The sequence below is a fragment of the Novosphingobium gossypii genome, assembly GCF_050433305.1.
Classification (GTDB): domain Bacteria; phylum Pseudomonadota; class Alphaproteobacteria; order Sphingomonadales; family Sphingomonadaceae; genus Novosphingobium; species Novosphingobium gossypii.
In genome coordinates, this window is record NZ_JBNPXM010000003.1 from 281,366 (window position 1) to 335,068 (window position 53,703).

At 65.6% G+C, this 53,703-nt stretch carries 63 protein-coding genes (2 of these 63 only partly in view); 37 read left to right on the forward strand and 26 right to left on the reverse strand.

Features of this window, described 5'->3' with window-relative positions; all coding sequences use genetic code 11:
* Positions 1–55 carry the final stretch of a tRNA 2-thiouridine(34) synthase MnmA gene (gene mnmA, locus GGR40_RS08855; RefSeq protein ID WP_429275982.1) on the forward strand. The gene continues 1,112 nt to the left of window position 1, outside the view, so 55 of the gene's 1,167 nt are visible here — the last part of the coding sequence; its start codon lies off the left edge, out of view; its stop codon occupies positions 53–55.
* 52 nt (positions 56–107) lie between these two features.
* Here mnmA and galU read toward each other — a convergent pair whose 3' ends face one another.
* Entirely contained in the window at positions 108–989 is an 882-nt protein-coding gene (gene galU / locus GGR40_RS08860; protein WP_429275857.1) for a UTP--glucose-1-phosphate uridylyltransferase GalU, read from the reverse strand.
* Between the two features lie 158 nt (positions 990–1,147).
* Between galU and murA the strand changes: the two genes are divergently transcribed.
* The 3 genes from murA to GGR40_RS08875 all read left to right on the forward strand — a co-directional run bounded on the left by murA (position 1,148) and on the right by GGR40_RS08875 (position 3,385).
* Positions 1,148–2,431: a UDP-N-acetylglucosamine 1-carboxyvinyltransferase gene (gene murA, locus GGR40_RS08865; protein WP_429275858.1), complete on the forward strand. Its 1,284-nt coding sequence runs from the start codon at positions 1,148–1,150 to the stop codon at positions 2,429–2,431.
* Positions 2,432–2,502: 71 nt separating this feature from the next.
* Positions 2,503–2,706: a hypothetical protein gene (locus GGR40_RS08870; RefSeq protein ID WP_429275859.1), complete on the forward strand. Its 204-nt coding sequence runs from the start codon at positions 2,503–2,505 to the stop codon at positions 2,704–2,706.
* A gap of 184 nt (positions 2,707–2,890) precedes the next feature.
* Positions 2,891–3,385 carry a phosphoesterase gene (locus GGR40_RS08875; protein ID WP_429275860.1) on the forward strand — a complete coding sequence of 165 codons (495 nt, stop codon included), beginning with the start codon at positions 2,891–2,893 and terminating at the stop codon, positions 3,383–3,385.
* Here GGR40_RS08875 and GGR40_RS08880 read toward each other — a convergent pair.
* Complete coding sequence (locus GGR40_RS08880) at positions 3,382–3,624, reverse strand: ribbon-helix-helix domain-containing protein (protein ID WP_429275861.1); 243 nt, start codon at positions 3,622–3,624, stop codon at positions 3,382–3,384. The genes GGR40_RS08875 and GGR40_RS08880 overlap by 4 nt on opposite strands.
* Positions 3,625–3,798: 174 nt before the next feature.
* Between GGR40_RS08880 and GGR40_RS08885 the strand changes: the two genes are divergently transcribed.
* From GGR40_RS08885 to GGR40_RS08895, 3 genes are read left to right on the forward strand one after another with little or no spacing between them, the layout of a single operon-like run.
* Positions 3,799–4,191, forward strand: a complete 393-nt coding sequence (locus tag GGR40_RS08885; protein WP_429275862.1) for a PadR family transcriptional regulator — start codon at positions 3,799–3,801, stop codon at positions 4,189–4,191.
* The gene (locus GGR40_RS08890; RefSeq protein ID WP_429275863.1) at positions 4,181–4,747 is read left to right on the forward strand and encodes a DUF1700 domain-containing protein; all 567 of its coding nucleotides are present in this window, start codon (positions 4,181–4,183) and stop codon (positions 4,745–4,747) included. Before GGR40_RS08885 ends, GGR40_RS08890 begins: the two co-directional genes overlap by 11 nt.
* A gap of 24 nt (positions 4,748–4,771) precedes the next feature.
* A complete protein-coding gene (locus GGR40_RS08895) occupies positions 4,772–5,482 on the forward strand; it encodes a GIN domain-containing protein (RefSeq protein ID WP_429275983.1) in 711 nt (236 codons plus the stop codon).
* 62 nt (positions 5,483–5,544) lie between these two features.
* On the opposite strand, the gene GGR40_RS08900 is transcribed toward GGR40_RS08895, so the two are convergent.
* Positions 5,545–6,492 (reverse strand): L-threonylcarbamoyladenylate synthase, encoded by a 948-nt coding sequence (locus tag GGR40_RS08900; RefSeq protein WP_429275864.1) that lies wholly within the window; start codon positions 6,490–6,492, stop codon positions 5,545–5,547.
* A gap of 48 nt (positions 6,493–6,540) precedes the next feature.
* On the opposite strand from GGR40_RS08900, the gene GGR40_RS08905 reads away from it, so the two are divergent.
* Positions 6,541–7,377, forward strand: a complete 837-nt coding sequence (locus GGR40_RS08905; RefSeq protein ID WP_429275865.1) for a DUF815 domain-containing protein — start codon at positions 6,541–6,543, stop codon at positions 7,375–7,377.
* A gap of 41 nt (positions 7,378–7,418) precedes the next feature.
* On the opposite strand, the gene GGR40_RS08910 is transcribed toward GGR40_RS08905, so the two are convergent.
* On the reverse strand, positions 7,419–8,906 hold the full coding sequence (locus GGR40_RS08910; RefSeq protein WP_429275866.1) for a PQQ-dependent sugar dehydrogenase: 1,488 nt from the start codon (positions 8,904–8,906) through the stop codon (positions 7,419–7,421).
* Positions 8,907–8,966: 60 nt separating this feature from the next.
* Between GGR40_RS08910 and GGR40_RS08915 the strand changes: the two genes are divergently transcribed.
* The 3 genes from GGR40_RS08915 to GGR40_RS08925 all read left to right on the forward strand — a co-directional run bounded on the left by GGR40_RS08915 (position 8,967) and on the right by GGR40_RS08925 (position 10,193).
* Positions 8,967–9,449: a GAF domain-containing protein gene (locus GGR40_RS08915; protein WP_429275867.1), complete on the forward strand. Its 483-nt coding sequence runs from the start codon at positions 8,967–8,969 to the stop codon at positions 9,447–9,449.
* Between the two features lie 202 nt (positions 9,450–9,651).
* On the forward strand, positions 9,652–9,912 hold the full coding sequence (locus GGR40_RS08920; protein WP_429275990.1) for a hypothetical protein: 261 nt from the start codon (positions 9,652–9,654) through the stop codon (positions 9,910–9,912).
* Positions 9,852–10,193 (forward strand): hypothetical protein, encoded by a 342-nt coding sequence (locus tag GGR40_RS08925; protein WP_429275984.1) that lies wholly within the window; start codon positions 9,852–9,854, stop codon positions 10,191–10,193. The genes GGR40_RS08920 and GGR40_RS08925 overlap by 61 nt, the downstream gene beginning before the upstream one ends.
* A gap of 91 nt (positions 10,194–10,284) precedes the next feature.
* Here GGR40_RS08925 and GGR40_RS08930 read toward each other — a convergent pair whose 3' ends face one another.
* The 6 genes from GGR40_RS08930 to GGR40_RS08955 all read right to left on the reverse strand — a co-directional run bounded on the left by GGR40_RS08930 (position 10,285) and on the right by GGR40_RS08955 (position 16,160).
* Entirely contained in the window at positions 10,285–11,247 is a 963-nt protein-coding gene (locus tag GGR40_RS08930) for a ParB/RepB/Spo0J family partition protein (RefSeq protein WP_429275868.1), read from the reverse strand.
* Positions 11,244–12,020: a ParA family protein gene (locus GGR40_RS08935; protein WP_429275869.1), complete on the reverse strand. Its 777-nt coding sequence runs from the start codon at positions 12,018–12,020 to the stop codon at positions 11,244–11,246. Before GGR40_RS08935 ends, GGR40_RS08930 begins: the two co-directional genes overlap by 4 nt.
* The gene (gene rsmG, locus GGR40_RS08940) at positions 12,017–12,658 is read right to left on the reverse strand and encodes a 16S rRNA (guanine(527)-N(7))-methyltransferase RsmG (RefSeq protein ID WP_429275870.1); all 642 of its coding nucleotides are present in this window, start codon (positions 12,656–12,658) and stop codon (positions 12,017–12,019) included. The genes GGR40_RS08935 and rsmG overlap by 4 nt, the downstream gene beginning before the upstream one ends.
* Positions 12,655–14,502, reverse strand: coding sequence for a tRNA uridine-5-carboxymethylaminomethyl(34) synthesis enzyme MnmG (mnmG, locus tag GGR40_RS08945; protein WP_429275871.1), 1,848 nt, complete (start codon positions 14,500–14,502; stop codon positions 12,655–12,657). Before mnmG ends, rsmG begins: the two co-directional genes overlap by 4 nt.
* Positions 14,503–14,569: 67 nt before the next feature.
* Complete coding sequence (mnmE, locus tag GGR40_RS08950; protein ID WP_429275872.1) at positions 14,570–15,847, reverse strand: tRNA uridine-5-carboxymethylaminomethyl(34) synthesis GTPase MnmE; 1,278 nt, start codon at positions 15,845–15,847, stop codon at positions 14,570–14,572.
* A 49-nt stretch (positions 15,848–15,896) separates the two neighbouring features.
* Complete coding sequence (locus GGR40_RS08955) at positions 15,897–16,160, reverse strand: DUF6489 family protein (protein WP_429275873.1); 264 nt, start codon at positions 16,158–16,160, stop codon at positions 15,897–15,899.
* A 105-nt stretch (positions 16,161–16,265) separates the two neighbouring features.
* Here GGR40_RS08955 and GGR40_RS08960 point away from each other — a divergent pair, with 105 nt between their 5' ends.
* Entirely contained in the window at positions 16,266–16,964 is a 699-nt protein-coding gene (locus GGR40_RS08960) for a dienelactone hydrolase family protein (RefSeq protein ID WP_429275874.1), read from the forward strand.
* Positions 16,965–16,974: 10 nt separating this feature from the next.
* Positions 16,975–17,943 carry a quinone oxidoreductase family protein gene (locus GGR40_RS08965; protein ID WP_429275875.1) on the forward strand — a complete coding sequence of 323 codons (969 nt, stop codon included), beginning with the start codon at positions 16,975–16,977 and terminating at the stop codon, positions 17,941–17,943.
* A 171-nt stretch (positions 17,944–18,114) separates the two neighbouring features.
* Here the strand turns inward: GGR40_RS08965 and rho are convergent, their stop codons facing one another.
* From rho to hemE, 3 genes are all read right to left on the reverse strand, one after another.
* Positions 18,115–19,371, reverse strand: coding sequence for a transcription termination factor Rho (rho, locus tag GGR40_RS08970; RefSeq protein ID WP_429275876.1), 1,257 nt, complete (start codon positions 19,369–19,371; stop codon positions 18,115–18,117).
* A 330-nt stretch (positions 19,372–19,701) separates the two neighbouring features.
* Complete coding sequence (locus GGR40_RS08975) at positions 19,702–20,142, reverse strand: CopD family protein (protein WP_429275877.1); 441 nt, start codon at positions 20,140–20,142, stop codon at positions 19,702–19,704.
* 31 nt (positions 20,143–20,173) lie between these two features.
* Positions 20,174–21,199, reverse strand: a complete 1,026-nt coding sequence (hemE, locus tag GGR40_RS08980; protein ID WP_429275878.1) for a uroporphyrinogen decarboxylase — start codon at positions 21,197–21,199, stop codon at positions 20,174–20,176.
* A gap of 335 nt (positions 21,200–21,534) precedes the next feature.
* On the opposite strand from hemE, the gene GGR40_RS08985 reads away from it, so the two are divergent.
* The 10 genes from GGR40_RS08985 to GGR40_RS09030 all read left to right on the forward strand — a co-directional run bounded on the left by GGR40_RS08985 (position 21,535) and on the right by GGR40_RS09030 (position 27,949).
* Positions 21,535–22,383, forward strand: coding sequence for a pyruvate, water dikinase regulatory protein (locus GGR40_RS08985; RefSeq protein ID WP_429275879.1), 849 nt, complete (start codon positions 21,535–21,537; stop codon positions 22,381–22,383).
* 8 nt (positions 22,384–22,391) lie between these two features.
* Positions 22,392–22,976 carry a Maf family protein gene (locus tag GGR40_RS08990; protein WP_429275880.1) on the forward strand — a complete coding sequence of 195 codons (585 nt, stop codon included), beginning with the start codon at positions 22,392–22,394 and terminating at the stop codon, positions 22,974–22,976.
* Positions 22,973–23,830: a shikimate dehydrogenase family protein gene (locus GGR40_RS08995; protein WP_429275881.1), complete on the forward strand. Its 858-nt coding sequence runs from the start codon at positions 22,973–22,975 to the stop codon at positions 23,828–23,830. Before GGR40_RS08990 ends, GGR40_RS08995 begins: the two co-directional genes overlap by 4 nt.
* Positions 23,827–24,414, forward strand: a complete 588-nt coding sequence (gene coaE / locus GGR40_RS09000) for a dephospho-CoA kinase (RefSeq protein ID WP_429275882.1) — start codon at positions 23,827–23,829, stop codon at positions 24,412–24,414. The genes GGR40_RS08995 and coaE overlap by 4 nt, the downstream gene beginning before the upstream one ends.
* Before the next feature lie 50 nt (positions 24,415–24,464).
* On the forward strand, positions 24,465–25,148 hold the full coding sequence (gene dnaQ / locus GGR40_RS09005) for a DNA polymerase III subunit epsilon (RefSeq protein WP_429275883.1): 684 nt from the start codon (positions 24,465–24,467) through the stop codon (positions 25,146–25,148).
* A gap of 26 nt (positions 25,149–25,174) precedes the next feature.
* A complete protein-coding gene (gene hpf / locus GGR40_RS09010; RefSeq protein WP_429275884.1) occupies positions 25,175–25,747 on the forward strand; it encodes a ribosome hibernation-promoting factor, HPF/YfiA family in 573 nt (190 codons plus the stop codon).
* A gap of 111 nt (positions 25,748–25,858) precedes the next feature.
* A complete protein-coding gene (locus GGR40_RS09015) occupies positions 25,859–26,320 on the forward strand; it encodes a PTS sugar transporter subunit IIA (RefSeq protein ID WP_429275885.1) in 462 nt (153 codons plus the stop codon).
* Positions 26,310–26,792: a PaaI family thioesterase gene (locus tag GGR40_RS09020; RefSeq protein ID WP_429275886.1), complete on the forward strand. Its 483-nt coding sequence runs from the start codon at positions 26,310–26,312 to the stop codon at positions 26,790–26,792. Before GGR40_RS09015 ends, GGR40_RS09020 begins: the two co-directional genes overlap by 11 nt.
* Entirely contained in the window at positions 26,792–27,118 is a 327-nt protein-coding gene (locus GGR40_RS09025) for a DUF1491 family protein (protein WP_429275887.1), read from the forward strand. The genes GGR40_RS09020 and GGR40_RS09025 overlap by 1 nt, the downstream gene beginning before the upstream one ends.
* A gap of 210 nt (positions 27,119–27,328) precedes the next feature.
* A complete protein-coding gene (locus tag GGR40_RS09030) occupies positions 27,329–27,949 on the forward strand; it encodes a cell wall hydrolase (RefSeq protein ID WP_429275888.1) in 621 nt (206 codons plus the stop codon).
* Positions 27,950–28,036: 87 nt separating this feature from the next.
* On the opposite strand, the gene xth is transcribed toward GGR40_RS09030, so the two are convergent.
* The 3 genes from xth to GGR40_RS09045 all read right to left on the reverse strand — a co-directional run bounded on the left by xth (position 28,037) and on the right by GGR40_RS09045 (position 29,626).
* On the reverse strand, positions 28,037–28,813 hold the full coding sequence (xth, locus tag GGR40_RS09035; RefSeq protein ID WP_429275889.1) for an exodeoxyribonuclease III: 777 nt from the start codon (positions 28,811–28,813) through the stop codon (positions 28,037–28,039).
* Complete coding sequence (erpA, locus tag GGR40_RS09040; RefSeq protein ID WP_429275985.1) at positions 28,810–29,139, reverse strand: iron-sulfur cluster insertion protein ErpA; 330 nt, start codon at positions 29,137–29,139, stop codon at positions 28,810–28,812. Before erpA ends, xth begins: the two co-directional genes overlap by 4 nt.
* A gap of 61 nt (positions 29,140–29,200) precedes the next feature.
* A complete protein-coding gene (locus GGR40_RS09045; protein ID WP_429275890.1) occupies positions 29,201–29,626 on the reverse strand; it encodes a CBS domain-containing protein in 426 nt (141 codons plus the stop codon).
* A gap of 130 nt (positions 29,627–29,756) precedes the next feature.
* Here GGR40_RS09045 and GGR40_RS09050 point away from each other — a divergent pair, with 130 nt between their 5' ends.
* Entirely contained in the window at positions 29,757–30,053 is a 297-nt protein-coding gene (locus GGR40_RS09050) for a hypothetical protein (protein ID WP_429275891.1), read from the forward strand.
* Between the two features lie 7 nt (positions 30,054–30,060).
* Here GGR40_RS09050 and GGR40_RS09055 read toward each other — a convergent pair whose 3' ends face one another.
* Genes GGR40_RS09055 through GGR40_RS09070 form a run of 4 tightly spaced genes read right to left on the reverse strand, consistent with a single transcriptional unit; the run spans position 30,061 to position 33,045 of the window.
* Complete coding sequence (locus GGR40_RS09055) at positions 30,061–30,432, reverse strand: (2Fe-2S) ferredoxin domain-containing protein (RefSeq protein WP_429275892.1); 372 nt, start codon at positions 30,430–30,432, stop codon at positions 30,061–30,063.
* Positions 30,433–30,471: 39 nt separating this feature from the next.
* Positions 30,472–30,921, reverse strand: coding sequence for a DUF2497 domain-containing protein (locus tag GGR40_RS09060; RefSeq protein ID WP_429275986.1), 450 nt, complete (start codon positions 30,919–30,921; stop codon positions 30,472–30,474).
* Between the two features lie 52 nt (positions 30,922–30,973).
* A complete protein-coding gene (locus GGR40_RS09065; protein ID WP_429275893.1) occupies positions 30,974–32,437 on the reverse strand; it encodes a TolC family outer membrane protein in 1,464 nt (487 codons plus the stop codon).
* 2 nt (positions 32,438–32,439) lie between these two features.
* Complete coding sequence (locus GGR40_RS09070; RefSeq protein WP_429275894.1) at positions 32,440–33,045, reverse strand: protein-L-isoaspartate O-methyltransferase family protein; 606 nt, start codon at positions 33,043–33,045, stop codon at positions 32,440–32,442.
* 228 nt (positions 33,046–33,273) lie between these two features.
* Between GGR40_RS09070 and GGR40_RS09075 the strand changes: the two genes are divergently transcribed.
* The 8 genes from GGR40_RS09075 to GGR40_RS09110 all read left to right on the forward strand — a co-directional run bounded on the left by GGR40_RS09075 (position 33,274) and on the right by GGR40_RS09110 (position 42,674).
* Positions 33,274–34,794, forward strand: a complete 1,521-nt coding sequence (locus tag GGR40_RS09075) for a fumarate hydratase (protein WP_429275895.1) — start codon at positions 33,274–33,276, stop codon at positions 34,792–34,794.
* 204 nt (positions 34,795–34,998) lie between these two features.
* Positions 34,999–36,093 carry an alanine racemase gene (alr, locus tag GGR40_RS09080; RefSeq protein WP_429275896.1) on the forward strand — a complete coding sequence of 365 codons (1,095 nt, stop codon included), beginning with the start codon at positions 34,999–35,001 and terminating at the stop codon, positions 36,091–36,093.
* A gap of 14 nt (positions 36,094–36,107) precedes the next feature.
* Positions 36,108–37,358 carry a D-amino acid dehydrogenase gene (locus GGR40_RS09085; protein WP_429275897.1) on the forward strand — a complete coding sequence of 417 codons (1,251 nt, stop codon included), beginning with the start codon at positions 36,108–36,110 and terminating at the stop codon, positions 37,356–37,358.
* A 32-nt stretch (positions 37,359–37,390) separates the two neighbouring features.
* On the forward strand, positions 37,391–37,738 hold the full coding sequence (locus GGR40_RS09090) for a RidA family protein (protein ID WP_429275898.1): 348 nt from the start codon (positions 37,391–37,393) through the stop codon (positions 37,736–37,738).
* A gap of 145 nt (positions 37,739–37,883) precedes the next feature.
* The gene (locus GGR40_RS09095; protein ID WP_429275987.1) at positions 37,884–39,203 is read left to right on the forward strand and encodes a sensor histidine kinase; all 1,320 of its coding nucleotides are present in this window, start codon (positions 37,884–37,886) and stop codon (positions 39,201–39,203) included.
* A 4-nt stretch (positions 39,204–39,207) separates the two neighbouring features.
* Positions 39,208–39,969: a LytR/AlgR family response regulator transcription factor gene (locus tag GGR40_RS09100; protein ID WP_429275988.1), complete on the forward strand. Its 762-nt coding sequence runs from the start codon at positions 39,208–39,210 to the stop codon at positions 39,967–39,969.
* Positions 39,970–40,015: 46 nt separating this feature from the next.
* The gene (locus GGR40_RS09105) at positions 40,016–41,020 is read left to right on the forward strand and encodes a ligase-associated DNA damage response exonuclease (RefSeq protein ID WP_429275899.1); all 1,005 of its coding nucleotides are present in this window, start codon (positions 40,016–40,018) and stop codon (positions 41,018–41,020) included.
* A gap of 46 nt (positions 41,021–41,066) precedes the next feature.
* Positions 41,067–42,674: a cisplatin damage response ATP-dependent DNA ligase gene (locus tag GGR40_RS09110; protein WP_429275900.1), complete on the forward strand. Its 1,608-nt coding sequence runs from the start codon at positions 41,067–41,069 to the stop codon at positions 42,672–42,674.
* Here the strand turns inward: GGR40_RS09110 and GGR40_RS09115 are convergent.
* From GGR40_RS09115 to GGR40_RS09140, 6 genes are all read right to left on the reverse strand, one after another.
* On the reverse strand, positions 42,661–42,945 hold the full coding sequence (locus GGR40_RS09115; protein WP_429275901.1) for a DUF167 domain-containing protein: 285 nt from the start codon (positions 42,943–42,945) through the stop codon (positions 42,661–42,663). The genes GGR40_RS09110 and GGR40_RS09115 overlap by 14 nt on opposite strands.
* Entirely contained in the window at positions 42,945–43,508 is a 564-nt protein-coding gene (locus GGR40_RS09120) for a gamma carbonic anhydrase family protein (RefSeq protein WP_429275902.1), read from the reverse strand. The genes GGR40_RS09115 and GGR40_RS09120 overlap by 1 nt, the downstream gene beginning before the upstream one ends.
* A complete protein-coding gene (locus GGR40_RS09125; RefSeq protein ID WP_429275903.1) occupies positions 43,505–45,742 on the reverse strand; it encodes a spermidine synthase in 2,238 nt (745 codons plus the stop codon). Before GGR40_RS09125 ends, GGR40_RS09120 begins: the two co-directional genes overlap by 4 nt.
* An 84-nt stretch (positions 45,743–45,826) precedes the next feature.
* Positions 45,827–46,378, reverse strand: a complete 552-nt coding sequence (locus GGR40_RS09130) for a GNAT family N-acetyltransferase (RefSeq protein WP_429275904.1) — start codon at positions 46,376–46,378, stop codon at positions 45,827–45,829.
* Entirely contained in the window at positions 46,371–47,378 is a 1,008-nt protein-coding gene (hemB, locus tag GGR40_RS09135; protein ID WP_429275905.1) for a porphobilinogen synthase, read from the reverse strand. Before hemB ends, GGR40_RS09130 begins: the two co-directional genes overlap by 8 nt.
* Positions 47,379–47,471: 93 nt before the next feature.
* Positions 47,472–49,073, reverse strand: a complete 1,602-nt coding sequence (locus tag GGR40_RS09140) for a M23 family metallopeptidase (RefSeq protein WP_429275906.1) — start codon at positions 49,071–49,073, stop codon at positions 47,472–47,474.
* A gap of 210 nt (positions 49,074–49,283) precedes the next feature.
* Between GGR40_RS09140 and GGR40_RS09145 the strand changes: the two genes are divergently transcribed.
* From GGR40_RS09145 to GGR40_RS09165, 5 genes are all read left to right on the forward strand, one after another.
* Positions 49,284–51,830, forward strand: a complete 2,547-nt coding sequence (locus GGR40_RS09145) for a helicase-related protein (RefSeq protein ID WP_429275907.1) — start codon at positions 49,284–49,286, stop codon at positions 51,828–51,830.
* 9 nt (positions 51,831–51,839) lie between these two features.
* Entirely contained in the window at positions 51,840–52,133 is a 294-nt protein-coding gene (locus GGR40_RS09150) for an RNA-binding S4 domain-containing protein (RefSeq protein WP_429275908.1), read from the forward strand.
* A gap of 19 nt (positions 52,134–52,152) precedes the next feature.
* Positions 52,153–52,491: a ferredoxin FdxA gene (gene fdxA, locus GGR40_RS09155; RefSeq protein ID WP_429275909.1), complete on the forward strand. Its 339-nt coding sequence runs from the start codon at positions 52,153–52,155 to the stop codon at positions 52,489–52,491.
* A gap of 318 nt (positions 52,492–52,809) precedes the next feature.
* Positions 52,810–53,343, forward strand: a complete 534-nt coding sequence (locus GGR40_RS09160) for a CarD family transcriptional regulator (protein ID WP_429275910.1) — start codon at positions 52,810–52,812, stop codon at positions 53,341–53,343.
* 148 nt (positions 53,344–53,491) lie between these two features.
* Positions 53,492–53,703, forward strand: partial view of a hypothetical protein gene (locus GGR40_RS09165; protein ID WP_429275911.1) — the 5' portion only. Its footprint extends 103 nt past the window's final position; the window shows 212 of its 315 coding nt (coding positions 1–212); the start codon lies at positions 53,492–53,494; the stop codon falls past the right edge of the window.

Below are 53,703 nucleotides of genomic sequence, written 5' to 3' on the forward strand. Positions count from 1 at the left end.
AGTGATCGGCGGCGGCTGGATCGATTCGACCCAGAGCGCTGTGCAGGCCGCCTGAGGCAGCTCAGCGGCGGAGTGGACGGACGGCCGCCCACCCCGCCGGATGCTCCTTAGCCCAGCATCTTCCTTGCCATCTCACGCACTTCGGCGCCCATGTCGGGACGGTCGAGCGCGATGGCCAGCGTCGCTTCCACGAAGCCGACCTTCGAACCGCAGTCGAAACGGCGACCGGCAAAGGTGACGGCGTGGAACGGCTGCTGGCCGATCAGCTTGGCCATCGAATCGGTCAGCTGGATTTCCCCGCCCGCGCCCTTGCCCTGGGTTTCGAGCAGGCCCATGATTTCGGGCTGGAGGATGTAGCGGCCCGACACGATCTTGTTCGAGGGCGCTTCATCCACCTTGGGCTTTTCGACAAGGCCCTTCACTTCGGTCAGCGCGCCATTGGACTGGCCCGGCGCGATCACGCCGTAGCTGGACACTTCCTCACGCGGGACTTCCAGCACCGAGACGAGGTTGCCACCCACTTCGTTGTAGGCTTCCACCATCTGCTTCATGCAGCCCGGAGAGCCATACATCAGTTCGTCGGGCAGGAAGATGGCGAAAGGTTCGTCGCCGATCACTGCCCGCGCGCACCATACTGCGTGGCCCAGCCCCAGCGGCACCTGCTGGCGCACGGTGACGAGGTTGCCGGGCTGGATGCGGGTGGGTTCGAGCGGGTCGAGCGACTTGCCGCGACCGGTCATCGTCGCCTCAAGCTCGTAAGCGGTGTCGAAATGCTCGACGATGGCGGTCTTGCCGCGGCCGGTGACGAAGACGAACTCCTCGATCCCCGCTTCACGCGCTTCGTCGACGGCGTACTGGATCAGCGGGCGGTCGACGACCGGCAGCAGTTCCTTGGGAATGGCCTTGGTGGCCGGGAGGAAACGGGTGCCGAGACCGGCGACGGGAAAGACGGCCTTGCGGACCGGCTTGCGGAAAGGTTTGTCACTCATGGGTCTGGATAATGCCTCGCTCATGTTGCGGTTGCGTTTAAAGCGGTAAATCGAACGATGCGCAACAAGCCCATGGCGACTATGTCCAAGCGTTAATCCGCCACGAATTTGCGGTGCCTCCCGTTGAAGCGCCTGCGTTTGGCGCTAAAGAACTTCGCATGGACAAGATCATCATCGAAGGCGGCAAGCGCCTTTCCGGCACCATTCCCGTCTCGGGGGCCAAGAACGCCGCGCTGACGCTGCTGCCCTGCGCGCTACTCACCGAAGAGCCGCTGACTCTGCGCAACCTGCCGCGGCTGGCGGACATCGATGGTTTTCAGCACCTGATGAACCAGTTCGGTGTTTCCACCGCCATCGCCGGCAGCCGCCCGGAAGATTTCGGGCGCGTGATGACCCTGCAGGGAACCCGCATCACCAGTTCGGTCGCGCCTTACGATCTGGTGCGCAAGATGCGCGCCTCGATCCTGGTCCTCGGCCCGATGCTGGCCCGCATGGGCGAAGCGACCGTGTCGCTGCCCGGCGGCTGCGCCATCGGCAACCGACCGATCGACCTGCACCTCAAGGCGCTGGAAGCGCTGGGCGCGACGATCGAGATGGCGGCAGGCTACGTGAAGGCGATCGCGCCCGATGGCGGGCTGCCGGGCGGGCGCTATTCGTTCCCGGTCGTCTCTGTAGGCGCGACGGAGAACGCGCTGATGACCGCCGTGCTGTGCAAGGGCAAGTCCACCCTTCACAACGCCGCGCGTGAGCCCGAAATCGTCGACCTGTGCAACCTGCTCGTCGCGATGGGCGCGCAGATCGAGGGCATCGGCACCAGCGACCTCACCATCCACGGCGTCGATCGCCTCCACGGCGCGACCTACATGGTCATGCCCGACCGTATCGAGGCAGGCTCTTACGCCTGCGCCGCGGCCATCACCGGCGGCGAAGTGCTGCTCAAGGGCGCCCGGATCGAGGACATGGAAGCCACCGTGCAGGCGCTGCGCGACGCGGGCGTCCATGTCGAACCCAGGGCCGACGGCATCCACGTCGCCGCCGAGGGCAAGCTGCGCCCGGTTACGCTGTCGACCGCCCCCTATCCCGGTTTCGCGACCGACATGCAGGCACAGCTGATGGCGCTGCTGTGCATGGCCGAGGGCTCCAGCGTGCTGACCGAGACGATCTTCGAGAACCGCTACATGCACGTTCCCGAGCTGAACCGCATGGGCGCGCGGATCGAAACCAAGGGCCGCACCGCCATCGTCCACGGCGTTTCCGGGCTGACCGGAGCGGACGTGATGGCCACCGACCTGCGCGCTTCGATGAGCCTGGTCATCGCCGGCCTTGCCGCCCAGGGGCAGACGCAGGTCCATCGCCTCTACCACCTCGATCGCGGGTACGAGCGTCTCGAAGAGAAGCTGGCGCTCGTCGGCGCGCAGATCGAACGCGTCGGCGGCGACTGAGGTTACACTTCGGAAACAACTGAAGGCCCTGACGCGTTGCCCCTCCTGAATTGCCGAGAGGAGAACACGACATGGGCCTCATCAAGTTGGCGGCCGCCGGTGCGGTCGGTTATGCACTCTACAAGTACGCTACCGAGAAGAAGCAGGAGACGGAGTTCGCCGGGATCCGCGGGTCCGGCCCGGACCACATGACCAACCCGCCCAAGGGTTGGGACAAGACCGACGAAGCGATCGACGAAAGCTTCCCGGCCAGCGATCCGCCGTCCACGTACTGACCTGATCCATCTTTCAGCAAAAGGCGGGCGAAGCGAGAGCTTCCCCGCCTTTTCCGCAATCCGTCACAGCGGCGTTATCGTCACCAGCGGAATCTGCGGACGCGTGCTGGAACGAATTGTTCATCCAACCCGTTGAAACCTTTGTGGAGCGCCGGTCGGGCCGCATCCGGACGGGAAGATGACGATGGCGATCCACTTTGTCGCGGACCTCAATTTCAACGGCGACAGTGCCCTGCACGCCATTCCCTTCGGCCTTACCGACAGTTCCGAGATGACGCGCCGCATCTGCGAGATGTGGCGCGCCCGTGTCGCGGATGACGATACCGTGTGGATCCTCGGCAATGTCGGCAATGCGGTGCATCTGGGCTGCCTGCCGGGCGTGAAGCATCTGGTGCGCGGTCGGTCCGATCCCCAACCTTGGAACTGCCTTGCCACGGGCCGCTTCGCCAGCGTCAGCGACGTTTGCCGGGTGGAAACCGAACATGGCCCCTTCACCCTGCTCAGCGACCCTGCAAAGGCGCTGGAATGCGACGCCCGCGTGCTGCATGGTCTCGTTGCCGGGGTATGGGACAGGCCCGGCCACACTTGCGTCGCCGCCTCAGGCCTTGGATGGGGGCCGGTCAGTCTGGATGCCCTGATGCATCGCAACGTGCCCATGACGATGAGTCGCGCTGCCTAGGGCTGCGCTTTCAGCACCACAGTCGCAAGCCACACCCGGACCGCCCCTGCCAGACCCGGCGGGGTATCCGCCTCCAGCCGCTCCGCATCGATGCGGGCCACCAGCGCATTGACCGGCACGCCTTCACACGCTGCTGCGTGCTTCAGCAGATCCCAGAACACCGGTTCAAGGCTTATCGAGGTCTTGTGACCTGCGATCTCGACGGAACGCTTCACGGGCGGATGATAGGGCGTCGTCATAGGCAATGAATACCGCGCAACACGCTTTTGGAACAGCCTAGCCGGGTGCGAAGCCCATAGCCAGATACCTGCCTTTGATAGGTATTATGCCTAGCCATGTATTTTCTTTTGCATAGTACCTTGCGTTAAACAGTAGCTGGTTATATACACTGGTCATCCGCAGGAGATGATTCGATGTCCGAAATCGAGATCCAGTTAAAGAAAGGGGTGCTGGGGCTTTGCGTCCTTGCGCTGCTTTCGCGGGGAGACAGCTACGCCTACGAAATCGCCAGCCGCATGGCTGACGCGGTCGATATGGGCGAAGGCACGATCTACCCCTTGATGCGCCGCATGCAGTCCGAAGGTCTGGTGAAGACCTATCTTGAGGAATCGCCCTCCGGCCCGCCGCGCAAGTACTACAGCCTCACCGAAACGGGCCGCGCCCGTCTGGCGGAGCAGATCGCCGAATGGCGCGGCTTCACCGAGGCGGTGGACACCCTGATCGTTGGAGCAACCACGACAACCGAGCCGACTGCGCCCACGACGGAAGGCCCCGTTCAGGAAGGAGGACCCGACCATGAAGCGTAACGAGTTCATCAAGCGCCTGAAAGTGGGCCTCAAGGGCATGCCGCAGGACGCCATAGACGAGATCGTCGCCGACTATGAAGAGCACTTCGAAGCCGGCCTTGCCGAGGGCCGCAGTGAGGAAGAGGTCGCCGCAGCCCTCGGCAATCCCAGCCGCCTGGCCCGTGAACTGCGCTTCGAGACAGGCTTCCGCAACTGGAAGAGCGACCGTACCCCCGCCTCGGCGTGGAGCGCGATCCTGGCCTTCATGGGTCTTGCGACCATCGACATCCTGATCCTGCTGCCGATCGTGCTGCCGGTTCTGGGCGTTATGTTCGGCTTGTTCGTGGCGGTGCTGGCCGCGTTCGTGGGCGGTGGCTTCATGCTGATCGCGGGCCCTTTCACCGGGTTTCCGGGCGGGCCGCTCATTGCGATCCTGCTGGGCCTCGGCACGATGAGCGCCGCCGTCGGCATCGGCGCCCTGCTCACCATCGTGGGCATCGGGATCGTCAATGCGCTCATGTGGTTCGGACGCCTGCACTACCGCGTGCTGGAACCCGCCATCCATTCCCAAGACTGAAGCGAAAGCCAGGAGGACCAAGTGATGCTCAGGAAACTGCTCATCGTATTCGCCAGCGGCGTGATCCTGTCGATCGCCGCCTTCGCCCTCGCCCTCACTGTCGGCGGCGGCAACCTCAAGCATGAGTTCGAAACCAAGGGCTGGTCCTTTGGCGACGATGAAGACGGTGACCGGAACGGCCCCCGCAAGTCGCGCTCGTTCGCCATCCAGTCCGGCAGCCAGCTTGCCATGGAAGTCCCCGTGGATATGGAATTCACCCGTGGTGACAAGGCCGAGATGATCGTCGAAGGCCCTGCCGATGTCGTGGATCGCCTGGTTTGGGAAAACGGCCGCCTGTCGATCAACGGATCGGCACGCGTCCACCATGGCCTTAAGGTGCGGATCAGTGCACCCGAGATCGCGGGCCTTGATCTAGATGCCCCCGGCGACGTGGACATGCGCGGCCTGGATCAGGAAGCGCTTCGCATCAATGCCCGCGGCGCCATCGACCTCGACGCATCGGGCAAGGTCAACCGCATGTTCGTCACCTCCGACGGCGCGGGCAACATCGACCTTGGCAAGGTGCAGGGCCGCGACGCCACCGTGCGCATTAACGGTGTAGGCGATGTGACCATCGGTGCGACCGGGCTGGTCGATGTCGAGATCAACGGCGCGGGTAACGTAACCCTCGTCCGCAAGCCCGAGACGCTGCGTAGCCGCATGAACGGGATTGGCACGGTCGATCACGACTACTGAGCTGTTCCACGTGGAACAACCTGAAGCCCGCAGCGTCCTTCGACGTTGCGGGCTTTCTGCCGTCAGGCCGCTGCCCGTCTCAGCCTGTCGTTGATGGCGGCGCCCACGTCCTCATCGGGAATGGGGGCCACAGCAATACGCGGCTGCGGTGCCGCGGCTCCGGCATGCAGCAGCGCATAAAGACGCGCCGCAGCTTCCGGCAAATCCCCGGATGCGGAAAGCGTCGCATCCCCTCCCACCGAACCGAAGCCGATGTGAAATTCATCCTCGTCAGCCTGCGCCACATTCAGACGTACCGGCTTGCCTGGCGCGTAATGACTGGCCAACTGCCCCGGAGCCTCGATCTCATGCGACATTACAGGCACGCTTGGCTGACCCAGCACATCCGCGATGCGAGCCTTCGCGATCGGGCCCGGGCGCAGCAACTGCCAAGTGCCATCGCTGCGCAGCGCGATGATCGTGGATTCCAGCCCTGCCGCGCAGGCACCGCCGTCGATGACGGCATCCACGTTCGCGCCAAGAGATTGGACGACATGCCCCGCCTCGGTAGGGCTGACTGCACCGCTGCGATTTGCGGACGGCGCGGCTAGCGGAATACCTGCCTTCGCGATCACCGCCTGCATCACCGGGTGTGCCGGACAGCGCACAGCCAAGGTCGGCAATCCCGCCGTTACGGCTGCGGCGATCGGAGCGCCATTGCGCAACGGCAGCACCATCGTCAGGGCTCCGGGCCAGAACGTGTCCGCCAGCAAGGATGCGCGCACATCGAACACGGCGAGTTCCCGCGCGGCAGCGGGATCGGCCACATGAACGATCAGCGGATTGAAGCTGGGTCGTCCCTTGGCCCGATAGATCGCTGCCACGGACTCGTCGCGGTCTGCCCGTGCCGCCAGCCCGTAGACCGTCTCCGTCGGTATCGCCACAAGGCTTCCCTCCTGCAGAAGACGGGCGGCGGCAGCGATCCCGGCGGATCCTGCATCGAGTAGGGCGGGTTTGCTGGCGTGCTCCATGCCTCGTCGCTATAGCGCCACGCGAAGAAAGCCAAGGACATGCAAGCGATGACCCTTCCCGGTGACCAGACTGACGTTCTCCTTCGTATCGCCGAAGCGCTTGAACGCCTGTCACCGCCAAGCGTGCCGACCACCGACTGGCTGGGCCACCCTGCCTACGTCTGGACGGGAACCGCAGCGCGCCCTGTAGCCAGACTGGATGCCCCCGCCCTGCCCATGCTGCGCGGCATCGACAGCCAGAAGGAACGCGTGGTCACCAACGTCGAGCGTCTGGCAGCGGGCCACGCCGCGCATGACATGCTGCTGTGGGGCTCGCGCGGAATGGGCAAGTCTGCATTGATCCGCGCCGCCATTCGCGCCGCCGACGCTGCTCATCCCGGCGGCATCGCGCTGGTTCAGGTGGCGCAGGAAGCGCTTCACGGCGTCACCGACCTTTTCGCCGAACTGGGCAAAGCGGACCGCAGTTTCCTCGTCTTCATCGATGACCTTGGCTTCGAGGAGGGTGACGGCGCCGGACCCCGCATTCTGCGATCCTGGCTTGAAGGCGGCGTCGAAGCGCGGCCAGCCAACGTGCGCCTTGCAGTGACGTCGAACCGCCGCGCCATCGTCGGTCGTTCCATGAGCGAGCAGGACGATCCCATCAATACGCGTGACATCGTGGACGAGAAGCTGGCCTTGGCAGACCGCTTTGGGCTTTCGATCGGATTTCACAACTGCGATCAAGACGCCTACCTTGCCATCATCGGCGGCTATGCCACCGATCTGGGCTTGGCGTGGGAACAGTCGGATGCGCTGGAATGGTCGCGTCGTCGCGGTGCCCGTTCGGGCCGCGTCGCCTGGCAATACGTCAACGAACTTGCCGGGCGGGCTGGCAAGGCAATCTGACCTTCGGGCGTTGTTCCACGTGGAACAACGCCCGACTCATATCAGGGAAGCAGCTTGTCGTCTTCCTTGCGGAAGCCACCCAGCAGCTTTGCCGCCTCTTCCGGCGAGGTCGGATCCTTGATGTCCTCACGCGGCTTCAAATGATCAGTGACCACGGGCCTGACCGCTGTGGAAGGCTGAGCACCGGGTGAGATGACGCGCCAGATGATGCCCGCCGTATCGTCACTCACCAGCAGCGCGCCGCCCTTGTCCCACGCCACCCAAGTCGGCCGACCATGGGTATCGCCGTTGTCCTTGAGGAAGCCGGACAGCACCGGCTGCGGTTTCACGTCCTTCGGATTGCCGTTCGCATCGAAGGGCACGAAGACTACATCGTATCCCGCTGCCGGGCGCCGGTTCCAGGAACCGTGCCGGGCAATGAAGGCACCGTTCTCGAAGCCCTTGCCCATGCGATTGCCGCCGTTTGCAAAAGTCAGACCCAGCACCGACACATGTGCGCCCATCGCATATTCGGGCTTGCGGGTATATTCGATCATATAGGTCTGCATCGGCCATTGCACGCGGTCGTCGAAGGTGTTCTTCCAGTAGACCCACGGCCAGCCATACTGCGCCCCGACCGGCACGTTGGTGAGATAGTCCGGAACCAGATCGGGCCCCAGCATGTCACGCTCCTGCACGGTGGCCCACATCTCTCCGGTGGAGGGATTCCAGCCAAGTCCGTTAGGGTTGCGCATTCCTACGGCGAACTGGCGGCGGCGCGCAGTGGCTACGTCGATTTCCCAGATCATCGCGCGGCCTGCCTCGGCTTCCATGCCGTTGTCCGCGATATTGCTGGCAGATCCGACAGCGACGTAGAGGTGCTTGCCGTCCTCGCTCATCAGCAGGTTGCGCATCCAGTGGTTGCCGCCGCCGGGCAGGTCCATCATCGTGCGCAGCGGCTTGCCTTCCAGCTTCGTCTGGCCGGGGGTGAAGGCGAATTCCAGCACCTTGTCGTGATCGGCGATGTAGAGCTTGCCGTCGCGGTAAGCCATTCCGGATGGCGATGCCATGTCGGCGGTGCGCAGGGTCGTCTTTAGCTCTGCCTTCCCGTCTCCGTCGGCATCTCGCAGCAGCATGATACGGTCGGGCGACGCCTCTCCGGCGCCGACGCGGCTGAACATCAGGCCCATCACGAATCCAGTGATGCCACCTGGCTTGTTGCCCGCCGGGGCGTTCGTTTCCGCCACTAGAACATCGCCGTTGGGCAGCGTCAGCATCGTGCGCGGATGATCCAGCCCCTCGGCAAAGCGCGATACGGTCAGACCCGGCGCGGCCTTGGGAGCCTCTCCGGCAGCCCAGCCCACCGGCTTGGCCAGCTTGATGCTCGGGATTCGCTGCGGCGCGGGTTCGACCAGTTGAGGGTTCTTGCCCGTGGTCGCATCCGAGGGCAGGTCCGAGGTGTTGGCGTTCAGCCCCCAGTATACATACCCGGCGGCAGCCAGGACGATCACGGCAGAGGCGATGGCGGTCTTCTTGACGATCGGGTTCATGATACCGAGATAAGCCCACCCCGGCTGGCCGACAACAGCCAGTTGCGCTAAGGCACCCCCATGTACGACTTTTCCGCCGATGCCGCCCTCCCCAAGCCCGAACTTTACCGCGACCTCGCCGAAGCGGCCGAGGCGCTGATTCATGGAGAGCCTGACGGCGTTGCCAACATGGCAAATCTCGCCGCGCTGATCTGGCAGTTCCTGCCCGATCTGAACTGGTCGGGCTTCTATCGCAACGTCGATGGCGAACTGGTGCTCGGCCCCTTCATGGGCAAGCCAGCCTGCATCCGCATTCCTTTCGGCAAGGGCGTATGCGGTGCGGCGGCGGCCACCGGAGAGACTCAGGTCGTGCCCGATGTTCACGCATTCCCTGGGCACATCGCTTGTGATGCCGCAAGCCGGTCCGAACTGGTCGTGCCCGTCATCCGCGATGGAGCGGTGATCGCGGTGATCGATCTCGACAGCCCCACCCCGGAGCGGTTCGATGCCGAAGATGCTGCCGGGATCGAGCGCATCGCCCGCATCGCTGCCGCCGCAATCTGATGCGCTTCAAAACGGGACGATGACGTAAAACGGGCGCAAAACTCGTGGTGGTGCAAGGATCACGATGTTAAATTTTGCGTTAACTGACAGGGCTAATCTCGGCCCGGTCAGATACGCGAAAGGGTGCCTTCGATGCGTCTTCCTCTGCACGCCGCTCTGGTGACGCTGGCTGTTGCCGCATCGCCGGCACTTGCCCAAGAATATGGTCAGCATGATCGGAGTTATGAAGATCAAGCGTCGTCTTACCGGGCGCCCTACTCTGCTGGCTATTACAGCGATCGCGCCGGATACGATGCGCGCGAGGCCTGGCTGGCGGATTGCCGACATCGCCTGTCTGCGCGGGATTCTGGAACCGGAGGAGCGCTCATCGGAGGCGCTGTCGGCGGCCTTGCCGGGAACCGCATCGCTGGTCGTGGCAACCGCACCGTTGGCACCATCGCCGGCGCAGCCGCTGGAGCAGTGATCGACAAGGCCGAAGATACCGGCCGTAATCGCGACGAATGCGCGGCCTATTTCGACGATTATCAGGCCCGCTATCAAAACGGCGGGTATGCCCCACAGGCCTATTATCCCGGTTATGGCTATGGCTATCCTGCCCAAGGCTGGATGCCGCCTGCACAAACCGAGCCGAATTGCACCGAGACGGTCGAATACGTCTATGAAGACGTTCCCAGGCGCCCCACCCGCCGCCTAATCCCCCGCCGCAGCAAAGTGGTGCCCGACAAGCGTGTCCGCGTCAGGTAGCCGCTCGCCTGCAACCTTGCGGAGATGGATACGAAAAGACCCGGGGGATTGTCTGCCCCGGGTCTTTTCAGTTCTGGTCTGGTTGCTCTCGTTAAATGGCTCCGCCAGTCAGCCGCTGGCAGATGAGGTCCAGTTGATCGAGCGTGGCGTAACGGATGGTCACTGTCCCGGTCGAAGGATCGGCATCGGCGGAAATCTTGACCGGCAAGCCCAGGAATTCTTCCAGATGATTCTGGACGGCGGCAATATCCGCATCCTCGCCGCCGTTCCGTGCGGCGCGTGCCGAACGGCGCGGCGCTACGTCGCCACGCTGCTTCTTGCGCACCAGCTTCTCGACGTCGCGCACCGACATCTGCTTGCCGACGGCTGCTTCGGCGATGTCTTCCGCATCGTCGCAGCCTATCAGCGCGCGAGCATGGCCCATCGACAGCTGCCCCTTCTCGACCAGCGCGATCACGCCATCGGGCAGTGCCAGCAGGCGTTGGAAGTTGGCAACATGGCTGCGGCTCTTGTCGACCATGCGGGCGATCTCGGCCTGCGTCATGCCTTCAAGATCGGCCAGACGGTTGTACGCCCGCGCCTCTTCGATGGGGTTCAGATCCTCGCGCTGAAGGTTCTCGATCAGCGCCAGCGCCATGACTTCGCGGTCGGACAGTTCGCGGACCAGCGCCGGTATTTCGTGCAGCTGCGCCTTCTGCGCCGCGCGCCAGCGACGTTCACCGGCCACCAGCTGATAGCGCCCGTTATCGAGCGGGCGCACGATGATCGGCTGAATGACGCCGCGCTGCGCGATCGAGGCGGCGAGTTCCTCCAGGGCCGATTCCTCGAAGTAGCGGCGAGGCTGATGCGGATCGGGCTTGATGTCGGCGATCGACAGGACCGCCAGCCCGCCCCGCGAAGGCGCGACCGTACCGCCCTCGCCCGGCTGCGCTACCGGCTCTTCACGCCGGGTTTCGCCCAGCAACGCGCCAAGCCCCCGGCCCAGGCCCTTGGGCTTTTGTCCGGCGGCCTTGGCGGCGGGTACGCTGAAGCGTACGATGGAGTCGTCGTTCATGCCGCTTTCCTCTTTTCCGGCAGTCGAGTGATCAGCTCACGGGCAAGCGCCATATAGGCACGGCTGCCGGCGCAGGCATGATCGTAGATGAGCGCCGGAACCCCATGGCTCGGCGCTTCGGAGAGACGCACGTTGCGCGGAATGACTGTCTCGAACACCAGCTTGCCCAGTACCGAGCGCACATCTTCCGATACCTGCTCGGTCAGGCGATTGCGGCGATCGTACATGGTCAGGGCAATGCCGATGATACCCAGTTCCGGGTTGAAGCGCTGCTGCACCCGCTCCACCGTCTGGAGGAGTTGGCTAAGGCCCTCCAGTGCGAAGAACTCGCACTGCAAGGGCACGAGCAACGTATCCGCGGCGTTGAGCGCGTTCAGGGTCAACAGGCCCAGCGACGGCGGGCAGTCGATCAGGCAGACATCATAACCGAGGTCGGGCGTCAATGTCCGCTGCAGGCGGTGGGCACGATCATCGGCACTCACCAGTTCCACTTCCGCGCCGGAAAGATCGACGGTGGCGGGCAGCAGGTCCAGATTTGGAATGCGCGTGGGCATCACGCATTGGCCCACCGGCACCTTGTCCACCAGCACGTCGTAGGATGACGCCTCGCGCTCGCCTGCAGACACACCGATTCCGGTCGAAGCATTACCCTGCGGATCGAGGTCGATCAGCAGCGTCTTCCATCCGGTGGCCGCAAGCGCAGTTGCGACATTGATCGCCGTCGTGGTCTTTCCGACGCCGCCTTTCTGGTTGGCGATGGCAATGCGGATCACCTGGTCTTACCCTTCCCGTCGGCGAGAGTACCGACAATGATGCCTGCCTGCGGATCCGTTAAAGACTGTTCCACGTGGAACACATGCCGCCACTTGCGAAGGTCTTCCAATTCTTGACCGGCGGAACGCCCTTTGGGCAACAGGAACACTGTGTCACTTGTGGAAAATCGCGAGGATAACGTCAGCAATTTATCGAGAGGTGCAAAAGCGCGTGCAGAGATGACCGCCGCATGCTGCGTTTCTACCAGTTCAAGGCGCTGCCCTTCGACTGAAGCATTGTCCAGTCCCATGGCCAGCCGGGCTCGTTCCAGCCATTCGATGCGCCTCGCCCGCGACTCCACCATGATGACTTCGCACTCTGGTCTCAAGGCGGCAATCACGAGCCCGGGAAATCCAGCACCCGTGCCCAAGTCCATCCAAGGCGTGGATGTTTCACGTGGAACATGGGGCAGAAGCTGAGCGCTATCAACGATATGCCTCAGCCATACCTGCTCCAGACTTGCTGCCGACACCAGGTTCTGTCTCTGGTTTTCCTCTACCAGCATGGCCACCAACTGCTCCAAGCGTTCCATGGCCGCAGCGTCGCATTCAGGCAGAGCACGCAACCATGCGCGTGCCTCGGTCTCGGTGGTAATCACGCAGCCTCCCTGCGAGCATGAACAAGAAGAGCTGCCAAAGCTGCCGGGGTGATGCCGGGGATGCGCCCGGCGGCTGCCAGAGTGGCCGGACGCGCCTTGGTCAGGCGCTCAACCATTTCGCGCGACAGACCGGCGATGCGATCATACGGAAAGTCATCACCAAGCTGGAGCGACTCGCTGGCCCGCAGGTCGCGAAGTTCCCGCTCCTGACGTTCCAGATAAGGCGCGTAAGCCGCGTCCTCAGCCATCTCTTCAAGCAGATCGGCGTCGGCGCACAGAGACGTGTCCAGCCACGGCGACAAGGCAGCAATGTTCACGCCGCCGAAGCGCAACCATTCGCGCAAGGGCAGACGTCCCGCATCGGAGCGAACCGGCAGGCCGGCGGCGGCAAGTTCGGTTGCGGGCACCGGCTGATCGAACGCCTCAGCCAAAGCTGAACGTACCTCCTCCCGACGTTCGAACCACCGGCGCCGTCCAGCGCTGACGGCGCCTGCCTTGATCGCCAGCGGGGTCAGCCGGGTAGACGTGTTGTTGGCCCGCAACCGCAGTCGATACTCCGCCCGTGCCGTCAACATGCGATAGGGTTCGCTCACTCCATGAAGGGTAAGGTCGTCGACCATGACTGCCATGTAGCTGTTGGCACGATCAAGCGCGGGCGGCTCATGGCCGAGCACTGCGGCAGCGGCATGCAGACCGGCGACCAGCCCCTGCGCCGCGGCTTCTTCGTATCCGGTGGTACCGTTGATCTGCCCGGCGCAGTAAAGCCCCGGCATTGCCCTCAATTCCAAGCTAGTGCGCAGCGCGCGGGGGTCGATATGGTCGTACTCCACGGCGTAACCCGGTACGACCATCTCGACCACTTCCAGCCCCTCCATCGTGCGCAGCATGGCCAGCTGAACGTCGGCAGGAAGCGAAGTGCTGATGCCGTTGGGATAGACAAGATGCGTGCTTAGCCCTTCCGGTTCGAGAAACACCTGGTGCCCGTCGCGATCGGCAAAACGGTGGATCTTGTCTTCGATCGATGGGCAATATCGCGGTCCCTGCGCACCGATCGCGCCGGAGAATAGCGGCGAACGATGGAGGTTGGCGCGGATGACGTCATGGCTGTCGGCATTGGTGCGGGTTATGGCGCAGAATACCTGCGGCACTGTGCGGCGCTGCTCGATCGCGGACATCGTCCATGTTTCACCGTCTGACGGCTGATGCTCCAGACGGACCCAATCGATCGTGCGGCCATCGAGACGCGGGGGCGTACCCGTCTTGAGCCGAGCCATCGGCAGGTCCGCTGCCCGCATCTGCGCCGCCAGCCGTTGTGCCGAAGACTCTCCGATACGCCCGCCTACAAGGCGCTCTTCCCCCCGAAAGAGGGTGCCGCCCAGGAACGTGCCGGTGCACAGTATCGTCGCAGGCGCCGACAGGCGCGTACCATCGGCGAAGTCTATGCCGATGACTTTGCCACTCTCTATCACCAGACCCGCAGCTTCGCCGGCAATCAGGGTAAGATCGCCCTGCTCATTCAAGAAGCGGTGAATGGCGGCCTTGAACAGCGCACGGTCCGCCTGCACACGCGGCCCCTGCACTGCACTGCCTTTCGACCGATTGAGCATGCGGTAATGAATGGCCGCCGCATCCGCTGCCCGGGCGATGAGCCCATCGAAAGCATCGACCTCGCGAACGAGATGGCCTTTGCCAAGCCCACCGATCGCAGGATTGCAGCTCATCGCGCCCACGGCATCAAGGTCGAAACTGACGAGCGCCACGCGTGCGCCCATGCGTGCGGCGACAGCCGCGGCCTCGCAGCCGGCATGGCCGCCGCCGATTACGATCACATCGAAGGTGTGCATGGCAGCGCGTTTAGCGCGTCAGAGATTTCGCGTCAAAGCATCGACTGTGTTCCACGTGGAACAATCGTCACTTTCCAATGCAGAACCTGCCAAACAGCGCATCGAGCATGTCTTCAGTGGTCGCCCTGCCGACCAGCGCGTCGAATGCTACCCGTCCCCGGCGCAGGCACTCTGCGACCAGCAAGGGATCGCGTTCTTGCAGACCATCCTCAAGCGCCGACAAAGCATCGCTCAACAGGGCGTGCTGGCGCGCGTTCAATGCCGCATCGCCGGGCCGGGGCATCGCGTTGCGTGCCTTTTCGATCAGGTCCGCGCGCAAGGCGTCCAATCCCTCACCGCTGATTGCAGACAACCGATGACGTGCGGCAGGCTTGTCGGCATGCCCCAGTCGATCGATCTGGGCCGCGATCTCCCATGCACCTTCCGGCCCCTCTCCCATCGGTCCAAGCCAGAGGACAAGATCGGCATTATCGACAGCGGCCAAGGCCCGATCGATCCCGATGGCCTCGATCGCATCGTCCGTTTCATCGCGCAGCCCCGCCGTGTCTGCGAAGACGAAGGGAATGCCTTCCATCGCTATGGGACGGGTCAGGACGTCGCGCGTGGTTCCGGCAAGCGGCGCGGTTATCGCCGCTTCATCCTCAACCAGCGCATTGAACAACGTGCTCTTGCCCGCGTTCGGTGGCCCGGCCAGAACAACACGGAAGCCTTCGCGCAAGGCCTCTGCCCTGGGGCGAGCAAGCCAGCCGTGCAATTCCATGGCGAGGGCATCCAGCTTCTGGACGAAATCGCGCGGCAAGTCGGCAACATCGTCCTCGTCGCCAAAGTCCAGCACCGCTTCCACCATCGCCGATGCGGTCAACACTTGGCCGCGCCAGTCATCGACCTGCCGCGACAGCGATCCACCCGCCATTGCAATGGCGCTCCGCCGCTGCAGTTCGGTCTCTGCCGAGAGCAGGTCCGCCAGCCCTTCCGCTTCGGCAAAATCGATCCGCCCATTTGCGAATGCCCGTCGTGTGAACTCACCCGGCACAGCGCGACGCAGACCCGGCAGCTCAGCCAGCGCCGCCTCGACTGCGCCGATCACCGCCCGACCTCCATGAAGATGCAACTCGGCCAGATCTTCGCCCGTGGCCGTCGCAGGGCCCGGAAACCACAACACCAGCGCATGATCCAGGATTGTTTCACGTGAAACACCGATCGCCCTGTAGCTTGCCTTTCGCGGCACCGGCAATGATCCGGCCAAGGCGTGCAAGGCGTCTTTCGCCTGCGGTCCGCTCACCCGCATAACGGCGATGGCAGCAGGCGGAGCGCCGCTAGATAGCGCGAAAATAGTATCGTTCATGTGGACGCTCCCCTAGCAGGGAGGTGCCGTCAGGTCGATGACCGCGCGGTTACTCGCCATCCTTGCGGGGCTTGGTGCCGCTCATCGCCATGGCAACGCCGCTTTCAATAAACTGCTGGAACAGCTTGAGGCCCATCTGCCCCATCGGCGCGACCTGCTTGGTCAACTCGTTAAGCTGGTCGAAATTGGTGGTGCCCTGCATCGCATTGGTCAGCGCATCGACATAGGCTTCATTGACGCGGGTCACATCGGGCAGACCCAGAAAACGCCGGGCTTCCTCGGGCGAGCATTCGATCTCGACATTGACCTTCATCGCATGGCTCCAGCCCTGTTTATCGCATCATGACTGACACATGCGGTTGGCAAAGTCCATTACGAGTGCCTAACTCGCGGCCAACGACGAAGCAGGAGAACAGTCATGGCGACCAATACCGAAATCCCAACGCTCGATGGCGAGGGCCGGATCCCGGCTTACGTGGCGACCCCCGAGGGAACCGCGCGCGGCGCCATCATCGTGCAGCAGGAAATCTTCGGCGTAGAAGCGGGCATCCGCCGAAAGACGGATGAATGGGCCGCCAAGGGCTACCTTGCCGTCGCGCCGGACACCTTCTGGCGGCAGCAGCCGGGCATCGAACTCAGCCCTTATGTGGAAGCCGAGATGCAGGCGGCGCTTGACCACATGGGTAGGCATGACTTCGACCTGGGCATGCGTGACATCGAAGCGGTGATCCACTGGATCCGTCGCGAAAAGGGCATCGCCAAAGTCGGCTTCGTGGGCTTCTGCATGGGCGGCAAGATCGCCTACATGACCGCTACCCGGACCGACATCGACGCCTCCGTCGGTTACTACGGCGTGATGATCGATCAGATGCTGGGCGAGAAGCACGCTATCGCCCGACCGCTCATGCTGCATATACCGACAGCGGATCACTTCGTCGCCCCCGAAGCGCAGAAGGCCATGCACGATGGTCTGGACGATCATCCCAAGGTCACCCTCCACGACTACGAAGGGCTGGACCACGGCTTTGCCGCAGAGATCGGCTCGCGCCGTGACGAGGCCGGTGCCGGACTGGCGGACGCCCGGACGGAAGCCTTTTTCGCCACACACATCGGTTGAGGCGCAGGGCATGAGCAACGCCTATCGCATGGTCGCCCGCGCACACGGCGGGCCTGACGTGATCGAACGGGAAGATTTCGCCGTTCCCGCCCCCGGTCACGGGGAGATCGTGATCGAGACGGAGGCGGTGGGCCTCAACTTCATCGATACGTATTATCGCAAGGGCCTCTATCCCGATGCCCTGCCGATCAGCCTCGGTTCCGAAAGCGTAGGCCGCATCATTGCGGTGGGCGACGGCGTGACTGGCTTCGCCATCGGGCAGCGCGTCGGCACGACGCAGAACGGCGGTGCCTATGCCACCCATCGGGCGATCGCCGCCGTCAAGGCAATGCACATCCCCGAAGGCATCGCGCCAGAGATCGCCGCCGCAGTCATGCTCAAGGGCCTGACCGCCTGCTATCTTGCCGAAGACACCTTCCCCGCCAGGGCCGGCGACATTGCCCTGGTCCATTCGGCAGCAGGCGGCGTGGGCTCGCTGCTGGTGCCCTGGTTGCTGGACAAGGGCGTTATCGTAATCGCCCACTCCGGATCACCGGAAAAGGCCGCGCAGGTGTCGGCGGAGCACTCGCTGTCGTGCAGCTTTGCAGACCTGCCAGAAGCCGTGAAGGCGATCACCGACGGGGCGATGTGCCATGTCGTGTATGATGGCGTGGGCGCCGCCAGTTGGGATGCTTCACTCGCCAGCCTGCGCAGGCGGGGGCTAATGGTCAGTTACGGCAATGCCTCTGGCCCGGTCCCGCCGATCGGCATGCTGGATTTGATGCGCGGCGGTTCGCTCTATGCCACCCGGCCGACGCTGGCGGACTATGTCGCAACGCCGGAACTGCTGGCGGCCAGTGCGCAGAAGCTGTTCGGCCGGATCGCGTCCGGCGTGCTGACGCCGAGGATCGGGCAGACTTTCGCGCTGGCCGATGCCGCCGAGGCCCACCGGGCGCTGGAGAGCAGGGCGACTACGGGGTCTACCGTTTTGATTCCTTGAGAGACAAACGGAATAAACAACCTGGGGCCATCGCCCCAGACCCCCGTATTGTCGTCGTTGTGCGTGCAGCGGGGCCACCGGGACGGACAGCCCGGTGCCTTTTCAAAGAGCGAACCCCAGCTTCGGCGAACCGAAGCTGGGGCTGAATCACCAGAGGCCCGAGAGCGCCCCTTACTGGTTCATAGTCGAGAAGAAGTCCTCGTTGGTCTTCGAGTCCTTCATCTTGTCCAGCAGGAACTCCATCGCGTCGACGGTGCCCATCTGCATGAGGATGCGGCGCAGCACCCACATCTTGGTGAGCTGGTCCTTGGGCACCAGCAGTTCTTCCTTGCGGGTGCCGGACTTGCCGACGTCGAGCGCCGGGAAGATGCGCTTGTCGGCCACCTTGCGGTCGAGGACGATTTCCGAGTTACCGGTGCCCTTGAACTCTTCGAAGATGACCTCGTCCATGCGGCTGCCGGTGTCGATCAGGGCCGTCGCAATGATGGAGAGCGAGCCGCCTTCCTCGATGTTGCGCGCGGCGCCGAAGAAGCGCTTGGGGCGCTGCAGGGCGTTGGCGTCGACACCGCCGGTCAGCACCTTGCCCGAGCTGGGCACCACGGTGTTGTAGGCGCGGCCAAGGCGGGTGATCGAGTCCAGCAGGATGACCACGTCGCGCTTGTGCTCGACCAGGCGCTTGGCCTTTTCGATCACCATTTCGGCGACCTGAACGTGGCGCTGCGCGGGTTCGTCGAAGGTGGAGGAGATGACCTCGCCCTTCACGCTGCGCTGCATGTCGGTGACTTCCTCGGGGCGCTCGTCGACGAGCAGGACGAGGAGGAACACTTCCGGGTGGTTGTCGGTGATGGCCTTGGCCATGTTCTGCAGCAGCACGGTCTTACCCGTACGCGGCGGCGCGACGATCAGCGCACGCTGGCCCTTGCCCTGCGGCGAGATCAGGTCGATCACGCGGGCCGACTTGTCCTTGACCGTGGGGTCGAGGCTGTCGAGCTTGAGGCGGCTGTCGGGATAGAGCGGCGTCAGGTTGTCGAAGTTGACGCGGTGACGCACGGCGTCCGGGTCATCGAAATTGACGCTCTGCAGCTTGGTGATGGCGAAGTAGCGCTCGCCTTCCTTGGGGGCGCGGATTTCGCCTTCGACCGTATCGCCGGTGCGCAGGCCCCATTTGCGGACCTGGTTGGGCGAGACGTAGATGTCGTCGGGACCGGCCAGATAATTCGCTTCGGCGTTGCGCAGGAAGCCGAAACCGTCGGTCAGCACTTCGATGGTGCCCTGCCCGATGATTTCCTCACCGTCTTCGGCCACTTCCTTGAGGATGGCGAAGATCAGATCCTGGCGGCGCAGCGTGGACGCGCTTTCGACGCCCAGTTCCTCTGCCATCTCGACCAGCTCGGCCGACGACTTCTTCTTGAGTTCCTTGAGATGCATTTCTTTGAATTCCAGATGGATTTGTAGTGTCGGCCGGCGGGATCATCGGGCTTGGGGAAAGCGGATCCAGGCAGGAGACAAAGGCTCTCGCCCTGTTGCCGGAACGCTGCTCAGATAAGCGTTCGCAGGGGCCCGGTCAACGAGTCAATCCGCGAACCGGCGTCGAGACGGGGCGAACGGAGACGCCTGACTGGATCCGGCAGGATGCTTGTTGATGAAACACATGCGCGCGGGGCGTTTCGCTTATGAACAAGGAAACGCCTGCTGCGGACGGTGAGAAAGAGACGGTTCGACTCTAGCAGGCCCGCGCGATGTAGGAAAATGCCGCGATCAGAACGGCTTCACGACCACCAGCACCACGATCACCACGGCGGCCAGCCCCGGCACTTCGTTGAGCAGGCGCAGCTTCTTCCCCGTCAGCGGACGTTCTCCGCGCGCCAGCTTCTTGGCATAGCCGACAAGCCAGCCGTGATAGCCCGAGAGCGCCAGCACGAACAGCAGCTTGGCATGGAGCCAGCCTTCGCTGAACGCCCCAATCGCCAGCGCCGTGAGCACGCCCAGAACCCACGTCAGGATCATCGACGGTGTCAGGATGATGGAGCGCAGCTTCGCCTCGCGATCGACCCAGCGGGCCTCTTCCGGCGATCCTGCGTCCGATTCCTGATGATAGACGAAGTAGCGCGGCAGCATGAACAGCCCCGCCATCCAGAAGATCACGAAGATGATGTGCCCGGCCTTCAGCCAGGGGTAGAGACTCTGCAGGATCGTCATCGCTTCCCTCTAGCGGGTCATGGGCGCAGGCTCAACGCTCCCACGCGCGGATGGTGCCGAGCAACTGCTCGACATGCGCGATAGGCGTGTGCTGGCCGATCCCATGGCCGAGGTTGAAGACGTGCGGTCGATCGGCAAAGGCGTCCAGCACCGCGCGCGCCTGACGGTCCAGCTCCTCGCCGCCAGCCAGCAGCAGCAGCGGATCGAGGTTGCCCTGCACCGGCATCCCTGCGGGCAGTTCGCGCGCGGCCCAGATCGGGTCGATGGTTTCGTCGATGCCGACGGCGTCCACCCCCGTCTCGCGGGCATAGGAGGGCAGCTTTTCGCCCGAACCCTTGGGAAAGCCGATGATCGGCGTTTCGGGATGGCGCGCCTTCACCGCCTGCACGATGGCCGCATTGGGCGCGATGACCCAGCGTTCGAACTGCGCCGGTGACAGGCTGCCCGCCCATGAATCGAACAGCTGCACGGCCTCTGCGCCTGCCGCGATCTGGCCGCTCAGGTATTCCACGGTCACCTGAGTCACCGCATCGATGATCGCCCCGAAGGCCTGCGGATCGCGATAGGCCATGGCGCGGGTGTCGTGCTGATCGCGGCTGCCCTCGCCCGCGACCATGTACGTGGCGACAGTCCACGGAGAGCCCGCGAAACCGAGCATCGTCTTGTCCACAGCCAGTGCCGAACGCACTTTGCGGACCGTTTCGTAGATCGGGGACAGCCGTTCGGGCACCTGAGACAGCCCTTCCAGCGCATTGTCGACAAGCCGCGGAGACAGCTTGGGCCCCTCTCCGGCCAAGAACTGCAGGTCCTGCCCCATCGCGTAAGGCACGATCAGGATGTCGGAAAACAGGATCGCGCCATCGAAACCGAAGCGGCGGATGGGCTGCAGCGTGATCTCGGCGGCGGCGTCGGTATCGTAGACCAGCGCCAGGAATCCGCCCTTTTCGGCGCGCAGGGCCCGGTATTCGGGCAGGTAGCGCCCGGCCTGTCGCATCAGCCAGATCGGGCGGCGGCTGGCATCGTTTCCGCGCAGGGTGTCGAGGAGAATTCCGGGCATCGCGTCACGTCCCAACAAAAAAATAGAAATTTTATAGAAGGATGATGGAGTCTGTTGGCCCTGTGGATATCGGGGATTGGCCGGCCTTGCCCGATTTGTACCCCGATGAACAGGCAGAAGAGTCATTTGCGACTCTTGGGGCCAGTTGAGTCAACGAAAGGTTGTTCGCCTTGTCCACAGGGTGTGGGAAGAGTCCGCCGATCCGTGCAGAAACTGACTCGGTGAATCCCCATAGCGGGCAGGAATCACCCATCCCGAGTTGTCACCGGATCGCTCCCATGGTTTATGCCGCCACATATCCACACCCTGCCCCACCTGAAAGGCGCTGAGCCGGCATGGCCCGTTTCCACTTGCACCTGCTGTCGGATTCCACCGGCGAGACGCTCGAGATGATCGCCAAGGCGGCGCTTGCGCAGTTCGATGACGATGGCGACGTGTTGCGCCATTTCTGGCCGATGGTCCGATCGCAGCAGCACCTCGATCGCATCATGGGAGAGATCGCGTCGAACCCCGGCCTCGTATTCTTCACCCTGGTGAACGAAGAGACGCGGGGCCGGCTTGAGGAAAAGTGCCAGCAGCTGGGCCTTCCCGCGATCGCCGTGCTCGACGGCGTGACCGATGCGCTGGAGGCACTGCTGGGGCAGGAAGCCAAGGGGCGTCCGGGCCGCCAGCATCGGCTCGACGATGCCTATTTCGCGCGCGTCGATGCGATCCAGTTCACCATTGCGCATGACGACGGCGTCCTGTGGGAAGAATGGGAAGAGGCCGATATCGTGCTGGCAGGCGTGTCGCGCACCAGCAAGACGCCGACCTCGATCTATTTGGCCAACCGCGGGTACAAGGTTGCGAATATCCCGATCGTTGTGGAAAGCCCGCCGCCGCCGATGCTGTTCGGCCTGCGCCATCCGCTGGTCGTGGGCCTGACCACGGCGCCCGACCGGCTGATCCAGATCCGCCGCAACCGTCTGCTGTCGCTCAGCCAGTCGCCCGACACCGACTATGTCGCGACCGAGGCGGTGGAGAGCGAGCTGAAATATGCGCGCCGCATGTTCGCCGACAATTCCTGGCCGGTGATCGACGTCACCCGCCGCTCCATCGAGGAGACGGCAGCGGCGGTCATCAACCTGTTCAACGAGCGCAAGGCCGCCGGGCAAACCGGTCAGGTCGGCCCGAAACCCATCTGAGAGCCCCGATGATCGTCCTTGCATCCCAGAGCGGTTCGCGCCGCGCCATGTTTTCCGCCGCCGGTATTCCGTTCACGGCGCAGCCTGCCCATGTCGACGAACGCGCATTGGAAGCGGCGCTTGGCGATGCCCTGCCCGCTGACGTGGCACTGGCATTGGCGCAAGCAAAGGCGCAGGATGTTTCACGTGGAACATCGGGCGCGCTCGTACTGGGGAGCGATTCCCTGGTGTCATGCGCGGGCCGCCGCTTCGACAAGCCCGCCAGTCGCGACGACGCCGCCGCGCATCTGCGCTTCTTTTCCGGCAAGGTGATGGAACTGCACAGTGCCGCCGCCCTGGTGCGTGATGGTGAACTGCTCTGGGCCGAAAGCGCGGTTGCGCAATTGCACGTGGCGCCCCTGTCCGATTCCTTCATCGAGGGCTACCTTGATGAAGAGTGGCCCGAAGTCGGCGGCTGCGTCGGCGTATTCCGCATCGAGGGGCGCGGCGTTCAGCTGTTCGAGCGGATCGAGGGCGACTACTTCACGATCCTGGGAATGCCGCTGCTCAAGGTACAGGCGGCCCTGCGCGAGCTGGGAGCGCTGACCCGATGAGCCAGCCCTATGCCGAAGTGATCGGCGATCCTATCGCCCAGTCGAAGTCCCCGACCATCCACAATTTCTGGCTGGCCGAACTGGGGCTGAAGGGACGCTACGAAGCGTGCCTCGTCAGGCTGGAGGATCTGGGAGACTATCTGGCGCGGCGGCGGGCCGATCCCGACTGGCGCGGCTGCAACGTCACGATGCCGCATAAGCTGGCGATCGCCGGGATGATGGACCGGCTCGATCCGCTGGCTGCGCGGATCGGGGCGGTGAACACCGTCGTGCGCGAGGCGGACGGCACCCTGACCGGCTACAACACCGATGCCCCCGGCTTTCTGGAGCCGGTGCGCGCCGAGCTGGACAAGGTCCACCTGTTCCGCATGGCCCGCGTGCTGGGGACCGGCGGCGCAGCGCGGGCGATCGTGGCGGCTCTGGCGCAAGAGCATTTCGTCATCGTTCTGGCCGGACGCGACCCTGCCAAGGCGCGCGCCCTGCTCGACGAACTGGCGCCAGAGGGCGAGCACCACGCCATCGCCCTCGACCATTTTGCCGATGCCACCGATTTCGCCTTCGACGACCGCGAGCAGTGCTTCGACCTCGTCGTCAACGCCAGCCCGCTGGGGATGACCGGACAGCCGCCGCTTGCCTTCGATTTCAGCCATGCCCCGCCCCGCAGCGTGGTCTATGACATCGTCACCAGCCCGCTCGACACGCAGTTCCTGCAGGATGCGCGCGCGGCAGGTTTTGCGACGGTGGACGGACTGGCGATGCTGATCGGACAGGCGGATGCGGCGTTCACGCACTTCTTCGGCGCGCGCCCGCCGCGTGAGCAGGATGCGGCACTGCGCAGACTGATCCTGTCATGAAGATATTGGGTCTCACCGGTTCGATCGGCATGGGCAAGTCCACGGTGGCGCAGATGCTGCGCGATTTGGGCGTGCCGGTGTTCGACGCCGATGCCGCCGTCCACGAACTGCAAGGGCCCGGCGGCGCGCTGATCCCGCAGATAGAGGCTGCCTTCCCCGGCACCACCGGCCCCGGCGGCGTGGACCGCCCCCGACTGGGTGCGGCGGTGTTCGGCGACCCGGAACGGCTGGCAACGCTGGAGCGAATCGTCCACCCCGCCGTGGCCCGCATGCGCGAGGACTTTCTGCGCCGGAATCGGGACGCGCCGCTGGTCGTCTTCGACATTCCGCTGCTGTTCGAGAAAGTCGGCGATGCGGGTCTGGATGCGGTCGTCGTGGTGTCCGCACCGGAACGGATGCAACGCGAACGCGTGCTGGCCCGCCCCGGCATGACGGTGGAGAAATTCGAGCAGATTCTGGCACTTCAGGTTCCCGATGCCGAAAAGCGGGCGCGGGCGGACTATGTCGTGGACACCGGTACACCGCTGGAAACTACGCGCGAACAGGTGGCTGGCATTGTGGCGGCGCTGAAGCGAAACGAATAATCCTCTCCCGCCCCTTGCACATGCCTCCCGGCAGGCAGATATGAAGAGGGATGAGAGAGATCATCTTCGACACCGAAACGACCGGCTTCGACCCCAAAAGCGGGGACCGCATGGTGGAAATCGGCTGCATCGAAATGGTCAACCGGGTGCTGACCGGCCGCACCTATCACGCCTATTTTAATCCCGAACGCCTGATGCCCGCAGAGGCAGAGGCGGTGCACGGCCTGTCCGATGCGTTCCTGGCGGACAAACCGCTGTTCTCCGCCTGCGCACAGGACTTCCTGGATTTCATTCAGGACAGCCCGATGGTGGCGCACAATGCCGCGTTCGACTTCAACTTCATCAATGCGGAACTGGCGCTGTGCGGCCTTCCGGCGGTGTCGCGCGATCGCATGGTCGATACCGTCGCGCTGGCCAAGGTGCGGCATCCGGGCGCCAAGCTGTCGCTCGACGCGCTGTGCACCCGCTACGGCATCGACCGCAGCCACCGTACCAAGCACGGCGCCCTCCTCGATTCCGAGCTGCTGGCCCAGGTTTACGTCGAACTGCGCGGAGGCCGCCAGATCGGCCTCGAACTTGCCGCAGAACTCACCGAGATCGTGACGGAGATCAAGGTTCTCAACACGAAGAACCGTATCTTTCGTCAGCCGCGCCCCCACGCGGCTTCCGAGGCGGAACTCGTTGCGCACGCAGCGTTTCTTGAATCGGTCGATACCCCGCTCTGGGGTTCCTGAACTTCCAAGTCTAAGGAGAAACGCCCATGGATATTCGCGTCTCTGGTCACCAGGTCGAAACCGGCGAGGCCCTGCAGGTCCACGCCAACGACAAGCTCACGGCGATCATCGAGAAGTATTTCAACCGGGCGCTGTCGTCTCACGTCACCTTCGGCCGCGCGCCGGCGGGGGCGTTTCGATGCGACATCATCATGCACGTCATGCAGAACCTCGTGCTCAAGGGCACCGGCACCGCGCAGGACGCCCACGTCGCCTGCGATCAGGCGGCGGACAAGATCGACAAGCAGCTGCGCCGCTACAAGCGCCGCCTCAACGACCGCTCGGAACAGGCCGCGCACGCCAGCGCGGTCGAGGATGCGGCCTATACCATCTTCGAGGAGCGCCTTGCCGACAACGACGAGGACGACAACGAGCCTGACGCCCCCGTCGTCATCGCGGAAACCCGCGTGGACATCCCCGAAGCCACCGTTTCCGACGCGGTCATGATGCTGGACTTGCGCAATACCAACGCGCTGTTCTTCAAAAACGCTGGCACCGGACGGCATAATATGGTCTATCGCCGCGGAGACGGGTCGATCGGCTGGGTCGAACCGCACTGACGCTTTTCGCGCACCGCTTCTGATCGACAGAGAGGAAGAGAGAACCCCCGGTTTTATGCCGGGGGTTTTGGGGCATGCAATGTTGGCAACCGGTCAAGTATCTGAAACGCAATGAGTGGGCTTTTTACGCTGCTGCCCGAGGCCGTCGTTACGGTGGATGCAGACAGCAAGGACATCATCCTGGACCGGCTCGCAGGCCAGTTCGCCACGGTCTATGGTCTCGACCAGAAGGCCGTGCTGGCGCGTGTGCACGAGCGGGAGCAGCTTGGCAGCACCGGCTTTGGCCGACGCATCGCCATTCCTCATGCACGCATGGCGGGGCTGACCCGTCCGGTGGCGGTGTTCATGCGGCTGGCGGCTCCGGTGGAGTTCGAAGCTGCGGACGGGATACCGGTGGACCTCGTCTTCGGCCTGCTCTCGCCTGAAGGCGCGGGCGCCACGCACCTGCATGCGCTGGCGGCGATTTCGCGCATGATGCGCGACGAACGCATGCACGAAGCGCTGATGGCCGCCCCCGGCCCGGAAGCACTCTACAGCCTGCTGAGCAACGTCATCGACCGCGATGCCGCCTGAACAGGCGGGCGAAGGTGCAGCAGGCGGCGCCGGGCTGCACTGGCGCGCGCTGGAAAGCCTCTACGCCTCCGCACCGATCAACCGGATGTTCCGTTCGTCGCTGGAAATCGTGGCGGACGGCCATTCGCGCATCACCTTCGAGGTCGAGCCCGACTGCTTTCATGCCGCCGGTGCAGCGCACGGCACCATCTATTTCAAGATGCTGGACGATGCGGCCTTCTATGCCGCCAATACCCACGTGACCGACCGGTTCCTGCTGACCACGTCGTTCAACCTGCACCTCAGCAAGCCGATCAAGGGCGGCCGCATCGTCGCCGAAGGGCGCTGGGTCAGCGGGCGGCGGCGGGTGCTGGTGGCCGAATCCTGGCTGACCGACGAAGACGGCGACGAATGCGGGCGCGGCACTGGCACCTTCATGCGCTCGCGCATCGCCCTGTCCAGCCTGCCGGGCTATACGACACCGCAAGGCTGATGGACGCGCGCCTTCCCGCCCATCTCGAAGTGTCCGGCCTGATTCGCCGAATCAACGGCGAAGGAGGCTTCGGCACGGTGCTGAGCAAAGGTGAGCCGGACGCCGGAACGATTCTTGCCGTGCTGTCCCATAACGGGAGAGACGCGCGCCTGTACGAGCGGATGCCCGATCTGGACGGCACTCGCGCATGGCGCTGCTCTCGCCGGCAGGATCCTGAAAACCCGTTCGAATTCCAGGAATACCTCGACCGGCGCAAGCAGCAGGATCCCGATGTGTGGATCGTCGAACTCGATGGCGCAGACGCCGAACGCTTCATCCTGCCCTGAAGGCAGGCGAAGGGCGCGCGGGTTGACTTGCCCGGCGCACGGCGTAAAGGCCCCTTCACTGATGCGAAAGCGGCATGGGCAGCACTTCGGCTTGCCCGGCTAGCACGCAGACGGGGAATCGTCGGCAGGCTCGACGGATACAGAACGCCGCTTAGCGGCATTCCGTTCCAGCCTGTGTCGGACCGGTTCACCGCCTTTGACCAAGTATTAATGCGAAAGAAAGTTGAGTGGGCCAGTGCGATTGCATTGGCCGCGACGGTTCTCACCGCTCTTCTGGGCGCCACGGGTTCGGGCGCCGCCGCATCGGATTTCATTCCGACGCTGGTAGAAACGACACCCGCCCCGCAGTTCGTTTCCGAACCGGTCGTGCAGGCACTGCCCACCACCGATGCCGAGGAAACCGAGACTCTCGACGTGGATTCCCTGGAACAACTGGTGTCCCAGCAGGAGACGCCGGATACCATGTCGCGCGACATGCGCTGCCTGGCCAGCGCGATCTATTTCGAAGCGCGTGGTGAATCGCTGGAAGGCCAGCTTGCCGTGGGGCGCGTGATCGTGAACCGCACCAAGTCGGGCCGCTTCCCCACCAGCTACTGCGGCGTGGTGTACCAGCCTTCGCAGTTCTCGTTCATCCGTGGCCGCGCGATGCCGGCCGTGCGCGAAGGCTCCTCCAGCTGGCAGGAAGCCGTAGCCGTCGCCCAGATCGCCGACGAAGGCGCCTGGAAGAGCAAGGCCAAGGGCGCGCTGTTCTTCCACGCCAAGCGCGTTTCGCCGCGCTGGAGCAAGCTGACGAAGCTGGCGCAGGTGGACAACCACGTCTTCTACCGCTGATCCTCTCCATCACCGATCGAAACGAAGCACCCCGGAGCAGCATAGGCCGCTCCGGGGTGCTTCGTTTTGCGCCATGACGCTGGTGGGTCAGGCCGCTTTCAGTTCGACCCAGACCGGTGCATGGTCGCTGGCCTTTTCCCGCCCGCGATGGACCTTGTCGACGCCGCAGGCGACCAACCGGTCGGCCAGTTCGGGTGACAGCAGCGAATGGTCGATGCGAAAGCCATGGTCGCGCTGCCAGGCACCGGCCTGATAATCCCAGTATGTCCACACCCCGCCACGCGGGTTGTGCGTGGCCAGCGCGTCGGTCCAGCCGTCTCCCAGCAGGCGGAAGTAGGCATTGCGCGATTCCGGCTGCATCAGCGCGTCGGCGGACATCGCGGGCGGCGCCCAGACATCGCGGTCGGTCGGAATGACGTTGTAGTCGCCGGTGACGATCGCAGGGACTTCTTCTGCGCGGATGGCGTCCATGCGGCGGCGCAGGCGTTCCATCCAGCGCAGCTTGTAATCGAACTTCGGGCCGGGCACGGGGTTGCCGTTGGGCAGGTAGATGCACACCACCCGCATGCCGAACACCTGCGCCTCGAGATAGCGCGAATGTTCGTCCTCCGGCTCTCCGTCCAGCCCGCGCTGGATTTCGACGGGCATTTCGCCATCGGCCAGGATGGCGACGCCGTTGAAGCCCTTCTGGCCGTGCCAGATGCCCTTGTAGCCCAGCTTCTCGAACTCGGCGATCGGGAAGCCTTCGTCCTGCGTCTTGATCTCCTGCAGGCAGGCGACCGCGGGGCGGGTTTCCGCCAGCCATTCCAGCAGGCGGGGCAGGCGTGCCTTCACGCCGTTGATGTTGAAGGTGGAGATTCTCATACCGAGAAGCTGGACCCGCAACCGCAGCCCGCAGCGGCGTTCGGGTTTTCCACCCGGAACGCGGCGCCGCCTAGCGATTCCACGAAATCCACCACGCACCCCTGCACGAGGTCGAGGCTGACTGAGTCCACCACCAGCTTCACGCCGTCCGTCTCGGCCACGCTGTCGTCGGCTTCGGGTGCGTCGGCCAGGCCGAATTTGTACTGGAAGCCCGAACAGCCGCCCCCTTCGACGGCAAGCCGCAGGATGGCGGGCTTGCCCTGCTTGTCGGCGATCGCGGCCACGCGCGCGGCGGCCGAGGGGCTGAGGGTGACGGTCTGGTCCATGCGCCTGATGTAGGCGCGCGCGACCCGCGCGGCAAGGCGCACGGGTCGCCCTCCAGTGTGCTTACGCTGTCTGGATATAATCCCGCATGGCGGCAGCTTCGGTTTCGATCTTGTCGATCCGGTACTTCACCAGATCCCCGATCGACACGAAGCCGACCATCCTGCCGTCCTGCACGACCGGCAGATGGCGGATGCGGCGCCGGGTCATCAGCGACAGCGCGGCCATGACAGACGTTTCTGGCTCTGCGGTGACGGGCATCGCGGTCATGATGTGGCCCAGCGGCATGTCGAGCACGTCCGCACCCACTTCGCGCAGTTTGTAGATCACGTCGCGCTCGGAGAAGATGCCGGCGATCTCACCGTTCTCCATCACCGGCACTGCGCCGATGCGCTTGTCCGCAAGTACGCCCGCCGCCTCGCGCACGGTCATGGCGACGTCGCAGGTGATAACGGCATCACGGCCTTCGATAATACGACCGATGGTCATCGTCAGCTCTCCCTGTATCGTGAAAGGCGCTTCTGTTCCCGCAGCTTGCGCCCGAGGGGAGCGTATCACAGGCCATCGGCATCCGTCACGCGCCTTGCGCAAGGGCCGCGTCAGGGCCAGATAGGAGGCGATGAAACCGCCCTCCGCTCTCGACGATCCGAACAAGGCGGCCCACGCCTGGGCGCGCTACCTTCGAATCATGCGCTGGATGATGACGATCACGATTGGGCTGGTGATCGGATCGGTGATCCTTCTCTACCGGTCGAACGGGATGGTTTCGATCCATTTCTACATCGCGACGGCGCTGGGCATCGGTTTCACGATGCTGATGGCTTCGGCGCTGATGGGGCTGGCGTTCCTGTCCAGCGGGACCGGGCACGACGAATCGATCGTCGATCCGCTTGAGGATGAAAATCCCTACAAGTGATGCCAGCTCAGCGCTGCGGCGCGTGCAGGCGAAATTCCTCTACCGGCTGACCGCCGATCAGGTGCTGCTGGATGACCTGTTCCAGCACGTCCTCGTTGCACGAGTGGTACCAGACCCCATCCGGCCAGACGACCGCGACCGGCCCGGCGTGGCATATCCGCAGGCAGTCCGCCTTGGTGCGGGCGATCCCGCCGCTGCCGTCAAGGCCCAACTGCTTGAGCCGCTTTTTCAGGAATTTCCACGCCGCCTGCCCTTTTTCCGGCGAGCAGCATTCGCCTTTCTGCGGTTCTGCGCAGATGAAGATGTGGCGACGGATCACGTCGCTGCCGGTCTTGGCGAAGGCGTCCTGCGCCTTGGCGATGCTGTGGCTGCCGCTCATCTTCGGGAAAGTAGGAACTGCCCGGCGTCAGGTCCAGACTTATGCCTTCTTGCCCACGATCCGGGCGATTTCCGCCGCCACCAGGCGTTCCACCATGGGCGGCAGGTTGCGGTCGAGCCATTCGGCAAGCGCCGGGCGCAACAGTTCGCGCGTCAGCGCTTCGAGCGAAGTTTCGCCGGAGCGGACGATCTGCGGCTGGGCGCCGGGCTCGGACAGCATTGCCAGCGCGGCCAGCGATTCGCGCATCGAATCGCGGGCACCATCGTGCAGCAGCGGGCCGTCATCCTCTTCCGGTGTGGACGACGGAATCTGCGCCGTTTCCTGCAGTTCGAGGATGTCATCCTCATCCTCTTCGACGTAGGTCGGTTCTGGCTCGCGCATCAGGCGTTCGGTGCGGCTGGTGCGGGTTTCCAAACGGGAATCGCGCGCGATGACCTGCTTGATCGACTGGAGGATTTCCTCCACCGAAGGTTCACCGTTCTGACGCATCATCGACCCCTGTTTGCGCACATACGCGCGAAGACCTGCCCCATAATCGGGATCAGGGCTCCTGCGAAGCGGGAATGTTGCCGTCCTGCACCGGTGTGTCAACGGTGCGCGTGGAGCGGGCCACGGGTGCGTCGTCGTCGTCCCAGTCGAAGAACTTGCCGCGCACCCGTTCGTAATTGGCATTGGGATCGTAAAGCGTCCCGCCGTCGAGGTTGAGATCGCGCGCTTCGGCCTTGCCCATCGCCGCCAGCAGGGTGAAGCCCGCGACGTAGGCATTGCGCCGCGCCGTCACCAGCGCGACCTGTGCGTTCAGCAGTTCCTGTTCCGCATCGAGGATGTCGAGCACGGTGCGCCGCCCGACCGAATTTTCCGCCCGCACCCCTTCGAGGCTCAGCGTCGCGGCCTCGACGGCCACTTGCGACGAGCGGATCAGGTCGTTCGAGGCAGCGTAGGAGGTGAAGGCCGAACGCACCTGCGCGATCACGTCGCGCTCGGTGGCGATCTCCTGTTCCAGCGTGGCTAACGCGGTGGCCTGCGCCTGCCGGCGCTGCGCGGCGGGAAGGCCGCCCTGGAAGACCGGGATCGACACCTGCACACCGGCCTGCGCAGAAGTATCGGTCTGCGAAACGGCGGCGTTCACGATGCCGCGGGCCAGCGTGTCGAAGTAGTTGTTGTAGGTGCCCTGCCCGAACAGCCTTACGGTCGGCAGGCGACCCGCCCCTGCCACGTCGATGTCCTTCTCGGCAGCCTTGCTGCGCTCGCGCGCGGCGATCAGGTCCGGGTTCGCGTCGAGCGCGATCATCGCCGCGTCGCTGGCGTTGGCGGGCAGGTTCGGCAGCGGCGGCGGCGCGTCGAGCGCTTCGGGCGCGCGACCGACGAAGCGGATGTAGGTTTCGCGGGCGGCGGCCAGATTGGCTTCCGCCGTCAGCAGATCGCTTTGCGCCGTGGCAAGGCGCGATTGCGACTGGGCGACGTCGGTGCGGGTGAGATTGCCGATCTCGAACCGGTCGTTCGTGGCATCGAGATTGGTGCGCAGCACGGCCACGTTCTTGCGGTTCAGCCCGGCGATTGCCTCGGTGCGGATCACGTCCATGTATGCCGCAACGACCTGGGAGAACACCGAAGCCTCTGTGCCGCGCAGATCGGCCTGCCCTGCACCGACCCTGATCTTCGCCGCCTTGACGCTGTTCTTGACCGACCCGCCCGAATAGATCGGCACGCCCAGTTGCGCATCGGCGGTGAAGATCTTCGACGGCGCCGTCAGCGAGTTTTCGCTCTGCTTCAGGTTCTTGACGTAAGTTTCAGTCGTATTGAGGCTGGGCAGCCCTGCCGCCCGCGCGATCGGCACGCCTTCGTCGGTGGCGCGCTGCTGCGCGCGCGCCGCTTCGAGGGTGGGGTTTGTCTGGTACGCCGAGACAAGCGCATCGCGCAGGGAATCCGCCCGCGCAGGCGCGCCGGCGGCCAGTATCAGACATCCCCCCGCGAGCAGCCCGGCGCGCAACGCGAACCGGGCCATGCTCAGAAGCTCCAGCGTTTGGGAGCGGCAAATTCGGACAGGACGGGGATTCCCAGCTCCGCCAGCGGCAGCAGCGAGGTGACGCCATTGGCCTTGGTGCCGGCGGCGAGACGGGTCACGCCACGCTCGGTCAGGCCGGTGACCACGCGGCCACCTTCGACAAGGCGCGCGGAAAGCGCATCGGGCAGCACTTCGATGGCGCCGTCGATGACGATGAGGTCGTACTCACCGGCGCCGGGCTCGCCGGCACCAGCGGGCGCCACCGCATCGAGCGTACCTACCAGCGGGCGCAGCAGCGTGGCAAGGTATCCTTCGCCGTCGCCGACCAGCAGAACCTTGTCGGTCTTCTTCGGTGCGGCTTCCTGCAGCGTCTTGCCCTGAACCAGCGGGGCACCGAGGAACCTGCCGTCGCCCAGCGGCACGGCACGGTCAATGTAGGCGGCGTCGCGCAGTTCGGCGGGAACGAAGTTTTCACGTGGAACATTCGCCATCGCTTCGAGCACCCACGGCTCGTTCACGCCGCTGGTACGCAGCTGGCTGACGATCATGGCGCGGCGGGCTTCAGCAAAGTTGGTGGCAGGTGCCGACCGGTCCTCGGTCAAGGTCATTCGTGTATTCCCTCACTCGCTCGCGGATGATGCGGCAATTCGCTGCAATCGCGAAGACGACACTGATGGGCCCGCTTCTATGCGAACCCGTGCCCAAGGCCAAGCCCTATGCGACGACGCCCGTCGATCCGATCAAGCACTTTGACGATCACCCCCGCCCGTCCTATGGAGCGGCGCAAATCCGACGTAATCCGCCAGATCGGGCCAAGAAGACCGGAGCGAATTTCCATGACAGAAATGGTGACCATCCGCGAAGAGGACCTCATCGAGTCCGTCGCCGACGCATTGCAGTACATCAGCTACTTCCACCCGATGGACTATATCCGCGCGCTGGGCGACGCCTACGAAGCGGAACAGGGCCCGGCGGCCAAGGACGCGATTGCGCAGATCCTGACCAACAGCCGCATGTGCGCCGAAGGTCACCGCCCGCTCTGCCAGGATACCGGCATCGTCAACGTCTTCATCGAGTGGGGCCAGAACTGCCGCCTCGAATCCGACCGGTCCTTGCAGGAAGTCGTCGATGACGGCGTGCGCCGGGCCTACAACCATCCCGAAAACAAGCTGCGCGCCTCAGTGCTGGCCGACCCCGCCTTCACCCGCCGCAACACCAAGGACAATACGCCTTGCGTGCTGTCGGTGGAGATGGTGCCGGGTTCGAAAATCTCGGTCGACGTCGCGGCCAAGGGCGGCGGGTCCGAGAACAAGTCCAAGTTCAAGATGATGAACCCCAGCGACTCCATCGTCGACTGGGTGATCGAGATGCTGCCGCAGATGGGCGCCGGCTGGTGCCCGCCGGGCATGCTGGGCATCGGCATCGGCGGCACTGCGGAACACTGCGTCAAGCTGGCCAAGCAGAGCCTGATGGAGCCGATCGACATGGCCCAGCTCAAGCAGCGCGGGCCGCAGAACGATATCGAAGCGCTGCGCATCGAGATCTTCGACAAGGTCAACGCGCTGGGCATCGGCGCGCAGGGCCTTGGCGGTTTGGCGACGATCCTCGACGTCAAGATCCTCGACTGGCCGTGCCATGCCGCGGGCAAGCCCGTCGCCATGATCCCCAACTGCGCCGCCACCCGCCACGCGCACTTCACGCTGGACGGTTCGGGCCCGAGCTTCCTTGAGACGCCCAACCTCGACGAGTGGCCCAAGGTGGAGTGGAAGCCCAGCAAGGAAGCGAAGAAGATCGACCTCGACACGCTAACCGCCGAGGACGTCCAGAGCTGGAAGCAGGGCGACCGTCTGCTGCTGAACGGCAGGATGCTGACCGGTCGCGACGCCGCGCACAAGCGCATCGCCGACATGCTGGCGAAGGGTGAGGAACTGCCCGTCGATTTCAAGGGCCGGGTGATCTACTACGTCGGCCCGGTCGATCCGGTGCGCGAGGAAGTCGTCGGCCCCGCCGGCCCGACCACCGCGACCCGCATGGACAAGTTTTCCGACACCATGCTCGACCTTGGCCTGCTCGCCAGCATCGGCAAGTCCGAGCGCGGCCCGGCGGCGACTGCCTCGATCGCGAAGCACAAGTCGGCCTACCTGATGGCGGTCGGCGGCGCGGCCTACCTCGTCGCCCGCGCGATCAAGGAAGCCAAGGTCGTCGGCTTCGAGGATCTGGGCATGGAGGCGATCTACGAGTTCACCGTGCAGGACATGCCGGTGACCGTGGCCGTCGATTCCGAAGGCAACAACGTCCACACGCTGGCCCCGCCGGTGTGGAAGACGAAGATCGCCGAAGAACACCTGCTGGCATAAGCGGCGTTTCGTACCGGATGAGAGGGCGCGCGGGCAATCGCGCGCCCTTTTTCCGTTCCAGCAATGAAGACCATTGCGTCGCCTTCGATCAATGTTGCGTGTGGGGCGCCAACACGCAAAATCCTGCGAACAATCGGCTGCCTATTTGAAACGCAGCGCGATATTCTAAGCCCGTCCGCATGCCGGACAAAGGAGAGCCTGACCGTGACCGCCGGAGCACGCCTGACGATCGACCTGGCCGCACTGGCCGGCAACTATCGCCTGATCCGCGAACAGGTCGGCCCTGCCGCAGTAGGCGGCGTGGTCAAGGCGAACGGCTATGGCCTTGGCGCGGTCGAGGTTGCCCGCACCCTCATCGCCGAGGGTTGCCGCCATATCTTCGTTGCGCTGCAAGGAGAGGCCGAGGCGCTGGTGCCGCAGCTGGACGGCACCGCGCAGGTCTACATCCTCAATGGCCTGCTGCCCGGCGGCGAAGGCCCTTGCGCGGCGCTGGGCGCGGTGCCGGTGCTCAATTCGCTGGATCAAACGGAGCGCTGGGCGGCGCAGGCGGCATCGTCCGGGCGGCGGCTGCCGGCGGTGCTGCAGGTGGACACCGGCATGTCGCGCATGGGCTTCCCCGCCGACGAACTGGACGTCCTGCTGGCCCGGCCCGCCCTGCTGGAGCGCATCGACCTGCGCTTCGTGATGAGCCACCTTGCCTGTGCCGACACCCCTGCCGATGCCGCCAACGCCGCGCAGGCGGCCCGATTTGCGCAAATCGCGGCGCGGTTTCCCGGCGTGCCGCGCGCGCTCGACAACAGCGGCGGCGCGTTCCACCCGCGCGGGCACTTCGACCTCGTTCGCGCCGGGATTGCGCTTTATGGCGGTGCGCCGAACGACCGGGCCAATCCGATGCAGCCGGTCGTCACGCTGGAGGCGCGCATCGCGCAGCTTCGCACGATCCCGGCGGGGACCGGCGTGGGCTATGGCCTGACCTTCCGCACCACGCGCGAAACCCGCATCGCGACCATCCCGGTGGGCTATGCCGACGGCTGGCCGCGCTGCCTGGGCAATGTCGGCAGCGCATATGTCGCGGGGCACCGCGTGGCCGTTGCCGGGCGCGTGTCGATGGACAGCATGACGCTGGACGTCACCGACGTGCCTGCAGAGCACCTCTATCCCGGCGCGCCGGTGGAACTGCTGGGGCCGCATCAGGGCATCGATGCTGTCGCGGCGGACGCGGGCACCATTTCCTATGAAATCCTGACTCAACTCAGTCGCCGGTACGAACGGGTCTATCTGCCCGCCAAACCCGCTTAACGGAGCACCCTGTGATGAAGATCGCGATCCTTGGCAGCGGCGTCATTGGCGTGACGTCGGCGTGGTATCTGGCGCAGGCCGGGCACGAGGTCGTCGTGATCGACCGGCAGGACGGCCCGGCGCTGGAAACCAGCTTCGCCAACGCGGGTGAGATTTCGCCCGGCTATGCCTCGCCCTGGGCCGCGCCCGGCATTCCGATGAAAGCAGCGCGCTGGCTGATGATGAAGCATGCGCCTCTGATCCTGCGCCCCCATGCTGACATGGCGATGCTGCGCTGGCTGGTGGCGATGCTGGGCAACTGCAACGCGCGAGACTACGCCATCAACAAGGGCCGGATGGTGCGCCTCGCAGAGTTCAGCCGCGACTGCCTGATGGCGCTGCGTGCCGAGACCGGCATCCGTTACGACGAGCGGATGCAGGGCACCCTGCAGCTGTTCCGCGAACAGAAGCAGCTGGATGGCATCGGCAAGGACGTGGCCGTGCTGCAGGCTGATGGCGTGCCGTTCGAGGTGCTGGACAAGGCAGGCTGCATCGCCGCCGAGCCGGGCCTTGTCGCCAGCGCCGCGCCGATCGCGGGCGGCCTGCGCCTGCCGAACGACGAGACCGGGGACTGCTTCAAGTTCACCAACGCGCTTGCAGCGATGGCGGCGGACAAGGGCGTGCAGTTCATGAACAGCACCGCGATCACCCGGCTGGTCGAGGACGGCGGACGCATCGTGCGGGTGGAAACGGATAAGGGGCCGGTCACCGCCGATGCCTATCTGGTTGCGATGGGCAGCTTTTCGCCGCAGCTGATCGCGCCGCTGGGCATCCGCCTGCCGGTCTACCCGGTTAAGGGATACTCGCTGACGGTGCCGATCGTGGACGAGGCGCGCGCACCCGTCTCCACCCTGCTGGACGAAAGCTACAAGGTGGCGATCACCCGGCTGGGCGACCGCATCCGCATCGGCGGCATGGCGGAAATATCGGGCTTCCGGTGCGACCTGCCGCCCGAACGCCGCGCCACGCTGGAGCATTCGGCGGGATCGCTGTTCCCCGGCGCGGGGGCGATGGAGCAGGGCACGTTCTGGTGCGGCCTCAGGCCCATGACGCCGGACAGCACCCCCGTGATCGGGCCGACGAAAGTGCCCAACCTGTTCCTCAATACCGGCCACGGCACGCTGGGCTGGACGATGGCCTGCGGCTCCGCCCACGTCATCGCCGACCTCATCGGCGGCAGGACACCCGCGATCGAGACTTCCGATCTGGCGATCAGCCGGTACTGAGCGAAACCCTCCCCCTTCAAAGGATACCCTTCATGACCATCACCCGCATCGATCAGGGCCCGCGCATGAGCGAGGCCGTCATCCACGGCGACACCATCTATCTGGCCGGACAAGTCGGCAATCCGGGCGAAAGCGTGGCTGAGCAGACCCGCACCGCCCTTGCCGAGATCGAGGAACTGCTGGCGAAGACCGGCAGCGACAAGGACCACCTGCTGTCGGCCACCATCTGGCTGGCGGATATCGCCACCTTCGAGGAAATGAACGGCGTGTGGGACGCCTGGATCGCCGGCCACGCCGCCCCTGCGCGCGCCACCGGCGAGTCGCGTCTGGCAACGCCGGACTACAAGGTCGAGATCATCGTCATCGCCGCCAAGGCGTAAGGATCAAGGGGGGGGCAGCCGGCACTGTCTTCACCGGGACGGCCCTGCAGGTTGCCCCCTGCCCCCCTTCGACCAACGACTTATTTGCGCCGATCGGCAGTACTGGCGCGACAGGCCGTTTCCGCGTTAGACGGGTACGGTGATGATGGATGCCGCCGCCCCTCACCCCCGCGTGCCTGCGCGGATGGTCCTGCTGTCGCTTGCCGCGCTGTGGGCCTGCTATTTCATCGTCGCCAGCCTGCGCGGGGTGTTCCAGGGGTTCGACCTAGACTGGCCGATCATCTCGCGGCGCCTGACGATCTGCATCGTGTCCATGCTCATCATGGCGGCGGTCTGGCCGCTGCTGCAGCTGCTGGACCGCAAGCCGGGAGCCGTGCGCTTCGGCATCGTGCTGGTCGGCGCACTGCCGCTTTCGCTGGTGCTGAGCATCGTCAACAGCGCGATCTTCGCCGATATCGAAGTCACCGGATATGGCAGCGAACAGGATGCCGCGGCGGTCAAGGCGGGCAATCTGCGCATCAGCCGGGACGAGGCAGGCAATATCCTTGTGGACCTGCCCAAGCTGGCGCCCCCCCCCGCCCCGCCCCCGCCAAGCGGTGCGCCGGACTCAAGCGATGCCGCGCCCGAAGTACCCGCCCCGCCGACCGAGCAGGCGGCCGACCCGGCTTCATCGGCCATCACCATCCACACCGGACCGCCGCTGGACAAGGACATGCGCTGGTGGGCGGCCATCGCTGACAATGCGTTCGGCCGCTACTTCCTCGTCATCGCCTGGGTGGCGCTCTACTTCGCGCTGGCCAAGGCAGAGGAGGCGCGCGCCGCCGAACGGCGCGAGGGCGAATATCGCCGCGCCGCTGAAGCGGCAGAGCTGCGTTCGCTGCGCTATCAGGTCAATCCGCACTTTCTGTTCAACACGCTGAACTCGCTGTCGGCGCTGGTGATGGTGGGGCGGCAGGAGGAAGCGGAGGAGATGATCCAGACGCTTTCCACCTTCTATCGCCGCACGCTGTCGGGCGATCCGACCAACGATCTGTCGCTGGTGGACGAGATCGAACTGCAGCGGCTCTACTTCGCGATAGAGGCGGTTCGCTTCCCCAATCGATTGCTGACTCACATCGATATTGACGAAGCCGTTCTCGATGCGAAAGTTCCGGGCATGATCCTGCAACCGCTCATCGAGAATTCCGTGAAGTACGCCGTGGCCGCCACCCAGCAGCCGGTGACCATCGCGATAGAGGCGCGCCGCGAAGGCGGCCAGCTGGTGATCGCGGTGCACGATGACGGGCCGGGGGAACACGGCGCGGATCGCCGGCTGAAGACCGAGGGCTGCGGCATCGGCCTTGCCAACGTGCGCGACCGCCTGCGCGCGCGCTATGGTGAAGCCGCGAAGATCACTTTCGGCCCACAGGCCAACGGCGGTTTCGCCACGATCCTGCGCATGCCGTTGGAGACGGGCCGTGGCTGATCCGATGGACGGTGCCATCCCGGCCCTTACCGCCGCCCCGGCAACTCCGCTGCGCACGCTGATCGTCGATGACGAACCGCTGGCGGTGGAACGAATGCAGGTGATCTGTTCGCGGATCGACGGCGTTACCGTGGTCGGTACCGCCAGCGACGGGCAGGCCGCCCTGCGCCTGATAGAGGCGCTGTCGCCCGATCTGGTGCTGCTGGACCTGACCATGCCCGAGATGGACGGCCTGACCGTGGCGCGCACGCTGGGCGGGCAGGCCAATGCCCCTGCGGTCATCTTCGTCACCGCGCACGATGAGTTCGCGGTGGAGGCATTCGATCTCGACGCGGTGGATTACGTGCTCAAGCCCGTCGCACCAGACCGGCTGCAGCGCGCCGTCGCCCGCGTCGTTTCGCGTCGGGGGGAACGGACGCAGCCGCCGGCAGGTCAGTGGCTTGAGGAGTTCTGGGTGCCGCACCGCTCCGAACTGGTTCGCGTGCCCGCCACCGACGTCCAGCGCATCGATGCCGAGCGCGACTATGTGCGCCTGCATGTTCGCGAACAGAGCTATCTGCTGCTCCAGACCATCACCAGCCTTGAGGAACGGCTGGACCCCGAACGCTTCATCCGCATCCACCGCAGCTGCATCCTGCAGCGCAACCACGTCTCGGGCCTGCGCCACGAAGGGCTGGGCGTGTGGTCGGCGGAGACCACGGACGGGGAAGCGCTGCGGATCGGGCGCACGTATCTGCCGGGCGTGAAGAAGATGGCGGGGCGGTAGTTTTCGGCTGCGGGAACCGGGGGCGCACATCGCCGCTTTTCCGGTAATGGCCCGCGATTTCTCCTGGATCAGACCCGAACCTTGGGGAATCCACGTCGTTCCCGCCGATTGCTGGATCGACCCGGCGCGCCCCGTGGATCGTGCGCTGGTAACGCATGGCCACGCCGACCATGCCCGCGGCGGCCACGGCGCCACTTTCGCCACGCCCGAAACGCTGGCGATCATGAAAGTGCGCTACGCCACCGAAGAAGGCGCGGTGTCCGTGCCCTACGGCGAACGCATCGCCTTGCCCGGCGGCGTCCACACCACCTGGATACCGGCGGGCCATGTCCTGGGATCGGCGCAGATCCTGCTGGAACACGCGGGCGAACGGATCGTCGTCACCGGCGATTTCAAGCGCCGCCCCGACCCCACCTGCCCGCCGTTCGAGGTCACCCCCTGCGACGTCCTCATCACCGAGGCGACGTTCGGCCTGCCCGTCTTCCGCCACCCCCCGGTTGAGGAGGAGGTCGCCAAGCTGCTCTCAGCGCTTGCCGCCAACCCGGAGCGCTGCGTGCTGGTGGGCGCCTATGCGCTGGGCAAGGCGCAGCGGCTGATCGCCGAACTGCGCCGCGCCGGGCACACCGACACGATCTGGCTGCACGGCGCGATGGAGCGGATGTGCCGCCTCTACGAAGAACTGGGGGTGGACCTCGGCGACCTGCGGCTGGTGGCCGATGCCGCGAAGGACGAACTGGCAGGCGCGATCATCGTCGCCCCGCCCTCTGCGCTCAACGACCGCTGGAGCCGCCGCCTGCCCGATCCGATCACCGCGATGGCATCCGGCTGGATGCGCGTGCGCCAGCGGGCGCGCCAGCGCATGGTGGAACTGCCGTTGGTGATCTCCGACCATGCCGACTGGGACGAACTGACCCAGACCGTGATCGACGTGAATCCGGCGGAGACATGGATCACCCATGGCCGGGAGGAAGCCATGCTGCGCTGGTGCCAGCTGAACCAGCGCAAGGCCCGCGCGCTGGCGCTGGTGGGATACGAGGACGAGGATGACTGACCGCCCCCGTCCTCGGCCCCGCCCCCACGACTGGATCGAGCATTAGATGGAGGAGTTCGCCGCCCTTCTCGATGCGCTGGTCTATACCCGCAGCCGCAATGCCAAGCTCAAGCTGCTGGCGGACTACCTGCGCGACACGCCCGACCCCGACCGCGGCTGGGCGCTGGCTGCGCTGACCGACGGGCTGGACTTTCCGGCGGTGAAAAGCTCCACCATCCGCAACCTGCTGACCGAGCGGATCGACCCGGTGCTGTGGACGCTCAGCCGCGAATACGTGGGCGATTCCGCCGAAACCGCCAGCCTGCTCTGGCCCGAACCGCCCGAAGCGCCCTCTCCCCCCACGGTTTCGGAAGCGGTCGATGCCCTTTCCCGCATGACGCGCGCGAACGTGATGGCGGACCTGCCCCGGCTGCTCGACCGGCTCGATGCCAACGGGCGCTATGCCCTGCTGAAGCTGGCGACGGGTGCGATGCGCATCGGCATCTCGGCGCGGCTGGCCAAGACCGCCTTCGCGCAGGCCTTCGACGTGGCGGTGGAGGACGTGGAGGAGCACTGGCACGGCCAGAGCGCCCCCTACGCCCCGCTGTTCGACTGGGCCGCGCACGGGGCCGAGCCCCCCAATTCCGAAGACCTGCCGCTGTTCCGCCCCTTCATGCTGGCCCACGGGCTGGAGGATGCCGAGGTCGATCTGGCCAACTATGCCGCCGAGTGGAAATGGGACGGCATCCGCGTGCAGGTCGTGCGCGCAAAGGGCGAAGCCGGCACGGGCGAGACGCGGGTCTATTCCCGCTCCGGCGACGACATTTCCGCCACATTCCCCGAAATCGCGCAGGCGCTGGACATCGACGCGGTGCTGGACGGTGAACTGCTGGTGCGCGGGTCGCATCAGGGCGGCGAAACCGGCGGCGCGGCCAGCTTCAACGCCCTGCAGCAGCGGCTGGGCCGCAAGGCCGTGTCGAAGAAGATGCGCGAGGAATACCCCGCCTTCGTGCGCCTTTACGACGTGCTGATCCTGGAGGGACGCGAACTTCGCGCCCTTCCGTGGGAAGAGCGGCGCAAGGCGCTGGAGGCCCTGCTGCCGCGGCTGGACCCGGCGCATTTCGATATTTCCACCGTGATCCCCGCCGCCGACTTCGCCGATCTGGCCGCCATCCGCGACCGCGCCCGCGATGACGCGATCGAAGGGGTGATGCTAAAGCGGCGCGACAGTCCCTATGTCGCCGGGCGCAAGACGGGGCTGTGGTACAAGTGGAAGCGTGATCCGCTGCTGATCGACTGCGTGCTGATGTATGCTCAGCGCGGTTCGGGCAAGCGCAGCTCGTTCTATTCCGACTACACCTTCGGCTGCTGGGACGGCGATCCCGATGCAGGCGCGGAACTGCTGCCGGTGGGCAAGGCCTACTTCGGGTTCACCGACGAGGAACTGAAGTGGCTGGACCGCCATGTCCGCAACCACACCGTCAACCGCTTTGGCCCCGTGCGCGAGACGGACAAGTCGCTGGTGTTCGAGGTGGCGTTCGATTCCGTCCACGCCAGCAAGCGGCACAAGTCCGGCGTTGCCATGCGCTTCCCCCGCATCAGCCGCATCCGCGCCGACAAGCCCGCGCACGAAGCCGACCAACTGGACACGCTGCGCAAGCTTATTCGGGATTGACGCGGAACTGCTTCTCGCGCGATGTCGCGCCGCGCAGCAGCTGCACCTGCGACGACGGAAGGCCCAGCGCGCGGGCCAGCAGTTCGCGGACGGCGTCGTTGGCCTTGCCGTCCTCGGGCTTTGCGCGAACCTTGATGCAGACCCGGCCCTGTTCGACCTCCATCGTCTCCACGCGGGCGCCGGGAGTGACGCGCACGGCGATGCGCCCTTCACCGTCCACCAGCGCGCGCAACACGTCCCTCTCCGGCAGGGCCGCCCGCACCCGTGCCATCAGTCTGCCAGGCCCAGCGCCTCTGCATGGCGGCGCCCGTTCAGGACGTAGCCATGCACGCCCGCGCGGTTGGCGGCCACTGCCGCATCGTCCAGATCGCGCAGGTACTTTGCCGGGCGGCCCATCCACAGCTGGCGTGCGCCGATGCGCTTGCCGGTCAGCTGCGCGCCTGCCGCCAGCATGCCGTCCGCCTCGATGTACGACCCGTCCATGACGATGGCGCCCAGCCCCACGAAAGCCCCGTCTTCCAGCGTGCAGCCGTGGACCATCGCCATGTGGCCGATCAGCACGCCCTCGCCGATGATCGTGGCGTAGCCTTCGGGGCGGTGCGGCTTGGGGCTGTCGCAATGGACGACGCTGCCGTCCTGGACGTTACTGCGCGCGCCGATGACGACGCGGTTGACGTCGGCGCGGATCACGCAGTTGTACCAGATGCTGACGTCCTGCCCGATCTCCACGTCGCCGATGATGCGGCAGCCGGGGGCGATGAAGGCGCTGGAATGGATGCGCGGGGCCTTGCCGTGGAAGGCGGCGATGGTGATGTCGGTTCGCGTTGCGGTCATGGGTTCCCCGTCAGCCTGCTCCAGCGAACATAGGGCAGGATGGAGGCGTGATCGTCCGTCCAGGGTTCCGCCTTACGTTCGTCCAGCCCCATCCATGGGCGCTCGGGTCGCGCCCTGGCAAGGGCGTCCAGCACTCCCGTGTCCGCCGACAGCGCGATCCAGCGCGAGGGGGTATAGCGCACCTCGTCGCTGGGCAGGTCCAGCCGCGAGATCGCGCGCAGCCCTGTTGCCCGTGCGTTGGCGCCGACCACCGGGCCAAGGTCGATGTAGCGGTTGGAGATGTGCAGCATCAGCAGCCCGCGCGGGGTCAGCGCGCGGCGATAGACCTGCAGCGCCTCCGTCGTCAGCAGGTGCATGGGGATCGCGTCGGACGAGAACGCATCTATCACCAGCACGTCGAAGGTGCGGGGCCGCACCCTGGCCAGTTCCAGCCTGGCATCGCCGATCACCACCCGCGCCTGCGGAGCGCAATCGCGCAGGAAGGTAAAGTGGCCCTCGGTGGAAAAGCGCAGCACCACCGGGTCGATCTCGAAGAAGGTCCATGACTGGCCCGGCCGGGCGGCGCAGGCGAGCGATCCGGTGCCCAGCCCGACCACGCCCACCCGCGCGTGCCGGCCCTCTATCGACGGCGCCGCTGCCAGTGCCAGCGCCACGCCTGAACCGGGGCCGTAATACGTCAGCGCATCGCGTGCATCTGCCGGGTTCAGCGATTGCATCCCATGCAGCGTCGTTCCGTGCGCCAGCGAGCGGAAACGACCGTCCGATCCATCGCGCAGGGTATAGATGCCGAAGTAGCTGCGCGTCCGCTCTCCCGCTGCGGTCGCGCGGATCGTGGCCCAGCCCCCCTGCCCGATCATGGAGATCAGCAATACCGCGAAGAACGCCCAGCGCCAGCCCATCACCACGATGCCGATGCCGACGATGAAGACGTCCAGCAGCAGCGTGAAAAGGCCCTGTTCCGGGTCGAGCGCGGTGTCGGACAGCAGCCAGCCGAGGAACATCGCGAAGCCCACCGCCACTATCAGCGCGACGCGGGCCATGCCGGGTTCCATCCCCTCGCCCTCGTTCCAGCGCAGCAGCGGTTGCAGCGGCATGAGCAGCGCGGCGGCCAGCACCAGCAACGGATGCTCCCACGCCCAGTCGAACACCAGCGGCGCAACCAGTGCGGTGAAGACCCCGCCCAGCGCCCCGCCCGCCGACATGACGAGGTAAAAGCGCGTCAGCTGCCCTTCTGCCGGGCGCAGGTCATAGAGGCGCGCGTGCAGCGTGGTGGCGATGCACAGCAGCAGCAGGCACGAACCGCCCACCGCCCACAGCGTGCCCGAACCGTTCGACAGCATGGCCGAACTGCCCAGAAACAGCACTGCCACCGGCGCAACCCGGCTCACCGCGATGGCAGCCCAGCGGCGGTCGGCGAAGGCGACGACGAAGCTGAGGAGGTAGAGCCCCAGCGGGATCACCCACAGCAGCGGCATCGCGAAGATGTCGGTGGTGAGGTGCGTCGTCGTCGACAGCATCAGGCCCGACGGCACCGCCGCCAGCAGCAGCCATAGCACGATGGTGCGCGGGGCGATGTGCTCCGCCGTGCCCTCTTGCGCCGCCGGGGGCGGGGCATTGCGGCGGCTCCATCCAGCCAGCGCGACAAGCAGCACCAGCACCGCGAAGCCGCCCGACCACGCGAGGCTCTGCGCCCGCACGCTCAGCAGTGGCTCTGCCAGCAGCGGATAGGCGATCAACCCGGCAAAGCTGCCAAGGTTGGATGCGGCGTAGAGCGCCCACGGCGCCCCTGCCCCCGGTGCGGCGGCGAACCAGCGTTGCATCAGCGGGGCCTGCGCCGAGACCACGAAGAACACCGGCCCGATGCTGGCGCCCAGCAGCAGCGGCACCCATGCGGCTTCAGGCAGGCCGGGCATATGCGGCAGCGCGATCAGCCCCACCGGCAGGGTCGTCGCGGCCACCAGCAGCAGGATGATGTGCGTCATCGCCTGCCGCCGCACGGTCAGCCGGCCCAGCCAGTGGGCGTAGGCGTATCCCGCTAGCAGCAGCGCCTGATAGACCAGCATCGCGCTGTTCCACACGTTCGGCGCGCCGCCCAGCCGGGGCAGCGCCATGCGTGCGACCATCGGCTGGACCAGAAACAGCAGGAAGCTGCCGACAAGGATCGTGGCGACGAACAGCCCGCGCCGTGCGGGGGTGGCGCCGGGGATGGGATTTGCGTCTGCGGTCTGCATCATGCGCGCGGTGTTGCTCCCAGTTGCAGGGCAACAGGTACGGGCTGGCGGCGGCGAAGGATACCCTTCACGGCCGCCCGGCGCAGATCAGGCCCGCCCGCGCCACGCCTCTGCGGTGATCGCGTGGACGATGGTGTCGCCCACCGGCGGCGTGAAGCGCGGATCGACGAACGCCAATTCGTCGCGCCGGACCATGCCCAGCCGCAGCATCAGGCCCCAGCTGGCGGTGTTTTCGATATTGGTGAGCGCAAAGATTTCCCGCGCGCCGAAGCGATCGAACCCGGCGTCGAGCGAGGCGGCGGCGGCTTCCTTCGCATAGCCCTGCCCCCACGCATCCTCGCGCAGGCGCCAGCCGATCTCCATCTCGCCGGAAAAGCCTGCGCCCGGCGCGTCGATCACCTTGAGGCCGCAGAAGCCCAGCATCGCGCCGTCGGCCTTGCGTTCCACCACCCAGAACGTGTGGCCCAGCCGCTGCTGGAAACCCGCCACGCGCTCTCCGAACAGCGCCACTCTGGCATCGTCCATCACCCCGCCAAGGTGGCGCATGACGGCGGGCGTGTTGGTGACGGCGGCGAAACGCGCAAGGTCGCCGTCGCGCCAGTCGCGCAGGATCAGACGTTCGGTTTCGATCTCAGTCACCGGACGGGGCACGCAGCAGCCGTGCGGCGTGGGCGGCGTGGTACGTCAGCACGCCCGATGCACCCGCGCGCTTGAACGCGGTCAGGGTTTCCAGGACCATCGTGTCGCGGTCCGCCGCGCCGGCTGCCACCGCATGTTCGATCATCGCGTATTCGCCCGACACCTGATAGGCGAACACCGGCACCTCGAACGTGTCCTTCACCCGGCGGATGATGTCGAGGTAGGGCAGGCCCGGCTTGACCATCACGGTGTCGGCGCCTTCGGCCAGGTCCATCTCGACTTCGCGCAGCGCTTCCTCGCTGTTGCCATAGTCCATCTGGTAGGTCTTCTTGTCGCCTTTCAGCAGCCCGCGCGAGCCGACCGCGTCGCGGAACGGGCCATAGAACGCCGAGGCGTACTTGGCGGCATAGCTCATGATCTGGACGTTGATGTGGCCCGCGTCCTCCAGCGCGTCGCGGATAGCGGCGATGCGGCCGTCCATCATGTCGGACGGGGCGATGATGTCCGCGCCCGCATTCGCCTGATTGAGCGACTGGCCGACCAGCGCCTCAACCGTCTCGTCGTTGAGGACATAGCCGGCATCGTCGATCAGGCCGTCCTGCCCGTGGCTGGTGTAGGGATCGAGCGCCACGTCGGTCAGCAGGCCGATCCGGTCGCCAAGGTCTGCGCGGATGGCACGGATCGCCCGGCACATCAGGTTGTCCGGGTTGAGCGCTTCGGCTCCGTCCGGGCTGCGGCGGTCGGGCTGGGTGTGCGGAAACAGCGCCAGCACGGGGATGCCCAGCGCCACCGCTTCCTTCGCGCGTTCGACGATGAGGTCTACCGACCAGCGCGACACGCCCGGCAGCGCGGCGATCGGCTGCTCCACGCCTTCTCCGTCGGTGATGAACAGCGGCCAGATGAGGTCCGCCGGGGTCAGTACCGTCTCGCGGTGAAGCGCGCGGCTCCATGCGGTAGCGCGGGTGCGGCGGAGGCGGGTGTGGGGATACGTGCCGGTCATGGCGCGCTGTGTGCCGCAAAACGGGCAGGGGGGCAATCGACCGGGCGTTGCGATTTGCGTGGGGTAAAGTGCGCGAAGCAGGCTTCGACGAACTTACCGCGCCAGCTTGTCGATCTCTCGGGTGGCTTGGGCGGTATCTTCATGCACCGGCTCTATCGATCCCAGCGCTGCGCCCGGCGCCACGCCCAGCAGCGCGTTCAGCCTTGCCTTGAAGGCATCGCGTTCGCGTCCGTCGATCTCGGGCCGCTGGATCACGGCGATGCCGGCGGGGTTGATGGTGCGACCGCCGCGATAGGCCTCGAAATGCAGGTGCGGCCCGGTGGAAAGCCCGGTCGATCCGACATAGCCGATCACCTGCCCGGCCCGGACCTGCGTGCCGCCCCGCACCGCGATCCGGCTCATGTGGCCATAACCGGTGCCCAGCCCGCCGGAATGCTGCAGGCGCACGTAGTTGCCGTGCCCGCCATGCCGTCCGGCGAAACTCACCACCCCGTCCGCCACCGCGTAGATGGGCGATCCATAAGGCGCGCCGAAGTCGATCCCGGCATGCATGCGGACATAGCCCAGGATCGGGTGCCGTCGCCCGCCATAGGGCGATGTGATGCGCGTGCTTGCCACCGGCTGGCCGATGGGCACGGCGCGCGGCTGGCCGATGGCGCTGGCCGCGAACATCTGACCGTCGTTACCCCAGCGCATCAGCTGCAGCTTCGATTTGCCGCCACGCTCCACCCCGGCATAAAGCAGGTCGCCCACTTCGCGCTCGCCTTTGGCGGAACGCTTGTAGGACACGATCATGTCGAACTGGTCGCCCGCGTGCAGGTCGCTGTCGAGGCTGAGATACTTGTCCACTGCCCGGAGATAGGACTGAATGGCCCCCAGCGGCGCTCCGGCGTTGCGGGCAGAGCGATAGAGGCTAGAGCCGACAGTCCCGCGAATGCGCAGCGGCGTGTCATCTACACGGATGGGGTGGCGTACTGCCGTCAGCCCGCCCGCTCCGCGTTCTATCGACAGATCTAGGTCGAAGCGCGCGCGGAACGCCAGCGAATCGAGCATCCGCGCCGCGCCCTGCGCCGGGCGGCGGCCCAGCGTGATGTCGAACTGCGTGCCGGACCCAATCTCTCCGGCAGGGACGACCTGGCCCACCAACTGCGTCACCTGCGCCACGTCGGCGGCGCCAAGGCCCGCGCGCTCCAGCAGGCGGGGCAGGGTGTCGCCGGCGCCCAGCGTAGAGACCAGCTGCAGCGTCGGACGTTCCGGCACCCCGATCAGCGGGCTGACCAGCGGCGTCGCGCCCATGTGCCGGCCGGTGTCTGCGCCCAGCGCAAGCGGCGCGATGGACTGGCTGCGGAACTCGTCGCGCTGTGCAGGGGTCAGCGGCATCGTCGCGGCGGCCTGAACGGCGCTGAAGCCGGGCAGCAGCACCAGCGCGGTGGCGCTCAGCCCCAGCATCGTGGCAAGTCCGCGCAGCCAGGTGCGACTGCCGATGTCGGTAGCCAGATCGGGCGCCAGATCGACGCGCGCGCACCATCCCTCGATAGCAGCGCGCAAGCCGGGGCGAGGTGCGGCGTTCCGTTCGGCGGGGGCAGGGAAGGCGAGGATGACGGGCTCGGAAGCCTTGCGTCCGAATGCGGGAGAAGGCGAGGGAGGGGACAGGGCGGCGGCTGCGGCCATGGCCGCCCGCTGATCGTCTGCCATGTCGGCGCGATCATCGCGATCGCGCTTCAGCGCCCTGAACAAAACGCGCGGTTCCCTTTTTGCAACCCGATGCGGTCCGCGAAGGCGGGCCTTGCGCACTTTCCCTGCCCGAACAAGGTTACGAACATCCTAAGACTGTGGATTTCCCGACCTCTTCGGGATGACCCGAGTCTTGCGGGCGGCGGGTCGCGATGCCACATTCGATGCATAATGGTTCAGCAGCGCAACGGCTCGGCACAAACGGACGCCCCCGGCGCGGTGAAGGCGGTGCTTGGGCCGACCAACACCGGCAAGACCCACCTCGCCATAGAGCGCATGTGCGCGCACTCCAGCGGCATGATCGGTTTCCCGCTGCGGCTGCTGGCGCGCGAGGTTTACGACCGGGTGGTGAAGATCAAGGGCGAGGCCAGCGTCGCCCTCATCACCGGAGAGGAGCGGATCGAGCCGAAGAACGCCCGCTACCTTCTGTGCACGGCAGAAGCGATGCCGGTGACGGAACGCTCGATGGCGTTCGTCGCCATCGACGAGGCGCAGCTGGCCGCCGACCGTGAACGCGGCCACGTCTTCACCGACCGCCTGCTCCATGCGCGCGGGCGGGAGGAGACGATGATCCTGGGTTCCTCCACCGTGGAGCCGCTGGTGCGCTCGCTCGTGCCCCAGGCGGAGATCGTCACCCGCCCGCGCTTCTCCACCCTGACCCATGCCGGCGCGAAGAAGCTCAGCCGGGTGCCGCCGCGTAGCGCCATCGTCGCCTTCTCGGCAGAGCAGGTCTACGCCATCGCGGAAATGCTGCGCCGGTTCCGCGGCGGGGCGGCAGTGGTGATGGGCGCACTCAGCCCGCAGACACGCAATGCGCAGGTGGCGCTCTATCAGTCGGGCGAGGTCGATTACCTCGTTGCCACCGACGCCATCGGCATGGGTCTCAACCTCGATGTGGAGCATGTCGCCTTCGCCGGGCTGTCCAAGTACGACGGGCGCCGCCATCGCCGCCTGACGCCGTCCGAAATGGCGCAGATCGCCGGGCGGGCAGGGCGTCACCAGAAGGACGGCAGCTTCGGCACCCTGACAGGCACGGGCGGACACGATTCCGAGTTCGAGGCCGAGGAGGTCTTCGCGATCGAGGAGCACCGCTTCGCGCCGCTGACCAAGCTGTTCTGGCGCGAACCCGAGCCGCGCTTCGACAGTCTGGCCACCCTCATCGCCGACCTTGAAACGCCGCCGCTGCGCCCCGAACTTGCCCCGGCACCCGAAGCCATCGACCTTGCCGTGCTCAAGCGGCTGGCGGATGAGGGACCGGTGGCCGACACGGTGCGGGGCACAGGGCAGGTGTGCCGCTTCTGGGAGGTTTGCCGCCTGCCGGATTTCCGCCAGCAGGGCGCCGAAACGCATTCCCGCTTCGTCGCGCGGTTGTGGCAGGATCTGCGCAGCGGTGAACTGGGCGCGGATTATGTCGCGGCGCAGATCGCCCAGCTGGATCGCACCGGCGGCGACATCGACACGCTGCAGGGGCGCATCGCCGCGATCCGGTCCTGGGCCTACATCGCCCAACGGCCCGACTGGGTGCTGGCGCGGGACGAGATGGCGGCCCGCGCCCGCTCGGTGGAGGCGCGGCTGTCCGATGCCCTGCACGGCAAGCTGACGGAACGGTTCATCAACCGCCGCACCGCCGTCCTGATGAAGAAGCTGGGCACCGACGCCGGGCTGCTCTCGGTCCGGCTGGAGGACGAGGAAGTGCTGGTCGAGGGCGAGCACATCGGTTCCCTGCGCGGCTTCACCTTCCAGGTCGATCCCGGCGCGCGGCTGTCCGACCGCAAGCTGCTGCTGGCGGCGGCGGAAAGGCACTTGTCGACCTTGCTGGCGACGCGGGCCGACGCGCTGGTAGAGGCGATTCACGCCGGCACCGCGCAGATTGCGCTGAACGACGGCGCGCTGCAGTGGGAAGGACAGAAGCTGGCGGCGCTGTCGCCGGGTCGCTCGCTGCTGACGCCGGTGATGATACCCGATCGTACGCTGGACACGGTGCCCGACGCGTCGCGCCGCGCACTCGTGGCGGCGCTGGAGGCATGGCTGGATACGGCGCTGAAGCCGCTTGCCCCGCTGGCGAAGCTGGACGAGGCAAGCCGCGCAACCGATGCTGGGCCGGACCTGCGCGCGCTGCTGATCACGCTGGTGGAACGCGGCGGCATGACCGCGCGCGATGGGTCGGGAATCGACCGGCTCGACAAGGCGCGGCGCACGATGCTGGCGCGGCTGGGGGTGAGGGTGGGCGCGCTCGACCTGTTCGTGCCCGCGATGCTGCGCACGCCGGTCATCGCGCTGTGGAGGCAACTGGCGCAGGTTTCGGGGAAAGGGCAGGGGGGCGTTCCGGCAGCGGATATGCCGCCGGTGCTGGCTGCCGGGCATCACCGTCCGCCGCCCGGCTATCGCGCACTCGGCAAGCAGTTGCTGCGGATCGACATGGCGGAAAAGCTGCTGCGCGAAGGCCACGATGCGCGGGCGTCGGAAAAGCGCGGCAGCTTCACGCTCGATCCCGCGCGGGCGGTGTCGATGGGGCTGACGACGGCCAGCTATGCGCGCCTGCTGCGGCTGGGCGGCTTCCAGCCCGTGATGCCCCGACCGCTGGCGGAAGGCGCGCACGGTCCGCTTGCCCCGGTGCGCTGGCGCTGGCGTCCGCCGCGCCGTCAGGCGGAAGCGCAGCCGGCCTTGCCGGTCAGGCGCGATGGGGCCTTTGCGGCGCTGGCCGACATGGTGCGATAGGGAGGCGGGATGCGGATCGACAAGCTGCTGTGGTTCCTGCGTCTGGCCAAGACCCGGCCGATCGCGCAACACCTGGCCGAAGAAGGCCACATGCGCCTTAACGGACGACGGATCGACCGCGCGCATCAGAAGGTCGCGGCGGGCGATGTGCTGACGATTTCGATAGCTGGCAGTGTCCGGGTGATAGAAGTCCTATCCTTGCCGGACAGGCGCGGACCCTATAGCGAAGCGGTCGGTTGCTACAGAGTGCTTGACGGCAGGCCCGTCGATCCCATAGCTGCGCCCGAATCGAACGACGCCTGAAGGAAGGATTACAGCACTCATGACGTATGTCGTCACCGACGCCTGCATCAGGTGCAAGTACACCGACTGCGTGGAAGTGTGCCCCGTGGACTGCTTCTACGAAGGCGAGAACATGCTGGTCATCAACCCCAGCGAGTGCATCGACTGCGGCGTGTGCGAACCGGAATGCCCGGCAGAAGCGATCCTGCCGGACACCGAAAGCGGTCTGGAGCAGTGGATGGAACTGAACGCCAAGTATTCGGCGGAATGGCCCAACCTCACCACGCGCAAGGACGCGCCGGACGATGCCGACGCCATGAAGGCGGAAGAAGGCAAGTTCGAGAAGTATTTCTCGCCGGAACCCGGCGAGGGCGACTGATCGGGCAGGGCGGGAAATAGCTCCTGCCCCGCTGATCGAAACTGCACCGATTGCGCCCCTGCGCAACCGGATCATGAGGCGCGAAACGGAAACGTTTTCGCGCCTCTGGATTTTTTGCCCCATTGCTGCTATATAACCGTGCAACTGCCCGGGCCTTCTGCCCGTTCGGCAGGCATTTGCATTGCGAGGCAGGGTTCGAAAGCAAACGGTTGGGAGAGTGATCTGACCGGGCGTGGAGGCGATTCGCCTCCTTGTCGCATGCCCGTGCATCTCCCGATTCGCAGACCAACGGGAACCCTGCAGGTGAAAGGACGATACATGGCAACCAGGGCCGATGCCTTCGATGTTGGAGATTACGTCGTATACCCTAAGCACGGCGTGGGTCGTGTCATCGAGCTGCAGAAGCAGGAAATTGCCGGGATGCAGCTCGAACTCTACGTACTGCGGTTCGAAAAAGAGCGCATGACCCTGCGCGTTCCCGTCAACAAGGTCGAATCGATCGGCATGCGCAAGCTGTCTTCGGACAAAACTCTGCGTGAAGCGCTCGATACTCTCAAGGGCAAGCCAAAGGTTAAGCGGACCATGTGGTCGCGCCGCGCTCAGGAGTACGAAGCCAAGATCAACTCGGGCGACCTCGTGTCGATCGCCGAAGTGACGCGCGACCTTTTCCGCGCCGACGATCAGCCGGAGCAGAGCTATTCCGAACGCCAGATCTTCGAGGCGGCGTCCTCACGTCTGGCCCGCGAACTGGCGGCGATGGAAAAGACTGACGAGCAGGCTGCACTCAAGAAGATCCTCGCGATCCTCAACGAGCATGCTCCCAAGTATTACGATACCGCTGAAACCGTCTGACGCGCGTTTCACGTGAAACCATGAAGGCCGCTCCCAAAAGGGGCGGCCTTTGTCGTTGGTGGCCTGATGGCTGATGCCGGGCAGAGTTTACGCTGAAACGCCACGGCAGGGCATTGCGTCGTCACAGCGGGCGTGGGAAGCTGCCGGCATGAAGCGTTTGATCGTTCCTGTCGCCGCGCTGGTCGCGCTCCCCATGCTTTCGGGCTGCGTACGCACCGCCGCCAGCATCGTCACGGCTCCCGTTCGGGTAGCAGGCAAGGCGGTGGACTGGACGACCACCAGCCAGTCCGAAGCCGACGAAAAGCGCGGGCGTGCCTTGCGCAAGCGCGACGAGCAACTGGGCAAGCTCAACCGCAGCTA

Bases quoted from the DNA above. Each gene is read 5' to 3' on its own strand.
- rho (WP_429275876.1), bottom strand. From the start codon at position 19,371: ATGCATCTCAAGGAACTCAAGAAGAAGTCGTCGGCCGAGCTGGTCGAG.
- GGR40_RS09065 (WP_429275893.1), bottom strand. From the start codon at position 32,437: ATGGCCCGGTTCGCGTTGCGCGCCGGGCTGCTCGCGGGGGGATGTCTG.
- GGR40_RS09060 (WP_429275986.1), bottom strand. From the start codon at position 30,921: ATGCGTCAGAACGGTGAACCTTCGGTGGAGGAAATCCTCCAGTCGATC.
- GGR40_RS09075 (WP_429275895.1), top strand. From the start codon at position 33,274: ATGACAGAAATGGTGACCATCCGCGAAGAGGACCTCATCGAGTCCGTC.
- hemB (WP_429275905.1), bottom strand. From the start codon at position 47,378: ATGACCGGCACGTATCCCCACACCCGCCTCCGCCGCACCCGCGCTACC.
- GGR40_RS09045 (WP_429275890.1), bottom strand. From the start codon at position 29,626: ATGACCATCGGTCGTATTATCGAAGGCCGTGATGCCGTTATCACCTGC.
- GGR40_RS09030 (WP_429275888.1), top strand. From the start codon at position 27,329: ATGCGAAAGAAAGTTGAGTGGGCCAGTGCGATTGCATTGGCCGCGACG.
- GGR40_RS09120 (WP_429275902.1), bottom strand. From the start codon at position 43,508: ATGACCGCAACGCGAACCGACATCACCATCGCCGCCTTCCACGGCAAG.
- murA (WP_429275858.1), top strand. From the start codon at position 1,148: ATGGACAAGATCATCATCGAAGGCGGCAAGCGCCTTTCCGGCACCATT.
- GGR40_RS08885 (WP_429275862.1), top strand. From the start codon at position 3,799: ATGTCCGAAATCGAGATCCAGTTAAAGAAAGGGGTGCTGGGGCTTTGC.
- xth (WP_429275889.1), bottom strand. From the start codon at position 28,813: ATGAGAATCTCCACCTTCAACATCAACGGCGTGAAGGCACGCCTGCCC.
- GGR40_RS08990 (WP_429275880.1), top strand. From the start codon at position 22,392: ATGATCGTCCTTGCATCCCAGAGCGGTTCGCGCCGCGCCATGTTTTCC.
- GGR40_RS08975 (WP_429275877.1), bottom strand. From the start codon at position 20,142: ATGACGATCCTGCAGAGTCTCTACCCCTGGCTGAAGGCCGGGCACATC.
- GGR40_RS09050 (WP_429275891.1), top strand. From the start codon at position 29,757: ATGAAACCGCCCTCCGCTCTCGACGATCCGAACAAGGCGGCCCACGCC.
- GGR40_RS09090 (WP_429275898.1), top strand. From the start codon at position 37,391: ATGACCATCACCCGCATCGATCAGGGCCCGCGCATGAGCGAGGCCGTC.
- GGR40_RS09100 (WP_429275988.1), top strand. From the start codon at position 39,208: ATGGACGGTGCCATCCCGGCCCTTACCGCCGCCCCGGCAACTCCGCTG.
- GGR40_RS08910 (WP_429275866.1), bottom strand. From the start codon at position 8,906: ATGAACCCGATCGTCAAGAAGACCGCCATCGCCTCTGCCGTGATCGTC.
- GGR40_RS09125 (WP_429275903.1), bottom strand. From the start codon at position 45,742: ATGATGCAGACCGCAGACGCAAATCCCATCCCCGGCGCCACCCCCGCA.
- GGR40_RS09070 (WP_429275894.1), bottom strand. From the start codon at position 33,045: ATGACCTTGACCGAGGACCGGTCGGCACCTGCCACCAACTTTGCTGAA.
- GGR40_RS08995 (WP_429275881.1), top strand. From the start codon at position 22,973: ATGAGCCAGCCCTATGCCGAAGTGATCGGCGATCCTATCGCCCAGTCG.
- GGR40_RS09105 (WP_429275899.1), top strand. From the start codon at position 40,016: ATGGCCCGCGATTTCTCCTGGATCAGACCCGAACCTTGGGGAATCCAC.
- GGR40_RS09085 (WP_429275897.1), top strand. From the start codon at position 36,108: ATGAAGATCGCGATCCTTGGCAGCGGCGTCATTGGCGTGACGTCGGCG.
- GGR40_RS09115 (WP_429275901.1), bottom strand. From the start codon at position 42,945: ATGGCACGGGTGCGGGCGGCCCTGCCGGAGAGGGACGTGTTGCGCGCG.
- GGR40_RS08960 (WP_429275874.1), top strand. From the start codon at position 16,266: ATGGCGACCAATACCGAAATCCCAACGCTCGATGGCGAGGGCCGGATC.
- GGR40_RS08955 (WP_429275873.1), bottom strand. From the start codon at position 16,160: ATGAAGGTCAATGTCGAGATCGAATGCTCGCCCGAGGAAGCCCGGCGT.
- hemE (WP_429275878.1), bottom strand. From the start codon at position 21,199: ATGCCCGGAATTCTCCTCGACACCCTGCGCGGAAACGATGCCAGCCGC.
- dnaQ (WP_429275883.1), top strand. From the start codon at position 24,465: ATGAGAGAGATCATCTTCGACACCGAAACGACCGGCTTCGACCCCAAA.
- GGR40_RS09015 (WP_429275885.1), top strand. From the start codon at position 25,859: ATGAGTGGGCTTTTTACGCTGCTGCCCGAGGCCGTCGTTACGGTGGAT.
- GGR40_RS08870 (WP_429275859.1), top strand. From the start codon at position 2,503: ATGGGCCTCATCAAGTTGGCGGCCGCCGGTGCGGTCGGTTATGCACTC.
- fdxA (WP_429275909.1), top strand. From the start codon at position 52,153: ATGACGTATGTCGTCACCGACGCCTGCATCAGGTGCAAGTACACCGAC.
- GGR40_RS09110 (WP_429275900.1), top strand. From the start codon at position 41,067: ATGGAGGAGTTCGCCGCCCTTCTCGATGCGCTGGTCTATACCCGCAGC.
- GGR40_RS08965 (WP_429275875.1), top strand. From the start codon at position 16,975: ATGAGCAACGCCTATCGCATGGTCGCCCGCGCACACGGCGGGCCTGAC.
- erpA (WP_429275985.1), bottom strand. From the start codon at position 29,139: ATGGACCAGACCGTCACCCTCAGCCCCTCGGCCGCCGCGCGCGTGGCC.
- GGR40_RS08890 (WP_429275863.1), top strand. From the start codon at position 4,181: ATGAAGCGTAACGAGTTCATCAAGCGCCTGAAAGTGGGCCTCAAGGGC.
- GGR40_RS09145 (WP_429275907.1), top strand. From the start codon at position 49,284: ATGGTTCAGCAGCGCAACGGCTCGGCACAAACGGACGCCCCCGGCGCG.
- mnmG (WP_429275871.1), bottom strand. From the start codon at position 14,502: ATGCACACCTTCGATGTGATCGTAATCGGCGGCGGCCATGCCGGCTGC.
- GGR40_RS09025 (WP_429275887.1), top strand. From the start codon at position 26,792: ATGGACGCGCGCCTTCCCGCCCATCTCGAAGTGTCCGGCCTGATTCGC.
- GGR40_RS09055 (WP_429275892.1), bottom strand. From the start codon at position 30,432: ATGAGCGGCAGCCACAGCATCGCCAAGGCGCAGGACGCCTTCGCCAAG.
- GGR40_RS09160 (WP_429275910.1), top strand. From the start codon at position 52,810: ATGGCAACCAGGGCCGATGCCTTCGATGTTGGAGATTACGTCGTATAC.
- hpf (WP_429275884.1), top strand. From the start codon at position 25,175: ATGGATATTCGCGTCTCTGGTCACCAGGTCGAAACCGGCGAGGCCCTG.
- coaE (WP_429275882.1), top strand. From the start codon at position 23,827: ATGAAGATATTGGGTCTCACCGGTTCGATCGGCATGGGCAAGTCCACG.
- galU (WP_429275857.1), bottom strand. From the start codon at position 989: ATGAGTGACAAACCTTTCCGCAAGCCGGTCCGCAAGGCCGTCTTTCCC.
- mnmE (WP_429275872.1), bottom strand. From the start codon at position 15,847: ATGAACGATACTATTTTCGCGCTATCTAGCGGCGCTCCGCCTGCTGCC.
- GGR40_RS08985 (WP_429275879.1), top strand. From the start codon at position 21,535: ATGGCCCGTTTCCACTTGCACCTGCTGTCGGATTCCACCGGCGAGACG.
- GGR40_RS08915 (WP_429275867.1), top strand. From the start codon at position 8,967: ATGTACGACTTTTCCGCCGATGCCGCCCTCCCCAAGCCCGAACTTTAC.
- GGR40_RS08880 (WP_429275861.1), bottom strand. From the start codon at position 3,624: ATGACGACGCCCTATCATCCGCCCGTGAAGCGTTCCGTCGAGATCGCA.
- GGR40_RS08930 (WP_429275868.1), bottom strand. From the start codon at position 11,247: ATGAACGACGACTCCATCGTACGCTTCAGCGTACCCGCCGCCAAGGCC.
- GGR40_RS09140 (WP_429275906.1), bottom strand. From the start codon at position 49,073: ATGGCAGACGATCAGCGGGCGGCCATGGCCGCAGCCGCCGCCCTGTCC.
- GGR40_RS09020 (WP_429275886.1), top strand. From the start codon at position 26,310: ATGCCGCCTGAACAGGCGGGCGAAGGTGCAGCAGGCGGCGCCGGGCTG.
- GGR40_RS09150 (WP_429275908.1), top strand. From the start codon at position 51,840: ATGCGGATCGACAAGCTGCTGTGGTTCCTGCGTCTGGCCAAGACCCGG.
- GGR40_RS08920 (WP_429275990.1), top strand. From the start codon at position 9,652: ATGGTCAGCATGATCGGAGTTATGAAGATCAAGCGTCGTCTTACCGGG.
- GGR40_RS09095 (WP_429275987.1), top strand. From the start codon at position 37,884: ATGGATGCCGCCGCCCCTCACCCCCGCGTGCCTGCGCGGATGGTCCTG.
- GGR40_RS08900 (WP_429275864.1), bottom strand. From the start codon at position 6,492: ATGGAGCACGCCAGCAAACCCGCCCTACTCGATGCAGGATCCGCCGGG.
- GGR40_RS08875 (WP_429275860.1), top strand. From the start codon at position 2,891: ATGGCGATCCACTTTGTCGCGGACCTCAATTTCAACGGCGACAGTGCC.
- GGR40_RS08905 (WP_429275865.1), top strand. From the start codon at position 6,541: ATGACCCTTCCCGGTGACCAGACTGACGTTCTCCTTCGTATCGCCGAA.
- GGR40_RS08895 (WP_429275983.1), top strand. From the start codon at position 4,772: ATGCTCAGGAAACTGCTCATCGTATTCGCCAGCGGCGTGATCCTGTCG.